54 protein-coding genes and 1 tRNA gene (2 of these 55 cut by a window edge) are annotated in these 57,671 nt (G+C 41.5%); 9 read left to right on the forward strand and 46 right to left on the reverse strand.

The genetic code is table 11. The features are described 5' to 3' along the window. The 40 genes from EGC86_RS06880 to EGC86_RS07075 all read right to left on the reverse strand — a co-directional run. On the reverse strand, positions 1-145 hold the beginning of the coding sequence (locus EGC86_RS06880; protein WP_011636672.1) for a MinD/ParA family protein. It extends 737 nt beyond the left edge of the window; 145 of the gene's 882 nt are visible here — the first part of the coding sequence; it begins with the start codon at positions 143-145; its stop codon lies beyond the left edge, outside the window. A 4-nt stretch (positions 146-149) separates the two neighbouring features. Next, positions 150-1,535 carry a flagellar biosynthesis GTPase FlhF gene (gene flhF / locus EGC86_RS06885; RefSeq protein WP_059747924.1) on the reverse strand — a complete coding sequence of 462 codons (1,386 nt, stop codon included), beginning with the start codon at positions 1,533-1,535 and terminating at the stop codon, positions 150-152. A 29-nt stretch (positions 1,536-1,564) separates the two neighbouring features. After that, complete coding sequence (gene flhA, locus EGC86_RS06890) at positions 1,565-3,664, reverse strand: flagellar biosynthesis protein FlhA (RefSeq protein ID WP_123777059.1); 2,100 nt, start codon at positions 3,662-3,664, stop codon at positions 1,565-1,567. A 116-nt stretch (positions 3,665-3,780) separates the two neighbouring features. Further along, positions 3,781-4,914, reverse strand: coding sequence for a flagellar biosynthesis protein FlhB (gene flhB / locus EGC86_RS06895; protein WP_011636669.1), 1,134 nt, complete (start codon positions 4,912-4,914; stop codon positions 3,781-3,783). A 9-nt stretch (positions 4,915-4,923) separates the two neighbouring features. Beyond that, a complete protein-coding gene (gene fliR / locus EGC86_RS06900) occupies positions 4,924-5,727 on the reverse strand; it encodes a flagellar biosynthetic protein FliR (RefSeq protein WP_011636668.1) in 804 nt (267 codons plus the stop codon). Positions 5,728-5,730: 3 nt separating this feature from the next. Further along, a complete protein-coding gene (gene fliQ, locus EGC86_RS06905) occupies positions 5,731-6,000 on the reverse strand; it encodes a flagellar biosynthesis protein FliQ (RefSeq protein WP_011636667.1) in 270 nt (89 codons plus the stop codon). A gap of 12 nt (positions 6,001-6,012) precedes the next feature. After that, positions 6,013-6,741 carry a flagellar type III secretion system pore protein FliP gene (gene fliP, locus EGC86_RS06910; RefSeq protein ID WP_123777366.1) on the reverse strand — a complete coding sequence of 243 codons (729 nt, stop codon included), beginning with the start codon at positions 6,739-6,741 and terminating at the stop codon, positions 6,013-6,015. Positions 6,742-6,773: 32 nt separating this feature from the next. After that, positions 6,774-7,184 (reverse strand): flagellar biosynthetic protein FliO, encoded by a 411-nt coding sequence (fliO, locus tag EGC86_RS06915; protein WP_123777060.1) that lies wholly within the window; start codon positions 7,182-7,184, stop codon positions 6,774-6,776. An 85-nt stretch (positions 7,185-7,269) separates the two neighbouring features. Beyond that, positions 7,270-7,653 carry a flagellar motor switch protein FliN gene (gene fliN / locus EGC86_RS06920; protein ID WP_011636664.1) on the reverse strand — a complete coding sequence of 128 codons (384 nt, stop codon included), beginning with the start codon at positions 7,651-7,653 and terminating at the stop codon, positions 7,270-7,272. Positions 7,654-7,664: 11 nt separating this feature from the next. Then, positions 7,665-8,693 (reverse strand): flagellar motor switch protein FliM, encoded by a 1,029-nt coding sequence (fliM, locus tag EGC86_RS06925; RefSeq protein ID WP_011636663.1) that lies wholly within the window; start codon positions 8,691-8,693, stop codon positions 7,665-7,667. Positions 8,694-8,722: 29 nt separating this feature from the next. After that, complete coding sequence (gene fliL / locus EGC86_RS06930; RefSeq protein ID WP_123777061.1) at positions 8,723-9,244, reverse strand: flagellar basal body-associated protein FliL; 522 nt, start codon at positions 9,242-9,244, stop codon at positions 8,723-8,725. A 93-nt stretch (positions 9,245-9,337) separates the two neighbouring features. Further along, the gene (locus tag EGC86_RS06935) at positions 9,338-10,876 is read right to left on the reverse strand and encodes a flagellar hook-length control protein FliK (protein WP_123777062.1); all 1,539 of its coding nucleotides are present in this window, start codon (positions 10,874-10,876) and stop codon (positions 9,338-9,340) included. A gap of 304 nt (positions 10,877-11,180) precedes the next feature. Next, positions 11,181-11,627 carry a flagellar export protein FliJ gene (gene fliJ / locus EGC86_RS06940; protein WP_011636660.1) on the reverse strand — a complete coding sequence of 149 codons (447 nt, stop codon included), beginning with the start codon at positions 11,625-11,627 and terminating at the stop codon, positions 11,181-11,183. Between the two features lie 5 nt (positions 11,628-11,632). Further along, the gene (gene fliI / locus EGC86_RS06945; RefSeq protein WP_102035825.1) at positions 11,633-12,973 is read right to left on the reverse strand and encodes a flagellar protein export ATPase FliI; all 1,341 of its coding nucleotides are present in this window, start codon (positions 12,971-12,973) and stop codon (positions 11,633-11,635) included. Next, entirely contained in the window at positions 12,954-14,165 is a 1,212-nt protein-coding gene (gene fliH / locus EGC86_RS06950; protein ID WP_123777063.1) for a flagellar assembly protein FliH, read from the reverse strand. The genes fliI and fliH overlap by 20 nt, the downstream gene beginning before the upstream one ends. A 154-nt stretch (positions 14,166-14,319) precedes the next feature. Then, a complete protein-coding gene (gene fliG, locus EGC86_RS06955) occupies positions 14,320-15,375 on the reverse strand; it encodes a flagellar motor switch protein FliG (protein ID WP_101085394.1) in 1,056 nt (351 codons plus the stop codon). After that, on the reverse strand, positions 15,368-17,047 hold the full coding sequence (gene fliF / locus EGC86_RS06960; protein WP_162024302.1) for a flagellar basal-body MS-ring/collar protein FliF: 1,680 nt from the start codon (positions 17,045-17,047) through the stop codon (positions 15,368-15,370). Before fliF ends, fliG begins: the two co-directional genes overlap by 8 nt. Before the next feature lie 71 nt (positions 17,048-17,118). Beyond that, a complete protein-coding gene (gene fliE, locus EGC86_RS06965) occupies positions 17,119-17,460 on the reverse strand; it encodes a flagellar hook-basal body complex protein FliE (protein ID WP_101085397.1) in 342 nt (113 codons plus the stop codon). A 249-nt stretch (positions 17,461-17,709) separates the two neighbouring features. Continuing rightward, complete coding sequence (locus tag EGC86_RS06970) at positions 17,710-19,059, reverse strand: sigma-54-dependent transcriptional regulator (RefSeq protein ID WP_123777065.1); 1,350 nt, start codon at positions 19,057-19,059, stop codon at positions 17,710-17,712. Further along, positions 19,052-20,134 (reverse strand): sensor histidine kinase, encoded by a 1,083-nt coding sequence (locus tag EGC86_RS06975; protein ID WP_123777367.1) that lies wholly within the window; start codon positions 20,132-20,134, stop codon positions 19,052-19,054. Before EGC86_RS06975 ends, EGC86_RS06970 begins: the two co-directional genes overlap by 8 nt. A gap of 519 nt (positions 20,135-20,653) precedes the next feature. Continuing rightward, positions 20,654-22,084 (reverse strand): sigma-54 dependent transcriptional regulator, encoded by a 1,431-nt coding sequence (locus EGC86_RS06980; protein WP_011636652.1) that lies wholly within the window; start codon positions 22,082-22,084, stop codon positions 20,654-20,656. A 716-nt stretch (positions 22,085-22,800) separates the two neighbouring features. Next, positions 22,801-23,205, reverse strand: coding sequence for a flagellar export chaperone FliS (gene fliS, locus EGC86_RS06985; RefSeq protein WP_123777066.1), 405 nt, complete (start codon positions 23,203-23,205; stop codon positions 22,801-22,803). A gap of 6 nt (positions 23,206-23,211) precedes the next feature. Continuing rightward, complete coding sequence (locus tag EGC86_RS06990) at positions 23,212-23,553, reverse strand: flagella biosynthesis chaperone for FliD, FliT (RefSeq protein WP_123777067.1); 342 nt, start codon at positions 23,551-23,553, stop codon at positions 23,212-23,214. Between the two features lie 34 nt (positions 23,554-23,587). Continuing rightward, complete coding sequence (gene fliD, locus EGC86_RS06995) at positions 23,588-24,952, reverse strand: flagellar filament capping protein FliD (RefSeq protein WP_123777068.1); 1,365 nt, start codon at positions 24,950-24,952, stop codon at positions 23,588-23,590. A 64-nt stretch (positions 24,953-25,016) separates the two neighbouring features. After that, positions 25,017-25,442 carry a flagellar protein FlaG gene (locus tag EGC86_RS07000; protein WP_123777069.1) on the reverse strand — a complete coding sequence of 142 codons (426 nt, stop codon included), beginning with the start codon at positions 25,440-25,442 and terminating at the stop codon, positions 25,017-25,019. A 283-nt stretch (positions 25,443-25,725) separates the two neighbouring features. Next, positions 25,726-27,180 carry a flagellin N-terminal helical domain-containing protein gene (locus tag EGC86_RS07005; protein WP_123777070.1) on the reverse strand — a complete coding sequence of 485 codons (1,455 nt, stop codon included), beginning with the start codon at positions 27,178-27,180 and terminating at the stop codon, positions 25,726-25,728. 242 nt (positions 27,181-27,422) lie between these two features. Further along, positions 27,423-28,877, reverse strand: a complete 1,455-nt coding sequence (locus tag EGC86_RS07010) for a flagellin (RefSeq protein ID WP_123777071.1) — start codon at positions 28,875-28,877, stop codon at positions 27,423-27,425. Positions 28,878-29,073: 196 nt separating this feature from the next. Further along, a complete protein-coding gene (gene flgL / locus EGC86_RS07015) occupies positions 29,074-30,285 on the reverse strand; it encodes a flagellar hook-associated protein FlgL (protein ID WP_123777072.1) in 1,212 nt (403 codons plus the stop codon). 10 nt (positions 30,286-30,295) lie between these two features. Continuing rightward, positions 30,296-32,218, reverse strand: coding sequence for a flagellar hook-associated protein FlgK (gene flgK, locus EGC86_RS07020; protein WP_123777073.1), 1,923 nt, complete (start codon positions 32,216-32,218; stop codon positions 30,296-30,298). Continuing rightward, positions 32,218-33,375, reverse strand: coding sequence for a flagellar assembly peptidoglycan hydrolase FlgJ (flgJ, locus tag EGC86_RS07025; RefSeq protein WP_123777074.1), 1,158 nt, complete (start codon positions 33,373-33,375; stop codon positions 32,218-32,220). The genes flgK and flgJ overlap by 1 nt, the downstream gene beginning before the upstream one ends. Positions 33,376-33,392: 17 nt before the next feature. After that, complete coding sequence (locus EGC86_RS07030) at positions 33,393-34,490, reverse strand: flagellar basal body P-ring protein FlgI (RefSeq protein ID WP_123777075.1); 1,098 nt, start codon at positions 34,488-34,490, stop codon at positions 33,393-33,395. Positions 34,491-34,500: 10 nt separating this feature from the next. Next, a complete protein-coding gene (flgH, locus tag EGC86_RS07035) occupies positions 34,501-35,175 on the reverse strand; it encodes a flagellar basal body L-ring protein FlgH (RefSeq protein WP_123777076.1) in 675 nt (224 codons plus the stop codon). A 9-nt stretch (positions 35,176-35,184) separates the two neighbouring features. Beyond that, the gene (gene flgG, locus EGC86_RS07040; RefSeq protein WP_123777077.1) at positions 35,185-35,973 is read right to left on the reverse strand and encodes a flagellar basal-body rod protein FlgG; all 789 of its coding nucleotides are present in this window, start codon (positions 35,971-35,973) and stop codon (positions 35,185-35,187) included. An 11-nt stretch (positions 35,974-35,984) separates the two neighbouring features. Next, on the reverse strand, positions 35,985-36,728 hold the full coding sequence (gene flgF / locus EGC86_RS07045; protein ID WP_011636639.1) for a flagellar basal-body rod protein FlgF: 744 nt from the start codon (positions 36,726-36,728) through the stop codon (positions 35,985-35,987). 288 nt (positions 36,729-37,016) lie between these two features. Further along, positions 37,017-38,396, reverse strand: a complete 1,380-nt coding sequence (gene flgE, locus EGC86_RS07050; protein ID WP_011636638.1) for a flagellar hook protein FlgE — start codon at positions 38,394-38,396, stop codon at positions 37,017-37,019. 60 nt (positions 38,397-38,456) lie between these two features. Then, positions 38,457-39,242, reverse strand: coding sequence for a flagellar hook assembly protein FlgD (gene flgD / locus EGC86_RS07055; protein ID WP_011636637.1), 786 nt, complete (start codon positions 39,240-39,242; stop codon positions 38,457-38,459). Positions 39,243-39,265: 23 nt separating this feature from the next. Beyond that, positions 39,266-39,682 (reverse strand): flagellar basal body rod protein FlgC, encoded by a 417-nt coding sequence (gene flgC / locus EGC86_RS07060; RefSeq protein ID WP_011636636.1) that lies wholly within the window; start codon positions 39,680-39,682, stop codon positions 39,266-39,268. A gap of 2 nt (positions 39,683-39,684) precedes the next feature. After that, entirely contained in the window at positions 39,685-40,083 is a 399-nt protein-coding gene (flgB, locus tag EGC86_RS07065; RefSeq protein WP_011636635.1) for a flagellar basal body rod protein FlgB, read from the reverse strand. 136 nt (positions 40,084-40,219) lie between these two features. Next, positions 40,220-41,053: a CheR family methyltransferase gene (locus EGC86_RS07070; RefSeq protein ID WP_011636634.1), complete on the reverse strand. Its 834-nt coding sequence runs from the start codon at positions 41,051-41,053 to the stop codon at positions 40,220-40,222. Between the two features lie 72 nt (positions 41,054-41,125). Continuing rightward, a complete protein-coding gene (locus EGC86_RS07075) occupies positions 41,126-42,046 on the reverse strand; it encodes a chemotaxis protein CheV (protein WP_123777078.1) in 921 nt (306 codons plus the stop codon). Between the two features lie 369 nt (positions 42,047-42,415). On the opposite strand from EGC86_RS07075, the gene flgA reads away from it, so the two are divergent. The 3 genes from flgA (at position 42,416) to EGC86_RS07090 (ending at position 44,102) form a co-directional block, all read left to right on the forward strand. Next, positions 42,416-43,123, forward strand: a complete 708-nt coding sequence (gene flgA, locus EGC86_RS07080; RefSeq protein WP_102037638.1) for a flagellar basal body P-ring formation chaperone FlgA — start codon at positions 42,416-42,418, stop codon at positions 43,121-43,123. Between the two features lie 74 nt (positions 43,124-43,197). After that, entirely contained in the window at positions 43,198-43,527 is a 330-nt protein-coding gene (gene flgM, locus EGC86_RS07085) for a flagellar biosynthesis anti-sigma factor FlgM (protein ID WP_011636631.1), read from the forward strand. Positions 43,528-43,628: 101 nt separating this feature from the next. Further along, complete coding sequence (locus EGC86_RS07090) at positions 43,629-44,102, forward strand: flagella synthesis protein FlgN (RefSeq protein WP_123777079.1); 474 nt, start codon at positions 43,629-43,631, stop codon at positions 44,100-44,102. A gap of 218 nt (positions 44,103-44,320) precedes the next feature. Here EGC86_RS07090 and EGC86_RS07095 read toward each other — a convergent pair whose 3' ends face one another. Together EGC86_RS07095 and EGC86_RS07100 are read right to left on the reverse strand one after the other, a co-directional pair. Beyond that, the gene (locus EGC86_RS07095) at positions 44,321-44,881 is read right to left on the reverse strand and encodes a chalcone isomerase family protein (RefSeq protein WP_123777080.1); all 561 of its coding nucleotides are present in this window, start codon (positions 44,879-44,881) and stop codon (positions 44,321-44,323) included. An 80-nt stretch (positions 44,882-44,961) separates the two neighbouring features. Further along, positions 44,962-45,441, reverse strand: coding sequence for a DUF2947 domain-containing protein (locus tag EGC86_RS07100; RefSeq protein ID WP_011636628.1), 480 nt, complete (start codon positions 45,439-45,441; stop codon positions 44,962-44,964). Positions 45,442-45,945: 504 nt separating this feature from the next. Between EGC86_RS07100 and EGC86_RS07105 the strand changes: the two genes are divergently transcribed. Continuing rightward, positions 45,946-47,424, forward strand: a complete 1,479-nt coding sequence (locus EGC86_RS07105) for a tetratricopeptide repeat protein (RefSeq protein ID WP_123777081.1) — start codon at positions 45,946-45,948, stop codon at positions 47,422-47,424. 248 nt (positions 47,425-47,672) lie between these two features. Here the strand turns inward: EGC86_RS07105 and EGC86_RS07110 are convergent. Continuing rightward, a tRNA-Arg gene (locus tag EGC86_RS07110) sits at positions 47,673-47,748 on the reverse strand. Between the two features lie 182 nt (positions 47,749-47,930). Next, positions 47,931-49,139: a flagellar assembly protein FlgT gene (locus EGC86_RS07115; RefSeq protein WP_123777082.1), complete on the reverse strand. Its 1,209-nt coding sequence runs from the start codon at positions 49,137-49,139 to the stop codon at positions 47,931-47,933. A 268-nt stretch (positions 49,140-49,407) separates the two neighbouring features. Between EGC86_RS07115 and EGC86_RS07120 the strand changes: the two genes are divergently transcribed. Both EGC86_RS07120 and EGC86_RS07125 read left to right on the forward strand, forming a co-directional pair. Beyond that, positions 49,408-50,118 carry a FlgO family outer membrane protein gene (locus EGC86_RS07120; protein ID WP_011636626.1) on the forward strand — a complete coding sequence of 237 codons (711 nt, stop codon included), beginning with the start codon at positions 49,408-49,410 and terminating at the stop codon, positions 50,116-50,118. Further along, complete coding sequence (locus tag EGC86_RS07125) at positions 50,115-50,561, forward strand: LPP20 family lipoprotein (protein WP_011636625.1); 447 nt, start codon at positions 50,115-50,117, stop codon at positions 50,559-50,561. The genes EGC86_RS07120 and EGC86_RS07125 overlap by 4 nt, the downstream gene beginning before the upstream one ends. Positions 50,562-50,644: 83 nt before the next feature. Here the strand turns inward: EGC86_RS07125 and EGC86_RS07130 are convergent, their stop codons facing one another. Both EGC86_RS07130 and EGC86_RS07135 read right to left on the reverse strand, forming a co-directional pair. After that, positions 50,645-51,577 (reverse strand): DUF6268 family outer membrane beta-barrel protein, encoded by a 933-nt coding sequence (locus EGC86_RS07130; protein WP_123777083.1) that lies wholly within the window; start codon positions 51,575-51,577, stop codon positions 50,645-50,647. 165 nt (positions 51,578-51,742) lie between these two features. Further along, positions 51,743-52,393: a TetR/AcrR family transcriptional regulator gene (locus EGC86_RS07135; RefSeq protein WP_165872358.1), complete on the reverse strand. Its 651-nt coding sequence runs from the start codon at positions 52,391-52,393 to the stop codon at positions 51,743-51,745. Positions 52,394-52,637: 244 nt separating this feature from the next. On the opposite strand from EGC86_RS07135, the gene EGC86_RS07140 reads away from it, so the two are divergent. From EGC86_RS07140 to EGC86_RS07150, 3 genes are all read left to right on the forward strand, one after another. Beyond that, a complete protein-coding gene (locus EGC86_RS07140) occupies positions 52,638-53,759 on the forward strand; it encodes an efflux RND transporter periplasmic adaptor subunit (protein WP_123777085.1) in 1,122 nt (373 codons plus the stop codon). Beyond that, entirely contained in the window at positions 53,756-56,821 is a 3,066-nt protein-coding gene (locus tag EGC86_RS07145) for an efflux RND transporter permease subunit (protein WP_123777086.1), read from the forward strand. Before EGC86_RS07140 ends, EGC86_RS07145 begins: the two co-directional genes overlap by 4 nt. Before the next feature lie 146 nt (positions 56,822-56,967). Next, positions 56,968-57,671 carry the start of a methyl-accepting chemotaxis protein gene (locus EGC86_RS07150; protein ID WP_011636620.1) on the forward strand. It continues 1,303 nt past the right edge of the window, so only the first 704 of its 2,007 coding nucleotides appear in the window; its start codon is at positions 56,968-56,970; its stop codon lies off the right edge, out of view.

Here is a 57,671-nt window from a genome sequence, read left to right on the forward strand (position 1 = left end):
CTTTTTCAGCTAGTGCTACCGCAGTATTAATTGACACACTGGTTTTGCCCACTCCGCCTTTACCACCGGATACGGCAATTACTTTAACTTTATCGTTATTTGGTTGATTCATCATACGTAAACCACTTGCTTGATCCCGAGTCATATCTTTACTCAAATGCATAGGCTGTGTCATTAGACCACACTGTGTCTTGTGACGATTGTTGTTCTGTTTCATTTAACGCCGCGAGAGCCTTCTTAGCCAACTCTAACGTATCTGCCACTTTCATGTCCTCAGGAACACGTTGACCGTCAGTAACATAGCTCAATGGTAACTCATTTTGAATCAATACGCTCAATGCACCTGCAATTGATATCGATTCATCTAACTTTGTTAAAATCGCACCGGCTAATGGAATTCGTTTAAAATGTTCTACAGCATCTTGTAACACACGACGTTGGCCAGTCGCTGATAAGACTAAGTAGCTCCGTATTGGGATCCTACTATTTGCTGTTAAATTGTCTAATTGCTGATATAAGCGCATATCACGCTGCCCCATACCTGCCGTATCAATTAATACTAACTTACGATTTCTAAATTGATATAAAATTTGTTCTAATTCGGTTAAATCATGTGCTTGCTTAACCGGACAGCCCATTATTTTGCCATAAGTCGCTAATTGCTCATAGGCACCAATACGATAATGGTCAGTGGTAATCAATGCTACCTGCTCTGGGCCATGATGGGCGGCAAATCGAGCGGCTATCTTAGCTAAAGAAGTTGTTTTACCGACACCAGTTGGGCCAACAAACGCCACAACACCACCACGTTTGACAATGTCATCGCCTTGATTATCGAGTAAATTGGCTAAACTTTGTGGTAAAGCTCTTACTAAATCTGCTGGAGTGTAGTGTTGACTTAACCCAGCTAGTTTAGCAGCAACTGCTGGAGAAAACTCTGCTGCAATCAATTTACTTTCTAACATTGCGCCGACAGGATCGGTACGCTTTTTTTGGTCTTTCATCAACGATGAAACTTGATGGGTCAATAAGTTACGCAATGAAGCCATTTCTTCGCGCAGTGCATCCATGTCAGCAGATTGATTTTTATTGGTTTTTTTAACTTGCTCTGGTGCCGCTTGCGATTGAAAAGTTGATGCTGGTTTAGCAGATTTTGCCCCTTGTAATTGGCGGGCCCATTCTGGTAAATCTGGTTCATCTTGGCTCACAGACATTTGTTGTGTCATGCGATTATGTTGTTTTTGGAGTAATGCTTGTAAAGAATCAGCCTCAGGAGGTGGGTTCACCTTTGATTGGGCTTTCATAGCAGGCTTAGTGCCTAATGACACTCGATCGTCACTGACATCCATAAAACCAGTTGTCGGCGCTTGTGATGCGATCGCAGCTTTAGGTTCATCATAATCTACAGCAGCGACAATTTCGATTCCGCCAGTGACTTTTTTATTTGACATAATGACAGCGTCAGAACCCAAGGTTTCTTTTACTTGAGCCAATGCCGCGCGCATATCTTTGGCAAAAAATCGTTTAATTTTCACTTATGCACCTCTATAAACTGACGTTATCACTATTGGCCTACTGCAGAAACAATTCTAATTTGTTTCTCGTCCGGGATTTCTTGATAAGAAATCACTCGTAAATTTGGAATAGTGTATTTAACAAATCTTGACAGCGTTGACCTAAGCATACCCGATGTCAATAAAATGGCTGGTTGCCCTACCATTTCTTGCTTCTGTGCAACGTCTAATAATGACTGCTGCATGCGTTCTGCGAGACCAGGTTCAATATTAGGTCCTTCACCGCCAGTCGCCTGCATAGACTTATGCAACATCTGTTCCAACTCTGGCGCCAATGTTATGACGGGAATTTCGAGTTCTGGTCCTGAGATTTCTTGCACTATCATACGTTTTAACGCTATACGTACTGCTGCCGTTAATACTTCTGTGTCATTGCTCTTAGTACCGTACTCTAACAATGTCTGCACAATGGTGCGTAAATCTCGTACCGATACCCCTTCGTTAAGTAAGTTCTGCATCACTTTAACAACGGATCCCAGAGGCATAACATCTGGTACAAAGCCATCCACTAATTTAGGAGAGTTCTTGGCAAGCATATCCATTAACTGTTGTACTTCTTCATAACCTAATAGTTTGGCAGCATTATTACTCAGTAACTGGCTTATGTGAGTTGCTACAACCGTTGCAGTATCGACTACGGTATAACCTAATGTTTGTGCATGTTCACGTTGCTCTGGCGCTATCCACACCGCCTCTAAACCAAAAGCTGGATCACGAGTTTCAATACCGTCTAGCTTACCGTAAACTTGGCCTGGATTAATCGCTAATTCACAATCATGTCTAACTTCAGCCTCACCTACCACTACACCCATTAATGAAATGCGATACGCATTAGGTGATAAATCTAGATTGTCACGAATATGTACCGCAGGCACTAAAAAACCTAATTCTTGTGACAGTTTTTTACGTACGCCTTTGATTCTGCCTAATAATTCACCACCTTGAGACTTATCAACCAGCGGAATTAAGCGATATCCGACTTCAAGACCAATAGTATCAACATGACGCACATCGTCCCAGCTTAAATCTTTAGGTTCTTTATCCTTGCTCTCAACCGGCCCTTTAGTCGCTAACGTTAGTGCAGCTTGCTTTTTGTCAACATTACGCTTGTAAATAAAGTACGCAGCACCAGCGGTAATAAATGCAAATGTCAAAAACGCAACATGAGGCATACCAGGCACAATACCCATAATAAAGAGTAACCCTGCTGCAATGGCTAATGATTTATGACTGTCAAACATCTGACTGAACATCATTTGGCCCATATCGCCAGACTCGTTTTGACGAGTTACCATTAAGGCCGCGGCAATAGACAGCAATAAACCGGGAATTTGCGCAACTAAACCATCACCGATGGTTAGTAAGGTATAAATTTCAACCGCGCTAGAAAAGTCTAATCCATGCTGGATCATACCAATCACAAATCCACCAATCATATTGATGACTAAGATCATGATCCCTGCTATGGCATCACCTTTAACAAACTTTGAAGCACCATCCATCGCACCATAGAAGTCAGCTTCTCGAGTCACTTCGGCGCGGCGAATACGTGCTTGGTCTTGGGTTAATGTGCCAGCATTTAAATCTGCATCAATGGCCATTTGCTTACCCGGCATTGCATCTAAGGTAAAACGAGCGCTCACCTCAGCAATACGCCCCGCACCTTTAGTTACCACAGCAAAGTTAATGATAATAAGAATAATGAACACCACTAAACCAACGGCATAATTGCCGCCAATGACCACTGAACCAAACGCTTCAATAACTTTACCCGCAGCGGCACCACCATTATGGCCTTCAAGCAATACAATACGGGTAGAGGCGACGTTTAGGGCAAGTCTTAGTAACGTTGCAATTAATAATACGGTAGGGAAAGCAGCAAAATCGAGTGGTCTGTCAGCATAAATAGCAACTAAGAGTACAACTAAAGCCAACGCAATATTGAATGAAAACAGAATATCTAGCAAAAAAGCAGGAATGGGTAAAACGACCATGCCTAACGCAGCAAGTACTAATAAAGGTGTTCCGATCCCTTTAAAAGTAGATACTTTCATTTGTTTCATTTGGCCAAAAGCTGCTTTTGCATCCATATTAAGATGAACCCTTTATGTCAGATCACGGCGTCAATGGACTATTATTTGACGCGAATAGACATACAAAGCAAAAATTAAGCCACAAATATTATCTATCTAAAATAGATTATTTATTAGTGTTTTAAATCATCTGGTATGGGTTGTTTAAGCGGGATAGGTTTTGGTCGACGGCCTTTACCTTTTTGATACTGTCTCAACTGGAACACATAAGCTAATACCTGCGCAACGGCGGTAAATAAGCCTTCTGGCACTTGTTGATCCACTTTAGTCGTGTGGTAAATAGCACGAGCCAACGGCGGAGCCGATACAATAGCAACGTTATGTTCTCGAGCAATTTCACGTATTCTAAAGGCTACATCATCGACACCTTTGGCGATTAAAAAAGGGGCTGATGAGCGGCTGACATCGTATTTAACTGCCACAGCATAATGCTCTGGGTTAACCACAATAACATCCGCATTAGGCACTTCGGTCATCATGCGCCGTTGTGCCATCTCCTGCTGCATTTGTCTTATCCGGCCTTTAACTTCAGGTTTACCTTCAGTGTCTTTATATTCGTCTTTGACTTCCTGTTTAGTCATTTTTAACTGTTTTTTGTGGTTCCAAATTTGAAATGGCACATCAATAATCACAATCAATAACATCGAACTGCAGAGTAAGATGAACATCCAGATAAGCAAATCTAGAGCATGATAAACATTGCCCGGCAGGTGATCGCTGGACAGAGTCAAAATATCGTAGAAATAAAATTTTAATAAAAAATAAGCCGATAATGCTACCACCGAAAACTTAGCAATACCCTTAGTAAGCTCAACCAATGCCTGGGTGCCAAACATACGCTTAAAACCGTTCATGGGATTTAACTTACTGCCTTTAGGCATAAACGCTTTGACAGAAAAAGACATCCCACCTAAAACAATATTTCCTAGGAAAGACACAAATGCCAGCAAAGCAATAAAGCTAATTAACGGCCCAGCAAGTTCACTGCCTACGACCCCCCACACACGAAACATGGAATTAGTATCAAAAATTTGATCGCGCTCCATCGAGAAAATTTGCTTCATAATATTATAGAGGCTTTTGGCAATTGCCGGTCCTGTCATCGAAAACCCAACAGATGCAGCAAGCAGTACCGCTGCGGTACCTAACTCTTTAGAGCGAGCTACTTGACCTTTTTCTCGAGATTGTTCAAGTCGTTTGGATGTGGGGTCTTCTGTGCGTTCTTGACCGCTGTCACTTTCTGCCATACATGCCCCTTAGAATACTACTGAGCCATCAAGTTGACATTGAAGTTGCAGAACATCACACATAAGTAACTGCGCAGCCATCCACACTTCATCAAAATGCGCCATGATAGGTGCTAATGTTAACCACAAAATCAACAAACCACTGACCATTGTGACCGGAAAACCAATAGAGAAAATATTTAATTGAGGTGAGGCGCGAGTCATTACACCAAAGGATAAATTAATTAATAACAACGCAACAATAGCCGAAATCGACATCGTTAATGCAGAGCCAAACATAAAGCTGCCCCAATCAGCAAGTGCGCGATAATTAGCGATTGATATACCTTGATTTGAAATAGGAATGGTTTCAAAACTGGCCACCAACATCCGTATCATTAACAAATGGCCGTCAACAGCTAAAAAGATAAGCGTTGCCAATAATAGAAAAAAGTTACTCACAACAGGCGTTTGTTCGCCAGATCCAGGATCGACCATGGAGGCAAAACCTAAACTGGTTTGCATACCAATTATTTGCCCTGTTAATACAAATGTCTGCATCACCATTAAGGTCACAAATCCCATGGTGACGCCAATTAAAATTTGCTGAGCAATGACAAAAACGGAACTCAATGCCAGTAACTCGACGTTTTCAATAGGGGGTAAAATAGGCGCCACGGCCATCGTTATCGCTACAGATAACATCAATCGAACTCGAGCAGGAGTAGTATTGGCGCCAAATACCGCCATCACCATGAGCATGGATGAAATACGAAAAAACGGCAAAAGATATGCGGCGATTGTTTGACTGATTTCATCAAACAAAATATCCATGGCTTAACCTATAACCTGTGGGATGAGATTAACCATCTCAAAGAAAAAATCCATCATGGTTTGCACTAGCCAATGGCCTAAAAACATCAACGCGAATAACGTCACCAATAAACGTGGTAAAAAGCTTAAGGTTTGTTCGTTAATGGATGTCGCGGCCTGAAATACCGCCACAATTAAACCGATGAATAAGCCTGGTAAAATAATCGCTGACACAATTAATACGATAACCGATAGTGCTTCTCGAAAGATATCAATGAGCGATTCTGGAGACATAAATACGCGGCCTTATATTCCGAAACTATTCGCTAATGTGCCCATCACTAAGCCCCAACCATCGACGAGTACAAACAACATAATTTTAAATGGCAATGACACAATCATCGGTGACAACATCATCATACCCATGGCCATTAGAATACTGGCGACGACCAAATCGAGTACTAAAAAAGGCACAAACAGCATAAAGCCGATTTGGAACGCCGTTTTAAGTTCACTGGTAATAAACGCTGGGATCACCACGCTCATTGGTGCTTGCTCAGGAGATTGAATATCCTTATAGCCAGAGATTTCAATAAATGTTTGTAAGTCAGTGGTACGCACTTGCGATAGCATAAATGTTTTAATCGGTTCTTTTCCAACATCATAAGCTTGCGTTAACGTCATGGTTTCATTGATATAAGGCTCTACAGCTTCAGCATAAATCTTATCAAAAACCGGCGCCATAATAAAAAAAGTCATGAACAAACTGATGCCTATCAATACCTGATTAGAAGGTGTTTGTTGTAAACCTAAAGCTTGTCTTAATATCGATAGCACAACAATAATGCGGGTAAATGAAGTGAGCATTATCACCATTGCAGGAATAAAACTCATTGCTGTCATCAGCAATAAAATCTGCATGGTTACCGAATATTCAGTTGTTCCGTCTGCAGCTGTTGTAACCGTTAACGCTGGTAGCACACCGTCTTGAGCCAGTGCTGTGGGCGATAAAATCATTGCCACTAGCGCCATCATCGCCAATGCCAATACTGTTGTGTACTTATTCATTATTGCTGTTCCTTGGCTTGTTTTAGACGACTAGCAAACGAGGAAATGGGAACGTCGACGGGAGTGGCTAACTTATCAATCAGATTAATCTGTTGCGAGGTTACACCAAGTAGATATTGCTGGCCATTTACCTCTACCAGTACCACTTTTTCACGTTGGCCGATGGAAGTCACTGCAATCGTTTTAATCACACCGCCACTTGATGGCACTAACTTAAGGCGTTTTACAATATAAGCTAACAAAAAAATAATCGCTAATACGACAATTAATCCACCAACCATGTTGGCCAAAGTTGCCATATTGGACACTTCAACAGGGTGAGCAGAGGTATTTTTAGCTAGAGTGCTAGACACTTCAGGGACGCTTAACGCCTCACTCATAATGCTCAGCATTAGTATTATATTCGCCACTGCTATTCCTTGTTTGTGCAACCAATCAAGCAAACTTCAGCACGTGCTAATATTTGCTATATTATTGTTTATAATATAATTTTAGTTATTTTAGTTTTTTAATACGTTCTGTTTGGCTAATAACATCCGTTAGACGGATACCAAATTTGTCATTCACTACCACTACCTCACCATGAGCAATTAAGGTTCCATTAACCATAACGTCTAAAGGCTCACCAGCTACACGGTCAAGTTCGACCACCGAACCTTGGTTGAGCTGGAGTAAATTACGGATGCTAATAAAACTACGACCCACTTCCATGGAAATCGTTACCGGAATATCTAGAATACCGTCTAACTTGGCTGCTTCTTCTTTCGTAATCGGTCTAGAGTCATCGACTAACTCATCAAGTTCGACATGTTCTGCTTCTTCTAAAGCTTGCTCTGCCATTGCTGCAGCCCAGTCATCGCCTGTATCTTCTGTGCTCATTCTACTTCACCTTATAAATCTGAAATATCACGCGACTTGCCTTTGCGAGTCACTAATTGCATCTCTGTTTTAACCGTTTCTGGCCGCGGAATTTTCTCACTGATTTTTAATGCTAAATTATCGCGCGATTTCCCCATTTTACAACGATAAGTCGGCAAACCTTCAATTCGCATCATAATGTGTTCTGGTAAATCTATCGGAATAATATCCCCTGCTTTAAACCCCATAACATCACGTAATGTCACTTCATGTTCAACAACATTGACATCAAAACCGACCTGCACATCCATAATTTCATCACGTAATGCTTGCGACCAGCGCATATCAGTATCTTGTTTATCACTTTGAACACCGGCATCGAGTAATTCACGAATAGGCTCAATCATCGAATACGGCATGGTAATATGGAAATCACCGCCGCCGCCATCAACTTCGATATGGAACGAATTAATCACTACCACTTCGGTCGGGCTGACAATATTCGCCATTGCAGGATTCACTTCAGAGTCGAGGTACTCAAACTCCACATCCATTACCGGTGCCCATGCTTCTTTATAATCTTCAAAAATAATTTTAAGCAACAACTGCACAATACGGCGCTCTGTTGGTGTAAATTCACGGCCTTCAATTTTGGCATGAAACCGGCCATCACCACCAAAGAAATTGTCTACCAGAATAAAGACTAATCGTGCTTCCATGGTGATTAATGCAGTGCCCTTAAGTGGGCTGAAACGCACCATATTTAAACTGGTTGGCACAAATAAAGTATGCACATACTCGCCAAACTTCAGCATTTGTACGCCATTGATCGACACTTCGGCTGCGCGGCGCATCATGTTAAACATACTGATGCGTAAATGCCGTGCAAATCGCTCATTTACGATTTCAAGCGTTGGCATACGGCCACGCACAATTCTATCTTGAGAAGAGAAATCATAAGAACGCGCATCAGCACTGTCCTCTTCTATCTCATCATCATCTACATCATCAACACCATGCAATAGCGCATCAATTTCATCTTGGCTTAATAAATCACTCACATCATCGCCTTAGCAGTTAATGCTTTTGGTTATTGCATTACAAAGCCAGTAAACAGGACTTTTTCAACAACTTTCTTGCCTGTTATTGGTTGCAGCGTATTTTGAACATTGAGTAACGCTAACTGACGTAACTCATCTTTACCTGCTTGGGTACTGAGTTTTTGTACGTCTGCAGCACTAAAAGTAGTTAATAATGCATCTTCAATCAATGGAATATGTTTTTGTGTCAGTACACTATCATCTTCACCGCGCACCATTAATTGAACTTTTATTTCAACCAACCTAGCTCTATCGACACCTGGTAAATTAAATAGGAAAGGTCTAGGCATGCCAACATAATCAGCTTCAGCATTATTTACCGGTGCAACAGCTTCTGTAGATTCATCGGCGTTTACTGCAATAGGGGCTGGCTCGTCTGACCCCATGAAAAACCAAAATCCGCCTCCAATGAGTAAAACCAACACTAAACCAATGCCACCAAAGATGACTAATTTATTACTTTTTTTACCGCCTTCAGCGGGTTCGTTTAATTCTAATTCTTGTTCAGGCATTCTGGTTCCTAATCAACATTGTGATTAACATTAAAACGTAGCTAAGTAGCCAGCTCTTATTGAAAAGTCATATTATTGCTATAGGTTACCTGCTTAAGCATAATAATCTATAGCTGAATGTAAACTCCTTGATGGATTTGTCATCAAGCTGACCTCTTGTGCTGAAATTTCGTCCAACTGACTGTCTCCCCCACCTTGATTAGATGATTGTTCATGCGGTTGTTCACTACCACCATCACCTTGGGACACTTGGCTGTCTGTCAGTTGTAATCCTTCTTGAGCCAGCATATCGCGTAATCGAGGCATCGCTTGTTCAACGATATCGCGGGTTTGCGACTGCGCTACATGAAACTGTACCTGAGTTTGATCACCTTGAATCTGAATTTTAACCGTTAAATGTCCAAGTTCTGGCGGATCAAGACGAATTTCAGCTTGTTGGATACCATTACTGACCATGGTTATTAACTGCTGTTTCATTACCGGAGAAAAACGCTGGATCATCTCTTGCATCTGAGCACCTGGTTCTCCTTGTGGTCTTAACGATAGCTGAAATTGCGGAACATCACTTTTATGAACCGACGTAAAGCTACTCTGATTTTGTAACGCCTTGCTGTCAGTGTCACCGATGTCAGCCAGCGTATCTAATCCAAAACTAGTTTGATTTACAGCGGTTGAAGGATCACCGGAGGCGCGTTTTGTAGCTAAGGAATCTAAGACCACCGAAAAGTCAGCTTTTGCTAGCATTTTGGCATTATCAGTGTCTAATTTGATATTGCCATCAATACGAGTTTTGTCGCCTAAAATGGTATCAGGATCAATTGTCATCGCCGATGTAGCTTCTGTTAACGCTGCTGAACTGCTAACTCCAGAATGTAAAGCTACAGTTTGATCGACTTTAGCGGCTGCTGAATTCAGGTTTGTCGCACTTACTTGACCTTGAACAGCCACACTTGTGGCAACAGACTTATCAAATTGGCTCTGTTCTTCACTATTAAGCACGCTATCGGATTGTTGGCTATTAAGCGTGCTAGAAGACAATTCATCACTGCTAGTCATAACCGTTGCTTGTAAATTGAAGTCACTAAGTAATTTGCTTAACTCTTGATTGTCTAGAGCTTGAATATCTTGTATAGATAAATCGGCAAATGCCATTAAGTTGTCGAGGTCTTCTGGACTAAGCTGAGAAAGAACATCTTTAATAGAAGAAACATCAGCTTCAAGTTCAATAAGATCACTATCAAGATCCACATCTGCAGTGTTACTTTCAGGTTCTGTGGAAACTGCTGCGTCAAAATAAACGTCAGATTTATCGACATGCGGCAATTCATTTCCGCCAGAGGAATGACGTTTATTAAATGAATCGGCCATATTAAGTTGAGCAAAAATCAATTCCGCATCTGCATTTTCTTCGGTAGACAACTCGTTTGCTAACGCAACACTGGTTTTGTCAACGTCTGTATCAATTGACACCTGCGCTGTATTACCACTACGCCGTATAACAAGATCGGATTCACTCGCCTGATTGAAAGCAGATAAGAATGATGTATTTTCAACATCTTGTACATTTCCCTTCGTACTCACATCGGCAGATTTACTGCTACTGCCAAGTAAGATATTGCTCATCTGCTGCATAATCTGCTCCACTCAATCAAACAAGGTTAAGTTATTGGTCGTCTAATAAATAGCTCTGTATTTAAACCTTATGCGTCATATAACGGTTTATTTCGCTATATCAATAAGGTCATTGTGAAAACCTCATAAAGAGTTATTCACTGTCGCTTCGCTGACGATTTTTATTTCAATCATTGTTATTAAGCAATTTAAATGCCAATACGCATTGGCTGAATAAGATTTCAGTGATTAAACATACAAAAAAAGTAACCAAAAAGTTAAGCGTAAACGATATTAGGATTAGAGAGTCATTTGACTGGTAGGGCTATTTAAGATTTCGACGAAAATATTGCTGCATAGCAAATTCATCCGACATTTTTTGTTCGCGTTTAGCTTCTATTACCATCGCTTTAGTTGCTTTTTGGCTTAATAGCATTTCTACCGCTTTGCGTTTTTGTTGTTTTTCTTGCCAATGAATTTGACGATAACCCACCTGTTTTTCGGCATCTTTAACAGCGGCAACTTGCTGGGTGATTGCACTATCTACTTGGCGAATAAATTGATGAAATTGATGGTATTGGTTAGCACGTAATGTAGTACCAGTGTGCCCTTCCATCTGTTTCATATAATCTAAACGATAGTTATTTAGTGCATCCAACTGGCCCTGGCGTTTTTGTTTTTCAAATTGCGCAGACTTAAGCTGTAATGCCGCTTGATCTTCTGCGGCGGTGGCTAACTTCAAAACCGTCAATAGTGGGTCAGTTCGAGTCATTGATATTATCCCTGACACTGTGCGGCAATTTGAGTTAACATGACTCGGCTTTCTTCAAACGTCATCGGCTCTTTAAATCCCTGCCGCAAAAAAGCATTCATTGCAGGTTGTAAACGTATGGCATTATCAATTCTAGGATCGCTGCCTTGCGAGTACGCGCCAATTGAAATCAGATCGCGATTTTGTTGATACAGTGAATACATCTGTTTAACTTTACGCATCGCTTCTAAGTGTTCTTCACTAATCACCATCGGCGCGACACGGCTAATCGATGCTTCCACATCAATAGCGGGATAATGACCCGAATCAGCAAGCTGACGAGATAATACAATGTGGCCATCTAAAATTGCTCGGGAAGCATCGGCAATAGGATCTTGCTGGTCATCACCTTCGGTTAATACCGTATAAAAAGCGGTAATTGAACCTTGTCCGGCACCGCCGTTACCCGCTCGCTCAACCAGGCGCGGTAATTTAGCAAATACCGAAGGTGGATAGCCTTTGGTGGCAGGTGGTTCGCCTACAGCAAGAGCGACTTCTCGTTGTGCTTGTGCGTAACGCGTTAAACTGTCCATCAGCAATAGTACATCGTAACCTAAATCTCTAAAATACTCAGCGATACGAGTGGACGTTTCACAGGCTCGTAAGCGCATTAACGGAGAAGTATCCGCAGGTGCAGCCACAACGACTGAACGCGCACGACCTTCTTTACCTAAAATTTCTTCAATAAACTCTTTAACTTCACGGCCACGTTCGCCCACTAACCCCACCACAATAATGTCGGCTTTAGATCCTCGTGTCATCATGCCAAGCAGCACACTTTTACCCACACCGGAACCAGCAAACAAGCCCATTCGCTGCCCTTTACCAACCGTTAACATCGAGTTGATAGCACGAACGCCAACATCTAACGGTTCAGTAATCGCTCGTCGAGATAATGGATTAATATAAGGACCATGACGTGATGCATGTTGATCTGTATTAAGCGGGCCTAAACCATCTAACGGAACGCCGCTACCGTCTAATACTCTGCCTAATAATGATAAACCTACATTTAATCCTGATTGTTCGCCTAAAGGTTTTACACGAGCGCCAGGCAATACACCTCTAAGCTCTTCAATAGGCATTAAATACAGTAACTTGTCATCAAAACCGACAACCTCAGCAACCAGTTCACCAACCATTGTTTCAATAGAGCATAAACTACCAACCGGCGCGCGGCACCCAGTCGCTTCAAGCGTTAAACCAACAACCCTAACTAACTGACCACTTGCAACTGGTCGCAGTGGTAACACGTGTTTATGATGTACCGCAAATTTGTTAAGTAGTTTATGTTGACGAGTGCTCATCGGTATTTCCTTGAGATAGGTCTTTCGTCTGTTGCTGAGCATCAGCCACTTTATTAGCTATTGAGGTGTCAGCTTGTGCATTTATATTGAGAGGCGCACTTGTATTGTACGTCGTGCTAGTTTCGAGAGTTGCCGCTGCATCAGAGCTTTCCGCATCAAAATCTTCAGCATCAATTGACGCTGCCGAAGAAGCATCAACTTGTTGTTCTAACGTTTCAGTAACGGTATCAGCGCCCATCTCTGCGCCAAGTTCTTCAACATCACCTTGGCCAATCTCGTCCCTATCGGTGTTTTCTGTACTATCGATTCTGCCAGCAAGCTCAGCGGCTTGCTGATGTTCACTCAAATTATCGACAGATGTGGTTTGATATTGTGGATGAGTTGATTTTTGCTGCTGGACATTTTTTGCTAACTGATTCGATTGAGCGTCTAATTCACTAAACACTTGGCTAATACGCTGTTCTACACGTAAATCGACAGAAGAACGGACACTTTCAATCATACAGTCACCATTAGCTAACGTCGGATCAATATCGATTTGCCACTGATTTTTTTGCAATTGTTCGGCACTGTAACATTGGTTTACGAGTTCAGCGTCAGCCTGATTAAAACGTAATTTAACCAACTGTTCTTTTAATGGAAGTGCGTCAACACCTTGACGTAAAGCCGATAATATATGTTCTGGGTGAGTCTTAAGTTCATGGCCGATAACCGATTTGGCTAAACTGATTGTCATGGCCAATAATTCAGCTTCAATTTCATTATCTAAGATGGATAATGGTAACTCGAATTGGGAAATAATGTGGTTAAGTTGTGCAATAAGCTCATTGGCTTTAATTTGCCCAGCTTCTAATCCTTGTTGCTCGCCTTGAGTAAACCCTTGTTGATGACCTTGCTCCAGTCCTTCTAAACGCCCTTGCTCTAATCCTTGTTGATGACCTTCTTGCTTACCCTGTTCAAATCCTTCTTGCTCAGCTGCAGCGCGGATGTCTTCAATTTGCGCCATAGTCGGTGGCGCCATAGACTTCTCGGCCCCAGTAACAGGAGTAGGCGTGTGGGCTTCAGAAAACTGGCCGAACAAATTTGAAGGTTCTAGGCTACTATCTTTGGTAATATCAGGTAATTGCCAATGACTAAATTCATACTCGTTATCCGTATTAAGTGCATCTTTAGGCGATTTTGATTCAGGCATAATTCATCACTTGTGTTGTTAAAAACATTGGCTCAAAACAAAAATAATAACCGTAGCAACGGTATTAGGTGTACGACCTAATAATACAGATAGCTGACGGATATCCAAATAGAAATACCCGCCATTACTGTCACATTAATGAATATGGGAGTGGTTACAAGAACTCGTCACCACCGCCGCCGCCTAGCATAATCTCACCGCTGTCACTGAGTCGACGGGCAATAGACAGAATTTCTTTTTGTGCGACTTCAACTTCGCTAATACGTATTGGTCCCATGGCTTCTAAATCGTCACGGAGCAATTCAGCTGCACGTTTAGACATATTACCCAAAATTTTCTCTTTCAACGCTTCGTCCGCACCTTTGAGTGCTTTCATCAGCACATCTTGCTGTACTTCTCGTAACAATGCCTGAATACCGCGGTCGTCAACGTCAATGAGGTTTTCAAACACAAACATCATGTCTTGTATTTGCTGCGCCATTTCTTCATCTGACTCACGCATGGTTTCCATGATTTGACTCTCAACACCGGTATCGAGATAGTTCATGATATTAGCAGCCGCTTTTAGGCCACCCATTTTAGCCGCTTGCGCACCGCCTTGACCGGCAAATTGTTTTTCCATAATGTCGTTTAATTCTTGCAATGCCGCAGGCTGAACTTCTTCAAGATTGGCAATACGCATCATTAAATCTAAACGGGTATTTTCAGGAAACTGACTAAAAATCTCAGCAGCTTGATCGGGCTCTAAATACGACAATACAATCGTTTGAATCTGCGGATGTTCATTTTGAATAATGGTGGCCACTTGACGTGCATCCATCCATTTTAATGAATCCAGACCTTTAGCTCCGCTGCCCATGATAATTTGTTCAATTAAATTACCGGCTTTATCTTCACCCAATGCTGCAGTTAACGCTTTACGGACGAATTCTTCACTGTTAAAACCAATGGAAGAAAACTTTTGAATATCGTCTAAAAATAATTGGTGAACGCCAATGACCTTTTCTTGACCAAAGTCATCCATTGCTGCCATCGCCATACCCACTTTTTGCACTTGCTTAGGCTCTAAGTGTTTTAAAATTGACGCCGCATCCGCTTCACTCAAGCTGAGCAGTAAAATAGCCGTTTTTTCAACACCAGTAATTAACTCGGGGTCAAATGCTGTTGATTTCTCTGCTTTAGCTGCTTTATCTTTTTTTTCATTAGCCATTGTCTTGTAACCAGTTTTTAATCACTTGAGTGGAAAGCTCAGGCTCATTTGCCACTAACGCTCTAATTGCTTTAATCATATCATCATCTTTATGCAAATTAGGTATTTGAATTGACCCATCATCGGCATAACTGTATTCCGCCTCTTTGGTATTAAGCATACCTAAGGTATCTGCGGCATACTGATCTTCAATTTCAGCTAACTCATGTCCTGGACGAATATCGTCAGGCATGTTGATGCCATTGGGATTGGTTAGCTTCTTAAGCATAGGTCGAACTACGGCCAGAATGAGTACTAAAATAACAATTGCACCTAATGCCAATTTAATCGCGCGCCAGAACCAAGGCTGCTCCCACATATCTGGCTCAGGTAACACTTCAATTAACTGGTCCATAAACGGCACCGTTACCACTTCTAGCGCATCACCACGCTGGGTACTAAAACCTACCGCGCCTTCTAATAAGCGGCGAATATTAGTTAATTCTTGTTCTGTTCTCGGCACGCGAGTGACTTGGCCGTTCTCATCGACTTGGCCAGGTTTAAAATTAATCGCAACAGACACACTAACACGACGAACCACCCCAATTTGTTGACGGGTATGGCTAATGGTAGTGTCTAATTCATAATTACGCGTAGCTTCTTTTGATGAGTCACCAGACATGGTTGAGGTTGTTGCTTCACCTGCCACTTGCGGAATATCAGATTCCATCGGCGGTTGATTGCTTAGCGCACCAGGAATACCGCCAGAGTTTTGACCAGAAGAATTTCTCTCAATGATCATTTCACTGCGAATCGCCGGTAAATCAGGAGAGAAACGCTTCGCGGTTTGCTCTACTGCGGTAAAGTTCATATTCACATCGACTTGAGAAGTAAAATTCTCAGGTCCTAAAATTGGCATTAAGATTGATTCGATTTTTTTACGGTATTCAGCCTCTTGCTGTTGTACTAGCTCTTGCTCACGACGTGCTCTAGAGGACGCGCCATCTTGACTACCGGAATTGAGTAAGCGCCCATTTGAATCGGTTACCGTCACACGAGTAGGTTCAAGCCCTTGAACAGCAGAGCCTACGATATCAACAATGGCATCAATCTCTTCCTGGCCCAAACCACCACGACGTACATTAACGACCACTGTGGCACTGGGTTTAGATGCATTTCGGGCAAAAACATTTTCTTTTGGTAACGCTAATATCACTTTCGCACGACTAATGCTTTTTAACTCTTCAATGGCTCTGGCTAGGTTTTGTTCTTGGCTTTGTTTTAAGCGGGCTTGTTCCATACGCTGACTGACACCAAAACCACTATCTTGGTTTAAGTAATCATTTGCTTGAGTACTACTTTGAATACCGGCACGGCTGAGCAGTAATTTAACTTCTTGATACTTATCTTCAGGCACTTTAACCACATCGACGTTAATTTGATAATCGATTTGGTTTTTATCAAGCACGTCTAAGACGAGAATCATCTCAGCCGTTTCCATTTTACCAAGTGGGCGATAATCAGGCTCTTGGGCCCACATCATCACAAAAACAGCCATAGCAAGGCATATTGCTAATGCCAGAATCATGATGACTTGGCGCATCATATCTGCACCACCAACGCCACCAAGAAGTCCAGATTTGTTCTCTTGTTGGACACCGCCATCGGCTGTTGAACCCGAACCTACCATAATGTCTGTGCTCACAATACGTACCTGCTATATCTAATGTTGTTATGTTATTTAGTGCTCAAAACCGTCTGCGACTAAACAGGCATACTCATAATTTCTTTATAAGCATCGACGAGCTTATTACGTACTTGCACCGTTGCTTCAAAGGCAACGCCGGCTTTCTCACGCGCAATAACGGTATCAGACAACGTCACCGTGGTGTCGCCCATGTCTAAACGAGTCGCTAAACTTGATGATGCTTGTTGCAGCTCATTAACGCTACCCACCGCTTGAGACAGTAACTGACTGAAATCAGCACCCGTGGTGTTATTCACTTGCTGGGTAAGGTTGGGACGAATAGATGAACCAATAGAAGGGGCTATTTCGCCGCGAAGCGATTGCATTTCTTGCATTAATGGATTTGCGCTAATCTGCATGGTGTAACTCCCTTTCGTCGACTTTTTGACGACAACAATAACTGATAAGGAGTTAAAGCAATTTAGATGCCAGTATTACAATTAGTAAAAGATTCGTCGATAAAAGAGGGGGAGAACACAAGCACAAGCAAAAGTAACCTCTCCATTAAATGCAACAGGTTACTTTTGCGTAGGTTAACAATAAAAAAATAGACTTAATTAGACTATTAAATCATAACGTTAACGAACGAATTGCTGACAACATTTGCGCTAAGCAGGTAATTGAATACCCATATCACGCATTTTGGCCATTTTATAACGTAGCGTACGGGCGCTTATACCAAGCTTTTCAGCGACCATTTTCCGACTGCCCTGACATTGATTTAGAGTTTCTAAAATAATGACATGTTCTTGGGCTTTTAGTTCATCACCTAAACCGTCAACTTCGGCTGGCTTATCCGCTTCAACACATTCAGTTGAAACTAACTTCACATCGGCACAATCTAAAATAATGTCATTGACACCAATATCATCATTAACCCGTAATATCAGCGCTCGTTGAATAACATTATCTAACTCGCGCACGTTACCGGGCCAACGATGAGTTAATAAACGCCGAGTGGCAGCATCATCAAGCTTAGGTACCGAAGCCATATTAAATGCTTTAGCATGTTTAATCAGCAAATGCCGCGCCAGCGGTAATATATCTGCAGGACGCTGATGCAATGCAGGCCACGTTAACGGAAACACATTAATTCGATAGTATAAATCTTCCCTAAACTCACCCGAGGTCGCCATGGCTTTTAAATCTCGGTTTGAGGTTGCCAACACTCGAACATCAAGTTTAATGGTTTTGCGGCCACCTAAACGCTCTACTTCGCGCTCTTGTAATACCCTGAGCAATTTAGCTTGTAAGCCAAGTTCCATCTCAGATATTTCATCAAGTAATATCGTGCCGCCTTGGGCTTGTTCAAACTTGCCTGGGCAGGCTTGATAAGCGCCCGTAAATGCGCCCTTTTCGTAACCAAATAAAGTGGCTTCTAACATATTTTCAGGTATTGCGGCGCAGTTAATCGCAATAAAAGGCTGATCATGGCGTTGACTATGTTGATGAATATAACGCGCTAACACTTCTTTACCTGAGCCACTTGGACCCATAATCATTACCGATGCATCAGATACTGCTACCCGTTGAGCCAACGACAACAGCGCTAAACTTTTCTCATCAGCGACCACGGGTTTATCATGATTTTGTTTTAAAGGTAAATAACGTGACACCTGATTCAATAACACTTCAGGCGCAAACGGTTTAGCAAGATAATCCACCGCGCCTAATTTCATCGCACTCACGGCACTGTTAATAGTGGCATAAGCGGTCATTAACAATACTGGCAATTTAGGTTGGTTTTGTTGTAAATAGCTTAACAAGCCCATGCCACCAATACCGTCCATTTGCACATCACTAATCACCAAATCAAATTGGTTGGCTTTTAGGGCCAAAATAGCCTCTTCAGCGCTACCTACGTCAATACAGTCATAGTGGGCAAGCATGAGGGTATCAAGCAATGCCTCACGTAAATCAGCATCATCTTCAACTAATAGAATATTTGCTTCAGCCACGCTTCACCTCCTGATCACTTGCTTTGTTAATTTGTGGAAAGCTCAACCTAATATGGCAACCCATACCCGGCTTACACGACAATTGAATTTGTCCACCATGGTTACGCACTACCGACTGTACAACCGCTAAGCCCAAACCAGTACCTTGGCTTTTAGTGGTAAAAAAGGGTTCAAGAATTTGTTGTTGCATTGACGGTTCGAGCCCTTTGCCATTGTCGATGACATCTAACAATAGCCCATCTGGTGTCTCGCTGGCACTGACCTTTATTTTTGTGGCGCCCGCTTCAATGCTATTCATCACTAGATTATTAACGGCAGAACTAAGTGCATTAGCATTGGCAAGCATCAATGAATGTGAAGTATCTTCAACAACAAGCTGGCAATGTTTTTTATCTGCAATCGGTTCGCAACTGGCCATTACTTGGCTAATGATTTCATCCATTGAGACTGATTCAGCCATCCCATCTTGACGCCCCCTTGCCATTAGCAACATGTCATTAACTTGACGTTCTAGCTCATTAAGCCGGTCAACCAATTTAGATTGAAATTTAGACCGGGCAGAATCAGATAATTTAGGGCTAGCAAGATTAGAGGCATACAACAAAGCGGCAGACAATGGGGTGCGCACCTGATGTGCTAATGTCGCCACCATTTTGCCTAATGCCGATAAACGTTGTAAATGAGACAAGTTTTTCTGCAATAAACGGGTTTCAGTGAGATCGGTTAACACAATCAACTGCCCAGGTTCAGGCGCTAATGGCGTAATAGCCAATTTTACTCGTCGACCATTTTTAAGCGACACTTCATGGCCGTCATCATCTTGTGGGGCAAAAGCACGATGAATAATATCAAACCAACGGGCCCCCTGCAGAGGTCGTCCTAAGAGTTCGGTTGCAACTGGGTTGGCTAACGTAACCACACCGTCACCATCAAGGATCACCACACCAGATGGCATGGCTTGAAGAATATGCGCCATTTGATTTGACATATTGGCGGCCTTACTAGAATAAGTACTGATAACGGGAGTGGCAGAATTAGTGGTTAAGTTAGTTGCTAAGTTGGTAGCAAAGTTCACATTACGCTGCTGAACTGAATTAATCCCAATAGCTGGCGATTCCGCTTCTGTATCAGTTGTAGTGATAGACGAAGCTGACGCAGGTAACTCATAGTCTGAATGATCTGTATGTGTTAACGCTCGTGCTAAATACATGGTCGCTCCGTCAAAAAAATAACATTTGATTAGCTGAATGCATTTACTGTGCCAAGCAATTTCTTATAGTAATAGAAGCATCGGCAGACCGTGTTTTAAGCCAGTGATAAAGCAACATACTTATGAGTTTAGTTCATTGGCCTTACCACATTTTGCAAAACCAATATTTCGGCCAGCATGCAATAAAACTACTTAATCACAATACTTAATCGCAATACTATTTAGCAGTAACAATATATTACTTCTCAAGTTAAAAATATTTGCTGTGCCAAGCTATTATCTCAAGCACTAGAAACATGAGATCATTAATTTTTCAGTTACTGATAAAACGAAAAAACACACTTGAGGGTGTGTTTTTATAAAATCCAAAATTCAGATAATGGTCTAGTCTTTACTCAAACCATATTTACGCATTTTTTCGACTAATGTTGTACGACGAATACCCAACATTTCGGCGGCTCTTGCTACAACACTATCTTGCTGCTCAAGTGCTTGACGGATCATGTCAATTTCTAATTCAGCTAGTAAATCTTTTAAATTAACCCCTTCTGGCGGCAATTCACTAGGGAAACGCGTTTCAGGTATTTCTACAGGCTCTTCATCACTGAATATTGAAGCTAAAGCATCGCGCTCTAATTGTTCTTCACTGATTTCAACGCAATATTCAGGTACCTCTATATAACGGTATTTATGCGGTAAATCATTAACGTCGACTAATCCACCAGGGAATAAGATGGTTAAACGTTCAACTAAGTTTGATAACTCACGCACATTACCAGACCAAGGGTGTTCTTTTAACGATTCAATCGCACGTTGAGTGAAACGAACCTTACCGCGGCCTTCATTAAATACTCGGCTAACTAATTCGTGCAATAAAAGCGGCACATCGTCACGACGCTCACTTAATCCTGGCATCTCAATTGGGAACACATTGAGTCGATAATATAAATCTTCTCGAAATGAGTTATCTACAATCATGGTTTCAAGATCGCGATGCGTTGCGGCAACGATACGCACATCGGTAGCAATTGTTTTACTGCCACCAACACGTTCAAATACCTTTTCTTGCAACACACGTAACAACTTAACTTGCATTTGCAGCGGCATATCACCAATTTCATCTAAAAAGAGCGTGCCACCTTCAGCCAATTCAAAACGGCCTTTACGAGATGATATAGCCCCAGTGAAAGAGCCTTTTTCATGGCCAAACAATTCACTTTCAAGTAATTCAGCAGGAATCGCACCACAATTGACCGGGATAAATGGTCCATCTCGTCGTTCAGATAAATAATGAATATTACGCGCTACAACCTCTTTACCAGTCCCCGATTGACCCAGTACTAATACTGTCGCATCAGAGCTTGATACTTGGTTAATCAAATGGCGGACTTTAGCAATACCTTCACTGCGCCCGACTAAGCTTCGGAATAGTTTGGTTTGGTTGCCACTGGTTAAAGTGTGTTCTCGCTTGGCTTGGCCAAAAACTTGGCAAAAATGCAGCAGTTCAGTCAATTGCGGGTAATTTATTGGCTCTTCAATTGTTCCGAGCATGTTGGATAAATTGATATCGGTATCGCCTAATAACAACATCGGTTGCCAAGGCACTATAGCGGCTATGTTTTTAATACTCTCGACGCTGATGTTTTCATCAACAATGACAACAGCGCGATACCGAGATTGCTCGATCAGGGCTAAAAAAGATTCATTAGAGACAATTTCACACTGCTCGCCTAGGAATTCGAAAATGCAGCACAAACGAGTCACGCGCTCTGATGGGGTACCGACAATTAAAATTCTTTGTTCTATTTGCATCATTCAGAAGGCCAAAAGCTCTTGTTATAGGTATTGATTCGGGATGATTATGCCGCATATCGCCACATAAGCCAAAGTACATTGCCGTCATAAAAACTAACAGCACTGACATTATTCTAGCATTATTCCTAAAACAGGATCGTTAATCCGCTAAATACAGTGAAGAAAAACGAACTCAATGGTAAATAACCTCAGCTAGGGATAATAAATGGTTATCAAACAGCCCTTTGTCTCGCTAACTGTGTTGCATTGACTTGCAATAGGCTCGCTATTGGCGCGCCTATGCGCCTTGTTAGCAAAACAAATGACAAGTTTGATATGAAATAGACCGCATGTTGTCATTTTGCCTTACATAACCCACATCTTAACCCGAGTTGAGGTTAAATATTGTATTATCAGCCCACTATAAGCAAGCATCAGTTACATTTTATCTACAACAGATAGCATTTTATGTTGAAAATGGTGATTTTTCATTCAAAAATTCTAATGGAGCAAGTTTTGTTTCGGTTATGAGGATCAATATAGACTCTCAAGAAACTCTCTCTCACGGAAAAGAGATGATGCTAATGAATTAGCTTTATTAGGTATTTAACATTGATACATGAATTGCATGTTAGCAATTTATATAAAGAGTTGGATATCATAAAATAAATATTAAGCCAGACAGCAAAAAAGACGCTAAGCGTCTTTTTTAGTTTAAATACAGTATGCGGTAACGATTAACTCGCTTCAGTGGTTAGCTCGTGCATATCTTGTGGGATGGTATCCCAACCTTCTTTAATGGTTCTGAGTAAAGCAGAAACCTCTTCGAGCATCTCTATATCATTCGCTACATTAGCCTCAGATAATCGTCTCAACATGTATTCGTAAAGCGAATCTAAATTAGCTGATACATCAGCACCAGCATCCATATTTAGGCTACCGCTCAACCCAGCAATAATACTAACGGCTTTACCGATATTCTCGCCTTTTTGCGCAGGGTTTTTCTGTTGGATAGCGTATTTTGCTTGTGCTATACGTTGCAATGCGCCTTCAAACATCATTTGTATAATGCGATGTGGCGAAGCCACCGCTATTTCGCTTTCTAGCGAAACTTTTCGATATGACTGTAGTGAGCTTCTCATAAATACCTACCTATCTGAATCAATACTTTTATAAACATTAACTTGGCGTTGGTTTTTCTTGCCTAGATGTATCTCAGAATGCAAACTGTTTAACACTAACTTTGCTTTCACTTCAAGGCTTAATGTCAACTCCAATTGACGCTCCAAATAATCTCTTTGCACAAACGAATCATCCGCAATCAAAACATTCAATAAGTTTTGACGCTTAGTAACCAACTCTTGCAAATTCAATACCACCTCATCAAATTCTTCGATGTCTTTTTTGCTTTTTAGACAATTTAACACCGTCTTGCATTGTTCGTTGGTAGCATCCAAATCATCAATCAATACATGTTGTTCTGTTGTCATTTGATTTTCATCTCAATGTCATCTTTTAAACAGATTAGTTATTTTGTTTTACAAGCCCTGGAAGCGAATCGAGTCGAGATTGTAAATCAGAACTTTGTGTACTTAATTGACCCACAATCAAATCCATATAGTTATACTGTTTAAACAAACGCGCTTCAAATGACGCCATTTTTCGAGCAAACACCTCGCGCTGATCATTTAAGCGCTCTAAGTTGCTGTCAAGAGAAGTATCACGGCTATCAATAATAGATCCGGTGCCAACATACGAATCAAGGTAGCTATCTAATTTCGTTGCCGCACCAGTTTCTTCAGTGGTAAACATCTCTTTAATACCGGTAACATTATTTTTTAATGCTTCGGTTAAAATATCGTCATCTATTTCTAATGTGCCACTACGCGTGGTGGTAATGCCGATAGAGGCAAGCGACAAATTACCACCTGATGTTGAGAATGCAGATGAAATCACGCCGCGTAATTGGCTCTGAATCCCTCGAGGTAACGAATCCCCTTGTAAAACGGCTGCTGTTTGAGTCGCTGAATTGTAACTAGTCAAATCAGTAATTGTTTTTGACATCGCATTAAAGGCTTCAACAAATGATTTGATCCCGCTTTTGATTGAGTTAGTGTTTTGTTTAACTGTCAATGTGGTTAATTGGGCAATATCGGCCTCTCTGAGATTAAGAGTCACACCATCAATCGCTCCCTCAACTGTATTGCTACTCGAGGTGAGCTTTAAGCCATCAATATAAACTATAGAATCTTTGGCTGGTTGTAATTCGGTCATCGCAAAGGTATCTGCCAACACTGTGCCTGCACCAGTATCGGTTGCTGAAACGATTACATTGTTTGCAGTACCTGTTTTGTTGGAGGTTAATACTAATTTTGCACCATCATCACTGTTGACTATGGTGGCGGTAATACCAACATTATTTTCATCTGCATTTATTTTTGCTACAAGCGTTTGTAGGGTATCTTCAGCGGTTACCGCAATATCAAAGCTATTGCCATCGACAGCGAAATTTAACGAGCCTTCATCTAAAGGAGCTGTCACATCACTAACGGCTAAAGAGCCAACTTTTTGACTCTGTGCAAGTTGCTCAACAGAGACACTATAACTGCCGGATACGGCGCTATTAGTCACAGATGCTGTTAGGTAAGTATTCTTTGAAACCGACACACTCTGACTGTCGAAGGAATCTGTTTTGGAGAGAAAACTTAAGCTATCTTTAAATTCGGATAAGGCGCTTTTTAAAGAGCCCAACGCTGATATCTCAGCATTAATTGCGCCCTCTTTCGAGTTAAATTGAGCAACCTTAGGGGCTTGTTCTGAGGTAACTAAAGCAGATACGATACCGTTAATGTCTAGTCCTGATCCTAGTCCAACCGATGTTAATCCCATATTTACCTCAACTTATCTCTTAAAAAGTATCATTATCTTTTTTAAACATTCAGCAGAATGCTAATTAGGCTTCAGTTCTCATCAACAACCCTTTTACATCCAGCAATTTTTGAGCCAACTCTAACGCTTCGTCATTAGGGATTTGACGTATAAGTTCACCCGTATCGATATCCATTACTTTTACAATAGCGGAGCCAGAATCATCATCGACCGAAAATGCCAAGCCTTTATTCATTATCGACATAACCTCTGATAACTGCTCAACCACCACAGCCAACGCTTCAGCTTGAGATTGCTCTTTTTGGGCCTCGACCGCTTGCTTTGTTTCAGTTACCGCCTTAGTCAGAGACACCTTATCAGCTTCTGCCACATAAGCGCTTTTTTCAGTAGCTAAATGCTGGGCAATATTTTTTTCTGACGTTGCTTCAGGTCTATTAGTTACAGAAGGGTTTACAGGCGAGCTTGTAATACCCAGTGAATTATTATCCATAACATCCTCTCTAATCAGTGTAATCCCTTTGACGGCATTCACATTGGAATTGTGAACCTACAACGTCACATTAACTCAGTAAATAGTCAGCTCGTCAAAAATAACCAGACTAAATAACATGCTTAACCGCCATACATATCCAATATCCGTTCATATACAATCTATATTCGTATGAAACAAAAAGGAAGATTCAACAGTGTGAATCTTCCTTTTCAATATTGGCATTATTTTACTGATTCACTCAGTGAGTTACTATCAAGCTGCTATTCACTAATATAGCTAATTATAGTAATGATAATGCAACCTGTGGTAACTGATTAGCTTGCGCCAACATCGCCGATGATGCTTGCGATAAGATCTGTTGCTTACTCAACGTTGCACTCTCTGCCGCGAAGTCAACATCTTGAATACGACTACGCGCATCTGACACGTTATTTTGAATGTTACCTAAGTTACTAATGGTGAAATCTAAACGGTTTTGTGTCGCACCTAAGTCTGCTCGTTGGCTATCAATACCTGCAATGGCACCATCAATGATGTCGATTGCACTTTGAGCGCCTGCAGCCGTACCAATATCAACGGTACTAACACCAGCAAATACACCTGACACTTCACCAGTAATTTCAGCAGCTCCAGTCGATGCACTTGTTAGTGTAAAGCTGTCTGGTGAGCTTAATGTAATCGCACCTGCCGCTGTTGCAACAACACCTGTGCTATCTACGGTAGTTGCGCCTGATGCTGTACCATCAGCAGAAACGTTCTTCAACGCCAATGAGCCGGTGGTGTTAGATGCTAGCGATGTAAAGTTAATATCAGCACCTGTAGAACTAGTGATAGTCAGTGTGCCATTGTCTAGGTTTGCCGTTACGCCAGTATCACCAGAGGTATCATTGATCGCTTTTGCAAGGTCAGCATTATTACTAATGCCAGTTAAATCTAAAGACGATGTTTTGCCTGCGCCACCATCTACATTCATGATTAATGAAGTATCAAATGCAGCAGTTAAATTAGCTTGAACATTGGTTTCAGCAGAAGCTTTTACGCCAGTACCAGCTTGGTTGATTTTTGCAACCATCTCAGTGGCAGTATCTTCATCTAACGTGGTTATATTGGTTGTGCTAGTGCCTTGAGTAATCGTTAACGTATCGCCCGTTGATCCGTTGGTGCCAGCAGCAGCAGCAACAAGACCACCACCAAATACTGTACCTGCAGCATTACTTTGATACGCACCAATACTGGTGGCTGCTACTGATTTAAGTGACACATTGATTGTTTGATTAGCTTCAGAGCCGACCTGGAATGCTTGAGTACCATAAGAGCCATCAAGTAAATTCTGGCCACCAAATGATGTTGTTTCAGCAATACGAGTTAACTCAGATTGCAAAGAGTTAATTTCTTTTTGCATAGCTGAACGGTCATCAGATGAGTTTGAACCGTTAGCAGATTGCAATGACAAGTCACGCATACGCTGTAAAATATTGGTTGATTCACTCATCGCGCCTTCAGCGGTTTGCGCAATCGAGATACCATCGTTAGCGTTACGCATTGCGACACCAATACCATTAATTTGGCTGGTCATACGATTCGAAATCTGTAAACCCGCTGCATCATCTTTTGCACTGTTAATGCGAAGACCTGAAGCTAAACGCTCCATAGAGGTAGCTGTATTGCTTTGTGCTTTGTTTAGGTTGCCCTGCGCTTTCATCGAAGTGACGTTAGTATTTACTGAAATAGCCATGATTTAATTCCTCGTATTCCTGACTGTAGACATTGCCTGTCTGTATTAAGCCAGGCGGATCATATTGGTTACACTTAAGGTAACGGCAATAAAAGGAAGAACTTTAATTTTTTTTTACAACACTAAAAATAAATCAATAATCACTCAATAAATACCTATATTCATCATATTAACGTTATTAATAAAAACCCGTCACTTTGGATGACGGGTTTTTATATCGAACTTAATGAATCACTTTATCATTAACCAAGTAAAGACAGTGCTACTTGTGGCAACTGGTTTGCCTGTGCCAACATAGCCGATGACGCTTGCGATAGAATTTGCTGCTTACTTAACTCTGCACTTTCTGAGGCAAAGTCAACATCTTGAATACGGCTGCGTGCATCAGACACGTTATTTTGAACATTACTTAAATTACTGATAGTAAAACTCATTCGATTTTGCACTGCACCTAAGTCGGCACGTGAACTATCAATACCTGCGATGGCACCATCAATGATGTCGATTGCATTTTGAGCCCCCGCTGCAGTACCAATATCAACGGTACTAACACCTGTAAATACACCTGCCACTTCACCAGTAATTTCAGCTGGACCCGCGGTACCTGTTAGCGTAAAGCTATCAGGTGAACTTAATGTAATCGCACCTGCCGCTGTTGCAACAACACCTGTGCTATCTACGGTAGTTGCGCCTGATGCTGTACCATCAGCAGAAACGTTCTTCAACGCCAATGAGCCGGTGGTGTTTGATGCTAGTGATGTAAAGTTAATATCGGCACCGCTAGAGCTGGTGATAGTCAGTGTACCATTGTCCAGCTTTGCAGTTACGCCAGTATCACCAGAGGTATCATTGATCGCTTTTGCAAGGTCAGCATTATTGCTAATGCCGGTTAAATCTAAAGACGATGTTTTGCCTGCGCCACCATCTACATTCATGATTAATGAAGTATCAAATGCAGCAGTTAAATTAGCTTGAACATTGGTTTGAGCTGAAGCTGTTACACCCGTACCAGCCTGATTGATTTTTGAAACTAGCTCTGTAGCTGTATCTTCATCAGCGGTAACAATATTAGTTGTACTAGTGCCTTGAGTAATCGTTAACGTTTCACCCGTTGAACTATTGGTACCTGCAGCCGCGGCAACAAGCCCACCACCAAATAAGCTACCGGCAGCATTACTTTGATACGCCCCAATACTGGTGGCTGCTACTGATTTTAGTGACACATCAATAGTTTGGTTGGCATCAGAACCGACTTGGAATGACTGAGTACCATAAGAGCCATCTAGTAATTTCTGACCACCAAATGAGGTAGTTTCAGCAATACGAGTTAACTCTGCTTGTAACGAATTAACCTCTTTTTGCATAGCTGCACGGTCATCCGATGAGTTTGAACCGTTAGCAGATTGCAATGACAAGTCACGCATACGCTGTAAAATATTGGTTGATTCACTCATGGCGCCTTCAGCGGTTTGCGCAATCGAGATACCATCGTTAGCGTTACGAATAGCGACGCCAATCCCGTTTATCTGACTAGTCATACGGTTGGATATTTGCAAGCCAGCAGCATCATCTTTGGCGCTGTTAATACGCATACCCGATGCTAGTCGCTCCATAGAGGTAGCGGTACTGCTTTGAGCTTTATTCAAATTTCCCTGAGCTTTCATGGATGTAACGTTAGTGTTAACTGAAATAGCCATAGTGTAAATTCCTCTTCTTAGTTGAACGCCAAGACTTGGAGCTTGGCTAAACGGTTAATCATTAAACTGTTTAATTTGTTGTGAAACGTGTTTTATATAAGTGTCTTTTTATAAGAGCCTTTTGCTATACAAGCCTAAATAAGCGCTTAGAAAACCTCTTACAAAAGACCTTATAACGAACTAAATCTACAACTTGTTATATATAGTCAAACAAACTGGTCGAACTTACTTTGCTGAACAAACTCGATGCTGCGCTAAGTGCGAGTTGTTGCTTTTCAAATTCGGTAATTGCCGAGGCAAAATCTAAATCTTCTAACTTTGATAATGCCGAGGTGTTAATCAACTTTTCATCAGTATGATTGTCGCTATACTGCTGCAGCACTTTTAAGCTGTTACCAGTTAAGCTACGTTGCTGACTCATTTGATTGACGCCACTATCAATGTTGTTCAAGAGCTGTGCCAACTCTGACTGACCAGCGGGTGTTTGTGTATCATTTCCACTTTCGAATAATGCGATAGCCTTGCTGAAAGTGTCGAATATACTGACTTCTGCCACTTCATTAATACTGAATGAGTCACCAATTTTAGGCTCACCAGTTAATTTAACTTCAATGCCGTTAAAGCTCACCGGCACAGAAGCGTCAAAAGGAGCTGCTGTAGTGACAATATTTGCCGGTAAGGCACTGTCGCTCACCTCCAAATTCATTACACCAGTGCCGTCATCAACAAAGTTAAAAGTATAAACATCAGCCACATGGGTTGCAGCATTAGTAATTTTGGCGCTAGAGACAACAAAATCACCTTGCTGTGATGACGAATAATTGACGCCATAATCGCCCATGGCATTTGGTGCATTCATAAAGGCGGTGTCACCAGGCACATTGGTATTAACTTGTACCCCTGCAGCAATATTGCTTTTACGAATACCAGAATCACCGCTGTAAACCACATCACCATTATTATCGAAAGCAAAAGGTGCACTGTTAGTTTTGTTTCCAGAAAAAATATAATTACCTGACTCGTCTTTGGTATTGGCAATGGACATTAATTGTTCAAGACTTTGACGCATGTCATCGGCAATCACTTGCCGCTCGGCGGAGGTCATGCTGCCGTTAATGCCGCGAAGCACAGACTCTTTCATGCTGCCAACTAAGGTATCGGCTTGGCCTAACTGACTTTCGGCTTGTTGAATATGGTTAGTGGCGTAATCTATGTTTTTTACAAATTGGTCTACCAGGGCATTTTTTTGCTTTAAATTATCAATACCAATGGCTGCAACTGGGTCGTCACCAGCAGTATTGACTTTTTTGCCGCTAGAAATTTGCGCCATAATGGTGTTGGTGGCAGATTGCTTCTCTAATATGCTATTAGTGTTTTGCTGAAACATTTGTCCGGTAGAAATTCTCATGATGTATCTCCTAGCGAACCGAGCTTAATAAAGTATCGAAAATGGTTTGTGCTGTAGTCATAATTCTGGCGGCTGCTTGATAAGATTGTTGAAAGCGCAATAAATTTGCTGCTTCTTCATCAAGGTTTACACCAGATTCACTTTGCACCCGGGTACTAGCTTGTTGATATATTGCCGTCGCCGAGCCCACGCGCACTTCAGCAGACTTTGTCTGACTACCAATATCTAATTTAGTATTTTCAAACACGCTGGTTAAGGTGCCAGTGCCGTTATTCATTAATTTGGTGTCCGACAGTTTAGCCATTTCAACGGCATTGCTGTTATCGCCTTCGGCAAATGACAAATCAAACGTGAATGTATCGGTGACACCTGCGGTTGATTGGTCGTCAATTTCGAAACTAAAACCAAAACCTGTATTTATTTGTGGCGGAGTAAATGCTGTTGGGCCACCAACGCTTGTGCCGGCGGCATCAAATACTTCAAAAGTATTTGCAGCGGTATTAACTCGAACAGAAAGTTCACTATTTGTCACAGGGAAATTAGCGTCGGTACGATTAATGACATTCACCTTTACTGCTAACTCACCAGAGTTGGCCGTATTTGGCATGATTTGAGGCCCTGCAGCGGCAATGCCTTTAGGGTCTGTCATCACCACTTTTAAACCTGTAGCTGCGCCTGCTGTTGGGCGAATTTCAAATTTATCGCCATCAGCTATCGCACCACTGTCAATGTTAATGCTAAAACCTGCGCCACCTGTAAGTTGACTACCTGATAGGGTTAATGTGGTTTGCTTACCGGTTTGAGTATCTGTTAGTTGATAGCCACCTAATGTGGTATAACCCAGCTGGTAACTGCCTCCAGATAAAGCGCCCACATCGTCAATACTGACCGACATGGCTGCCGTACCGCTATTAGTAGAATTACTTCCGACACGGCCAGATGCCATTAATGGGTCGTTAATATCACGAAAAATATCACTACCAATGTCACCGTTTAAATCAAAACCTTTGGACTGCATTTGATTAAAGGTGTCTGCAATGCCTAATGCTAATTGACCGAGTTCTGTACTGGCAGGTAATAAGGTATCGTCCCTAAATGAAAATAATGCGCCAAGTTGACCACCCAGCTTAGACGGATCAACATTAAGAGTTTTATCGCCAATAGAAGCATTAATGCGTGGTTCATTTGGATAAGGATCGCCAGTACTTATGCCCATCGACATCGACACTTCACCCGATACCAACATCACCGAGCCGCCCAACATAATTGACTTTGCGCCGGTATCTAACGGAATAACATTAACCTGAGCATACTGGCTGAGCTCTAAAATAAGTGCGTCTTGCTTGTCTAATACTTGGCTGTCTTGGCCTTGGGATTTCATCAACTCTAAATTGATGCTGCCTAGTTCTTTGCTTATCTCATTTATTCGAGTGGTAATGGATTCTATTTGGCTATTGGTTTGTTTCACCTGGCCATCTAGTTGTGATTGCATTTGATTCAGACCAGCGGCTAACTGTTGCGCAGAGCTTAAGCTGTTAGTGCGAATACCAAGATCTGTTGGTAAATCGGCTACACTATTGATGCTTGCAAAAAAGTTGTTTAGATTTTCTGGCACCATTTTGCCAATTTGAGAATAAATCTCATCTAACTCACTTAACTTATTGTAAGACGTTTCAGCCGCACTCATGCTGGTTTGGCCGATGCGTAATTCACGTGCAGCAAATTCGTTATAAACACGTTTAACATCGGACACATACGTACCCGTGCCATAAAAACTATTGCCCAAGCGTTGTGATTCTAATGATGACTGAGTGGCAACTTGACGGTTGTAACCTTCAGTATTAGCATTAGCGATGTTATTACTGGTCACCCCTAACTGAGCTTGAGATGCTTGAACGCCTGTGCGAGCGATATTGAGTAAGTCAATCGACATTATTTAGTCTCCACAGGTAATATAGATTTAAGGCCTTCTTTAACCGATTTCATCACATTGATGACTTTATTGGCATATTGAGGGTCTGTGGCATAGCCAGCTTTTTGCAGCGCTTTAATAAATTGAGTTGGTTCAGCGGCAACTTTACGTGCATCCTGATAACGATCGCCTTGGCTAATAAATGACACAAAGTCATTAAAGCTCTGTTCAAGGTTGTCATACATTCTGAAATCCGCTTTTTGTTGCACCGCAATGCCCTTTTCAAACTCCAATGTATTGACTGAGGTTTTATCTCCTTGCCAACGCTTGTCTGCTTTAATATTAAACAGGTTATGGCTCATAGTGCCGTCGTTACGGCGTACCACTTTTTGGCCCCAACCGGTTTCTAATGCTGACTGGGCAATTAATACCTCAGCTGAGGTTCCTAACGATTTAGCCGCTTTTTCAGCATGGGGATACAAGACTGAAATAAAATGTTCTGGGCTGGTAAATTGACTCACTGCAATGCCTTTAGCTTTAGGAACTGCAAAATCTGTTTGCGGCAATACCTTGCCTACTTGTACCGCTTGACTGGCTAATTGCTCACCGCGCAATACACTATTTAACTGTTCACCATCTAATACATTAGTAAGTTGGGCTGACATTGGTCGCATCGATTCGGCGCTATCTATAATAGAATGGGCTGTATCAGAATTAGCGATTACTGAATGCGATGCTGCTATTTGATCTTTTGGCGCGATAATATCGAGAGTGTTTTTATCTAACTCTGTTGCTGGAGCAACAAACATACTTGGGTTAACTTTGTAGTCTGTATTACCACGCAATACCGATGCTGGTGTAATGGGGCTATCATCTGGGTCTAATTGCTGCACCATCATTTCAGCCAGCCCCAACATGCCTTTATTAGATAAATCGACTGACATTTGCTGATCGCGCATTTGTTCAAAAAATGCGGTGGTTTCACTGTTCATTGGATTGTCTGACTTAAACGCGGCATTAGCATCTCGCATGCTTTTCATTAGCATTTGAATAAAGATACCTTCAAATTGCTTTGCCGCTTCTTTAAGTGCCCCCTTCTCGTCTTTCTGGGCTTGGACACGAAGTGAATCTAGTCCTCCTAGATCCAGAAAGTTCGATGAAGCTGACAACTTTTCCATAGTCATTCCGACAATTATTAGATGATGATAAGTTCACCATGCAAAGCGCCTGCCATTTTTAACGCTTCGAGTATGGCAAGTACGTCTGATGGTGCTGCACCCACTAAATTCACGGCTCTGACAAGCTCATCAAGTGTGGTACCAGGATTAAACATAAACATACGACGATCTTTTTCTGACACATCAATCGTACTGTTTGTAGTAACAACCGTATCGCCACCCGCTAATGCGTTGGGTTGTGACACTTGGGTGGCCTCAGCAATAGTCACGGTTAATCCGCCATGAGTGACAGCTGCGGGTAATAACTTGACGTTTTGGCCAACCACAATGGTGCCGGTACGTGAGTTAACAATCACTTTGGCTGATTCTTCTGCAGGTATAACTTCAATGTTTTCTAATACCGATAAAAACGACACCCGCTGTGATGCATCGCGTGGCGCGCTCACTTGAATAGAAGTGGCGTCAATAGCCTTTGCCATGTCTGGACCCAGTAAATCGTTAATCGCATCAGCGGTGCGTTTGGCGGTTGAAAAATCAGAGCGACGTAAATTAAACGTAAGGTAATCACCACTCGCAAATGGGCTGATAACGCTGCGCTCAACAATGGCACCACCTGGGATGCGGCCAACCGTAGGGGTATTTTGAATCACCAATGAGCCATCGAGCCCTTCAGCACTAAAACCACTCACAATTAAACTGCCCTGAGCAATGGCATACACATTGCCATCGACCCCTTTTAGGAAGGTTTGTAATAAAGTACCGCCACGTAAACTTTTTGCTTCGCCTAAACTGGACACGGTAATGTCAAGATTTTGACCCGGCTTAATAAAGGCCGGCATTTCGGCATGCACCGCAACGACAGCGACATTCTTTGAATTAGGACGAACAGAGTCTGGTAAATTAATGCCGAAATTTTTGAGCATGGTTCTAAAGGTTTGTTCGGTATAACGGGTTTTTTCCCCAGTACCCGGCAAACCGACCACCAAGCCATAACCCACTAATTGGTTACTTCGCACCCCTTGAATACTGGCTATGTCTTTAATCCGTTCGGCATGTGCTGGTACAGTTAGCATTAATATTGATGCGACTATCGATACAATCAGTTTAATTTTCATGCATTACTCCTTAAAAAGGCCACCAGTCACTCATAAAGAATGAACTCAGCCAACCGACTTTTTGGGAGTCAGCAAACGTACCGGTACCGCTATACTGAATACGAGCGTTAGCCACTCGTGTCGAATCGATTGTATTGTCTGGATTAATGTCTTCGCTGCGGATCATTCCCGTGACACGAATAAACTCATCACCGTTGTTAATTGAAATCCATTTTTCACCGCGGATCACCAAGTTGCCGTTACTGAGCACTTGGATGATATTGGCTGAAATACTGCCATCTAAACTGTTAGATTGATCGGCATCAGACTCGCGCTTGGTATTCATGCTGTCGGAGTAACCCAAATCAATTGGGACACCACTGATGGAAATATTTTTACCGCCGGCATAAACTGGCTGAACGCTTAAATCGGAGCCTTTTTTGATTTCGTTATTGGCGCTTTTTGACGCTTGAGTGGACTCTTTTAAAGTGACGGTAATAATGTCACCGACGCGGTGCGCACGAATATCGGAATACAAGCTTGATGCTTGGCTATCAAGATAAATAGATCCCGTCGCCGCCACCTGCGTCGGAACGGTATCTGGGTATACCGGCGCATAAAATGGGTCATCAGCAATGGGTTTTCTGGCTGTAGAACTACAGCCAACCAATAACACCACTGAGGCTAACGCAATGTATTTAATCATGTTAGCTCCTTAGAGATTCTGATTAATATAAGACAGCATCTGATCAACTGCCGAGATAACCTTTGAGTTCATCTCGTAAATACGTTGACCTTGGATAAGGTTGACCAACTCTTCTGTTACATTCACGTTAGAGGTTTCTAGTGCTCCTTGGCGAATAGAACCTAAGCCGTCTTGTGACGCTGTACCTTGAATAGGTGTGCCACTTGCACCCGTTTCGGTATACAAGTTTTGTCCTAATGGGTCTAAACCTGCCGGATTAATAAAATCGGTCATGGTTAACTGACCAATAACCTGACTTGCAGCGGTACCAGGGGTTTGCACTGATACTTCGCCCGATGCAGACACCGTAATACTGGTTGAATCATCCGGGATAGTAATTGGCGGTTGCACCACATAGCCTGAACCTGGAGTTACAATCTGACCGGTATCGTCTAAGCTAAACTGGCCATTACGCGTGTAAGCTGCTGTACCATCTGGCATTTGCACTTCAAAAAAGCCCGAACCTTCAATCATTAAATCTAATGAGTTATCGGTAGTAAGCATGTTGCCTTGGGTAAACATTTTTTGGGTAGCAACAACTTTAGTACCCGCACCAATGTTTAAACCATTGGGTAACTTGCTGTTGTCTGAGCTAATGCCACCGGCTTGATTAACCGTTTGATAAAGTAAGTCTTCAAATACCGCGCGACTTTTCTTAAATCCGACAGTACTGGCGTTGGCCACGTTATTCGAAATAACGGCAATGTTAGTTTGCTGGGCATCGACACCGGTTTTACTTATCCATAACGCTGGATGCATAATAATTACTCCTAACTAATTCTCATCAAGGAAGTGGACGCCCGATCAATTTCTTCAGCGTTCTTCATCATTTTGACTTGCATTTCGTATTGACGTTGAATATCAATCATGGCGACCATTTCATGCACTGAGTTCACATTACTTCCTTCAACCGCGCCGCTTTCAACTTGAACCCCTGGGTCGTTTGGAGCATTACCACCTGCAATAAGGCGAAACAAACCATCTTCACCGCGCATTAGGTTTTCGTTGCCCGGATTAACTAATTTAATCCTCGCGACCTCTTCTATCACTTCAGCGGTTGCGCCTTGCGGACGTACTGAAATAATACCGTTGGCGGAAATTTCAATTTTCTCAACTGGAATAGGTAACACAATAGGACCCGAAGCCCCCATTACCGGACGGTTACTGCTATTTAACAACATACCTGTGCTGTCAATTTTCAAACTGCCCGCACGGGTGTATCCTTCAGAACCATCTGCCGCTTGCACTGCAAGCCAGCCATCACCCTTAACCGCAATATCAAGATCGCGACCAGTGGTTTTAATTGGACCACCGTTAAAGTTACTGCCTGGGCTTTCCATCATCGAAAATACCCGTGTAGGCAAGCCTTCACCAAATGCCTGCATTGAACGGGCTTGGACCATGTCTGCTTTAAATCCATCTGTATTGGCGTTAGCAAGATTGTTCGCACTCACTGCTAGGGCATTCATCCCTTGCTTTGCGCCACTCATGGCAATATAAAGAAATTTGTCCATTTTTTGCTCCGTCAAACTTTCTGCAAAAACACTATATACACAGAATAAGCAAGCATCATGCCAATGAGTTTTAAGTTATATTGTAAGGAGGTAACTACATGAATCGGTTAATCAATAAAATTAACGAATAACGCCTAAGTGTCAAAAAAGCATCTATCAACACTAGTGAGGTAATAACAAAGAGTAACGAGGAGTAACAATAACAAGGGGAATGGCAAGGTGTTGCCGTAAACGGCAACACCTATTATCACGTAAACATAAATTAATAAGGTAAAGGTAAACGTAAACTTAGCGGATCTGTAATATCGTTTGATTCAAAGTATTGTTGACTTCAAGTGTACGCGAGTTAGCCTGGAAGTTACGCTGAGCAGAGATTAAATCTACCAGCTCTGTGGTTAAATCAACGTTTGATTGTTCAAGCGCTGATGAACGAATACTACCGAATGTACCGCTATTGGCTTCTCCGGCTAATGCGGCTCCTGAATCTAAACTGGCTTTCCAAGAGGTATTACCCACTTGAGTGAGCCCTTGCTCGTTAGCAAAACGAACTAAAGCAACACGCGATAATGGAACCGTTGAGCCATTACTATAACTGGCGGTAATTAAACCATCTGAACCAATACCTACATTGGTTAATCGACCCACTGTAATACCATCTTGAGTTAATTCGGTCACTTCAAACGGAGATGAATACTGGGTTGGACTATTAAATTTTATCGTAAGAGTCTGAGTGCCATCCGCCCCAGGACCTAAAGCACCCGCACCTCCGGTACCTAGTGCTTCAGTGGTAATAATGGCAGGATCACTGCCTGTATAAGCACCTACAGAGTTAAATTTAAGCACCGCACCTGACCATGTACCAGCAGCCCCGCCAGGGTTAGCAGCTGACACGGTTCCTGTTCCATCAGCTATGCTATCACCATCAGTATCAGTGGAATAAGTACCGGGTCCACTTGCAACGTCAACAGGGTCACCATCAACCGCATAAAATGCCACCCAATTACTTTCTCCAGTATATGAACCGTTCGTTGGCTTAACAAAGTAGGTAGTCATAATATGCGACTCACCTAACGAATCATAAATCGTCACCGAGGTGGAATTATTGAATGTATCAGAATCAGCAGGATTAAAATTAGCTGGATCTAAGGCTGTTTCACTCACATTAAGATTCATCTGCAAACCAACATTTCCGGTTTGCACAGGGCTACCTGCTGTGTCAGGTATCTTAATTGGTTGAGTTGTAGTTAAACTCACTGAAGTTGAGTTACCATCTTCATCCACTGGAAAACCTTGTAAAAAATTACCTGCTGAGTCGACCATATAATTACTTGAGTCAACTTTAAACGCCCCCGCACGGGTGTATGACTGATCTTGCGAACCTAATTCTGAAGAGGTAACAAAGAAGCCACCGCCACTGATCGCCATATCCAACGAGTTACTGGTAAATTGCAAGCTACCTTGATGAAACTGCTGCGCAACTTGTGTGGTAGTTGCACCGCCACCCACTGCAGTTTTACTGTTAGAAAAAATTGAATTGGCGTAAACGTCAGCAAATTCAGCGCGAGATTCTTTAAAACCAATAGTATTGACGTTGGCGATGTTATTCGCGGTCGTATTTAAATCTTTTTGCGCGGCAGCGATACCACTCAATGCGATGTTAAATGACATATTACACCTCTCACATTTAATTCATTTATGATGACAGCTAACGGTTCGTTATTAGCCGTACTATGTTTCAGATACTGCGAGCACGTCAGATAACTTAATTCCACCTACTCCACGCAAATTCAAAATTGCTCCTGTTGCTACAGTGCCTAATGACACACTAGTAACATGAGCGTAAGTCGACACGGCTAAATCTTCCGACGTTCCATCGACTTTACCACTGGCCTTAATGGCATAATTACCCGCTTTAGCTGGGTTACCACTTTTATCTAAACCATCCCAAGTCACGTCAACATTGCCGCCTTTACTGCCGTCAACATTAAAGCTCTTAATAAGCTGACCCGACTCGTCTTCAATCCTTACCGTAATCGTTTCAATCGCTGACGGTGTACTGATCACCCCTTTTATCTCAGAGCTTTCAGTAGAGATAGCGCCGGTATCAGAAGGAATGAGCACTTTACGTCCAACCAAGCCTGAAGCTTGTAACGCCTGGCTAGAACTCATCACAGTATTAAGGTTAAGAATTTCATCATTAAGATTTGAAATACCATCTACTGTAGAAAACGATGCCATTTGGGCAATCATTTGATCGTTATCAACCGGTTTAAAAGGATCTTGCATCGACAACTGCTGACTAAGTAAAGCAAAAAAATCCTCTTGCTTTAACATCTGATCTTTTGATTCAGGGATAGCGCTTTCTTCAGGCAAACGAATTCCGTCTAGGAAAGGATTACCCGTAGTCGTGCTAGTCGTATTTGTCTGTACAGAACTTTTCGTTGTAGCGCTAGTATTAGATGCACTACTGGATTGTTGCGGTAAAGACTGACTGTAAGAATTAACGAGGCTCATTGTTACCTCCTTGAATAATCATACTATTTACCCATCCTTAATGTCTGTTGCAACATAGACTTTGTTGCATCAGCCACCTGAACGTTCATTTGATAAGAACGCGATGCAGAAATCATATCCGCCATTTCTTCCATCACATTGACATTAGGTTTATAGATAAAACCATCACCATCCGCCATGGGATGGTCTGGCGAATATTCTTTTAATAATGGTTTATCACTTTCGACAATGCCTTTAACGGTCACGCCAGGTGAGCTATTTTGTTGGCTATTGGCTTTTAGCATTTCGGCTTCAAAAACGGGATGACGCGCGCGATAGGTTTTATCGACACTGCTAGACACAGAATCAGCATTGGCAATATTACTGGCGGTTGTATTCAAACGCACTGACTGCGCAGACATACCTGAACCAGAAACATTAAAAATATTAAATAAACTCATAATTAATCACCTCGCAATGCTTTACGCATGCCATTAAATTTTCCCTCAAGAAAGCCTAATGACATTTGATATTCGAGCGCATTTTGCATAAATGCTGCTTGCTCTTTTTGCGTATCGACAGTATTACCATCGCCAGTATCAGCTTGATTTGGCATACGATATTGAACATGCTGTTGACTTAACGCCGTTAAATCAAAATGTTTCTCTGTAGTTTGGCTCATACTCAAGCCTTTCTGATGCGAGCTTGCAGCTTGCATAGCAGAAGCAAAATTGACATCTTGAGCTTTATAATGAGGAGTATTGGCATTGGCGATATTACTTGAAATCACTTCAGCTCTTTGCGCTCGAACGCCCAAAGAATATTGGTGAACACCTAATGCATTATCGAAATTAATCGCCATAAAATTGCCTCCATCAGCTAACTGATAGAAATAAAGCAAAGGTTATGCCAACAATTTAATTTAGGAGGGAATAAAAGACAAAAACAAACATGCCGACGAATGCCGGCATGATAAATAGGTTAAACTATTATATTATCTAGGTTTTCTTTTGATAATAGATCCCAGGATTACAGCGAACCATATTAAATTCATCGGTTAACCCTGCTAGAGATTCTGACGCACCCAAAAATAAAATACCCTTGGGATTAAGTGCGGCAGCAAATTGCCGCAAAATTTTAGCCTTTGCCTCAGGAGCAAAGTAAATCAACACATTGCGGCAAAAAATAATATCGTATTTACCTAATAAGCTATAACTTTCAAGTAGATTATGGGCTCTAAAGTTAACTAAACGCTTCACATTATCTTTAACTTTCATGTTGCCCGAAGGCAAAGCATCAAAAAACTGACGTTTACGTTCTTCAGACAAACCACGAGCAAGTGCTAAACCATCATATTCAGCATTCTTACAACGATCTAACATAGAAGGTGATAAGTCTGTTGCCTGAATCGTCGCGCCTCCTGGTAAAGTACCAGGTTTACGCTGCTGATATTCCAACACCGTCATGGCCAACGAATAAGGTTCTTGCCCTGAAGAGCATGCCGCCGACCAAATTTTTAATGGTCTGCCAAGCTTGCTGTATTCAGGCAGTAGAGTATTGTGCAGTAATTCAAATGGATAACGGTCTCGAAACCATAACGTTTCATTGGTGGTCATCGCATCTATCACTTCAGCGCGCAGTTGCCGCTCTATCGGTTTCATCGATTTTTTAACCACCTCAGACAAAGAAGGCAAATTATGCTTTCCCATCAAAGGAGCTAAACGACTGCGTACTAAATATTGTTTGTTCTCACCTAACACAATACCGCTATGCTGTTCTAAAAACAGTCTAAATTGATTGTACTCTGCTTCAGCAAGTGATTTATCTGTCACATTATCTTCCTAATATGTAAGCCTATGAGCTCAACCTCCAATATTTTGCAATCTTTTGCAATAATAAAAGGTTTATAAACTTAAATGTTTGTTAACCGCGGCGGCTAACTCATCGGGGTTAAACTTAGCAATAAAGTCGTTAGCCCCTACTTTTTGTACCATCGCCTGGTTAAATACACCACTTAAAGATGTATGCAATACAACTTTGATATTCTTTAATTTTGGATCATTACGAATTTCAGCCGTTAAGGTGTAGCCATCCATTTCAGGCATTTCAATATCAGAAATGATTAACGGGATCTCAACTGACACATCATCCATTTCTGCGGCAATACTTTTCAGTTTTTCTAGCGCCTCTCTACCATCTTTAGCGGTATCGATTTGCAGATTTAATGACTCTAACGAACGAATAATTTGTTTACGTGCCACTGCTGAATCATCAATAACCATAATATGATAATGCTGTTCTCTATCAATAGTTAATGCTTCATTGAGCTCTTTACTGATAGAAGTCTTAACCGGTGAAATTTCATCAAGAATTTTTTCAACGTCTAGAATCTCAACCAACTCACCTTCAATCTCTGTCACCGCGGTTAAATAAGAAGAACGGCCAGAACCTTGCGGTGGAGGCATAATCGCTTCCCAGTTCATGTTGATAATACGTTCAACAGAACTCACTAAAAAACCTTGAATACTACGGTTATATTCGGAAATGATAATAAAGCAATTTTCTGTTGATATCAGTGGACGTCCACCCGTTGCTGCACTTAAATCGATCACGGAAATAGTTGCACCACGAATATGAGCAACACCTTTAACAAAACGGTTTAATTTAGGCAACGTAGTCAGTGGTGGACATTGCAAAACCTCTTTCACTTTAAACACGTTAATGCCAAACCGTTGACGGCCGCTAAGCCTAAACAATAGCAGCTCTAGTCTGTTTTGCCCGACAAGTTGGGTACGTTTATTTACTGAATCTAAAATGCTCGACATAACAAGGCCTTGTAGTTAACTGTCACCCAAAAGGATAAAAATTGTTCTCTGAAATTATAGTAAAACTTGGTTTAGCATAATACGGTTAGTGCATATCTTACTGATGATCACTCAACTTGAGTCTAAACCATCACCAATCTAACAAATACATATCAATTTAATAAATCAAAAAAGTGGGCATGCAACTTGCTTTAATTTGTATAAATTAGCTCGCACTGTAAACTGACACTTTTTTGACAAAGGGATAATGTTATTCTTATGTCCCCTAGCCCATTTATTTTAGCTTATTGCGTATGCAGAGATTACTCGCATATTTTTGGTTTTTCAAAGTATAGGTGCATTCTGGCAAAACAAGCTAGTATCTTCATTATGAAAGTATTTTTTTTATGTTTTTTGTGCTCAATAACATTTTCTTTGCCAGCATTTGCTAGCGAAGAAATAATCACACCTTCCCTATCGACCATTTATAAGTTAGCTAAAGAGGCGGTAGCCAAAAAAATTGATGCCGACTCAAAAGCTAAAGTGCAAATAACCCCACAAAATCTTGAGGGCCGTATCAGTCCACCAGCCTGTTACCCGCCGATTAATGTTGAACTTGCCAGTGAACGAGCTATTAGTCGAAATAACATGGTAAAACTCAGCTGCAATAGCCCAGACTATGATTATCCATGGCAAATGTATCTCTCTGTTCGAGTCGAAATACAATATCCTGTTGTGGTTGCTAACCAACTATTGTCCCCAGACCAAATTATTGGCGAACATCATTTACAAGTTATGTATGTTGACCAATATAGCTTAAAAGGTCAGTTTTTTTCCGACATTACGACATTAATTGGCTCACGAGTGAAACGCCGGGTGGCGAAAGACTCTCCAGTATTAAGTAATAACCTGTGTTTTGTTTGCAAAGGTGACACTGTTTCTATCTATGCAAAAACCACTAATGTAGAAATAAAAACCCTTGGGGAAGCACTGCGAGATGGCAATATCGATGAGGTTATCAGAGTAAAAAACAGTAACACTAGCAAACAATTTGATGCTGTTGTAATTGGCGTTGGCGAAGTTGAAGTAAGAATGTAAAATAGCGTTAAAGTTTTTTCCTGGGGTGCCGATAGCCTGATTGAAAAACCTGATTCATTACGCTGGAGCCTACCATGGCAATTGACATTAAGCATAACACTGCTACCAATACACAAATGCGCACTGCACGTGACACGCAGTCTGCTACGCAATCTACAACTACTGCAGCCCCAAAATCAGCTGCACCGGTTAAAACAGATTCCGTTAGCATTACCTCTCAAGCTCAACAGCTTCAGAGCGCGCAAACAAAAATGGCATCGTTACCAGAAGTCGACCAAAAAAAGGTCGCTGAAATTAAGCAAGCAATCTCTGAGGGACGATATAAAGTTGACCCAGAAAAACTTGCGGCGAATATTGCCAGCTTTGAAGCAGAGCTAGGCGGTTTATCGTTTGACAGAGAGTAACCGTTAAACGTTACTCTTTAATTTGTTTTAACGACACGCAGATAATAGGTGCAAACTTGCATCATAGAGAAGTGTTAGTTAAGAAAACCTAAGAGTAATTTATGACAGAGTTAAACCAGCAATTACATAAGCAAGCAAGCGAAGAACAGCGCAAAGAGCTACACCAACTGCTTGATAGCCAAAATCAGACATTAGTGCAGCTGAAATCGCTTATTGTTGAAGAAAAAGCGGCATTATCCAAACAAGATGCCGATAAGCTGCTGGCGCTTTCCAAAGATAAAACCCAGTGCTTATTCAATATGAAAACTACTGACGAGAAACTGGCAAACCACCCACAGCACAATCTGCTTACTACCGATGCTGAATTGACACAACAAGTCGCACAAGCTAGAGCTATTCTCGCCGAGTGCAAAGACATCAACAGCCAGAATGCCAGCTTGATTGAGCTCAATATCGCCAGCCTCAATCGATTTGCCCAGGCATTACAAGCCAGTCGCAATGCCTCAAGCTTGACCTACAATGACAAAGGTAAAACCTCTACCATTTCAACACTAGGCAATGACTTTTCAGCCTAGCTTTAAAATCTTGATAGCCAGTCATAACGAGCGATGACATCAGATAAAATCCGATAACAAGCCAAGTGCCAAGTGCTAGACAGCTCTATCCGTGAGCGTAGCGTTCGCTTGTTATCGTTTCCTAGCAGGACGCTGTTCGCCATCTTAGCAGCAAAGCTGTCCCTAGAAGCGCAGCGACCCTAGCAGGACGTAGTCCGCCCTAGAACCTAGCAGGTGATTTACTGAGCTAACATAGCCTGACGTAAACTTTGTTGTGCAGGCTCTTCACCTAACCAAATCTTAAGTAAAGCCTGACGAAATGCCTCTCCAGCAATATCTCCCTGAGCTATCCCATTTTTAATACTGCTCACACCCTTGCCTTTTTGAGTAACAAAAGTAAATTGATCTCCTTCGACAATTTCATCTGCAAACAATTGGGTAAAATGTTCAATATCTTTGGTAATTGAATGAGTGTCATTGTCGGTAGCAGCTTCAAAACCGTCAGTAATGGCATCACGCATTTTGTCTGAAGTGATCATCCCAGAAGTAATTGTTAGCTGGATCACCGCTATCGGCTGAGCAAGCACATCTTCCAGAGTGTGCGCTTTTGTCGGCAGATATAAACTACCCACATATAAATCCATAAAAAATTTACTGCGTACACCAGCGCCATTCAATATCAATGGCTGCTCTACTACTGTCATTTGCTCTGCTACATCAACATCTGCAATCATGCTAGCTTGTGCCAACATCGGCATCATTAACGATAAGCTCAATCCAATTGAAGCTAATACTTTCATATAAACGCTCTAAAAAGCTGAAATACCAACGACTACAACATCAGCCGTTTAACCAACAACCACAACTCAAGTCGGGTAATTTAACCGCGAACGCCTAATTTATATTGGCCATTCTGTAGAAACATCAAGGCTTGCTTGTGCTTTGGCGAAATTAAAATTGGACCATCATCAAAAAATAAAAAGCACTTCCAATTACGCACAAACACATCCCAGCGAGTTTCAACTATTTGGTACTTTTCATAGCAAAAGTACACCACCGCATCATCAGGCCATTGAATATGCGCAATAATTGCTTCGGGCATCGCATTATCATTAGAATCCCATGCCGACTGCCAATGCTCCGTTGCCGCCCAAGCATCTTGCTTTATTGGCCAATCGCCTTTTTCAAACAATTCAGCACGACTACTCTTATTGCTTATCCACTTATCCCACACTTCCATGGCACTTTTATCGGTCAGTGGTTTAATCAAGGCCTTATCATCATCTGATACAGGCAAATCTTTATGGTTAAAAATCCACTTACGCTTATAAAGATCAAACGGAATATATGAATGTGACAAACAACTGCTCCTAGCAACAAAAAATGAAGCGCAATTATAGCGCTAAAGCCGATCAGACTGCGATAGCGATAGAGATAAATGATGTGATGATTGAAGTAAATAGAGTTTAAAAGTACAGTCCTACGTAACCGTGTCCATTTGTTATAAAGCCATTTATAGTTGTTGTCAGTCGAAATGGGATTTTTTAAGCAATTTTTCATTCACTTTAAAGTAAACAGACTCTATTTCGTCATCGGAAACAGCTTAATTAAACTATTGCGCCTTGGCTTTACCTCACTATTTTTGACTTTTAAAATTAAATTATTTAGACATTTTTCAAACAAAAAATCAAAAGGGCTTTTTAACTATTTAATTCTGTTTCCATCACTTAGACATCAAAAAAACGAGCCTCGTTAACCTAAAGAACATAAGTCATTCAGAGGTTATGATAAGTTATTAGATTTTCCATTAGTACTTAATCGAGTATGTTACGCTATAAAAAATAGAATTTTTGGGATAAGTAAAATGAGTATAAAGAATAATATAGCTAGAGCCGAGACATTATTTCGTCAAAAAAAGCATGCTGAGTCACTCTCCTTGTGCACCAAAATTCTTGAGAAAAAACCTAAACTTGCTGAAGCTATCCATTTATCGGCCTTAAATTATTATACCCTAGGGCAATTTGAACCTGCTATTACTGAATTCAAAAAAGCCATTGCCATTAATGACCAGCAACCATCATTCCAAAGTAACTTAGGCAATGTTTACCTAGACCAAGAGAATTTTATTGAAGCTAGTCGGTGTTACGAAAAAGCACTTAATCTTGATCCACTCTTATCTGGTCCTAACTACAATTTATCTATCTGCTTACATAATCAGGGCAATTATTCATTGGCAGAAAACTATTGCAAAAAAGCCATCCTGCAAAACTCCTGCAATTCTGACTTCTATCTTCAATTAGGTGTTATTTACTACGATCAAGGTCAGTTTGACAATGCTGCCAAAACATTCTTAAAAGCACTTGAAACAGAAAACAAGCACAATAGCGGAAGAACAAACCTCAATGCCTATTGGCAATTATTCAGCCTGCATCTAAGTCAACACCGCTACCAAGATGCACTTGAAGTTGCCGAATTAGGCATACAAAGCCAGCAACTGTCTGAACAACAGCTCTGCGCTTTGATCATAGGAAAGGTTATAATCTATTACCTATTCAACCATTTAGACGAAGCCAAGCATGCACTATCGATGAGCGCAGTCATTTATCAGTTTCCTTCCCTGCCAAAATATTTGAAAAATTTCGTTGTATTTCATAGTTATATTAAAAACCTTATATCGCTATATGAAAGTGGCAAATATAAAGATTGTTATCATCTGACTAACGATACAAAAAAAATGTATTTCATCTCAGAAAGCCATGGATTAGCACCCAACCGAACATCTGTTCAGTACCAGCACCAAAACTATCAAATAAATTCTCTATTCATCATGGGGGCTAAAGTCATTCATTTCGTCACCGATGATGAAAACAAATACCAGGTAAGCCTTGTATCATTGCTACAAGATCTTGCTCCGGGCTCTAAAGTGGTGGTTGCATTTGGGGAAATTGATTGCCGACCGGACGAAGGAATTTACTCTTATAGTTTGAAATCTAAACGAGATTACAAAGACGTGATTGATGATATGTTGTCAAAATATGTCAATGCACTAAAAAGTCTTGCAGACTCCTTTAACATTGAAATCATTCTTTACGGCGTACCAGCTCCTCACCCTCAAAGCATCGAGATACTCCCGCAGTCCGAACAACAAAGGTTCAAAGATATTATTGCTTACTATAACCTTACACTGACAAATATATGTCAATCTTTAGGAATGACACTACTTGATGTATATCCGCTAACCAACAAGGATGGACAAAGTAACCTGTTATACCATATTGATGACCATCATCTTTCACCTAAAACAGTACCTACATTGTTCAATTTACAGAATAAATATCTCTGAATTGTTCAAATCAAGAAGGCTAAAACCAGTAGTTGTTGCTGCGAATAAGAAGATTGTAATAAATATCATGGCTATTTAACCAAACCGATGATATTACGTATACATTTCATTTTTATATGTATGGGCATAAACGTTTAAATGGACGTAAATGTCTAGAATTTGAATCAAACTGCGGAAGGTAAAACTCTAAGAAAGGGAACTATAACAGGACAGTAATTGATAACGCTCTAAAATATCGGTACACAATATGGTCTCCCCACAGGGACTCGAACCCCGATCGGCCGCTTAGGAGGCGGCTGCTCTATCCTGTTGAGCTATAGAGAGACCCTGTGATTATACTGAGTTTATAATCGAATTAAACCTTTTATATTTAATTGCTTGATTAATAACCAACTAATTCATAATCGCCTTACTCTTATCGATTAGCACTTAGCACTTAGCACTTAGCACTTAGCACTTAGCACTTAGCACTTAGTTTGGAACAATTAGCTTCTAGTAACCAATCATTAGTTCTTAATCGCAATGTCGTTCACTTGAATATTGTCTGCACTGTCGATGCCGTCAAATATTGCGGTTGAGCTGTCTTCGGTAACTTGTTCGATAACCACATTGGCACGGCTTTTTGTGGCTATGGCACGCATGGAATTAAATCTGTCTGGGATATTTTTTTGTAATACGATTTGGAACTTATCACCCATTTTAACGCCATTTTTACGGCCTAAATTAATGATAATACGATCCCCTTGCCTGGCTACAATTTGGCCTAATAATGGACGACAGTTTAACTGCTTATCCAGCGACATCACGCTTTGCTGTAAAATATCACTGATCGCTTGACCATAAGATGATCGCCAAAAGCGCTGGTTAGCAGGTGAGACTATTTCTTGTCTTTCAAATTCCCAAGGCGCTGAGGTGGCGAATGATTCTGACCACACCACTTCACCGCTGATCCCGTGGTAAAGGGTTAATTTAAATATAAACTGTCTTAGTGGATCATCCTCGACAAAGCCCATGTAACTGCTTTGAGCTGGTTCGGTCGAAATATCAATGATTTCAGGTTGCAGCAGATATTGGCTGTCGGTGATTTCGCCTAACCAACTGGGAATACGATATCCTTTAAAGTTGACCAGTTGATTGGTGTTATCAATTTTTTCATCTGCATGCAGTCGTGCAAAACTGTATCGCGACTGCGCATTGATAGCTTTACCTAATTGTTCGGTGATCCGCTCTTCAAAGTGAGCTAATTGACCATAACGCAACTGTTCGCGTTCTTGTAAATAGGCTTGTGGCAACATAATCGCGGCTTTGAGTGATTGGCTTTTACATTGAGCGTTAGGTTCTTGTTCGCTGAGTTCAAGCTGTAATACCACGGTGATGGTGTGTTGGCTGATCATTTCACTCATTAATTCAACGTTATTGGCCGATCCCATCCGCTGAATTTGAAAGGTATCTTGAGTAAGCCGACCTTGGTTGACTTGTTGTTCGCTGGAAAAGTTAACCCCGGCTTTTAAGCTAGCATAATTTAACGCTTGGCTTATGGCGTCTTCACGGGCTTTATCTATATCGCCATTAACGATTTTAGCCTTACCAGTCACTTCAATTTGTTCAGCCAATACCGACGGAGTAACACACAATGCACTCACGCATAGCATTGCTATTACGGCAAGGTGATTGAAGGTTTTAGTTCGGTTAACAGGGCGGTGTCGGATCAACATACAATGTCCTAATGTCAAAAAATCGTCTATTTTGCACAATTGTGTAAATTCAGCTTACTCTATTTTAATCAAAGCAAAAATTGTGCCGACTAACTATATTAGTGGTTATTTTCGATGTTGCACTATTACAGTAAAGCTTTTAACGCATTTGCCGATATAAAGACACCAATAAGAAAGAGTACATAATTGGCCTTAGTTATCGATGTACAAGGCGATTAAATGACTCATTTATACCAAGACTAGCGGCATTTTTTTTAGAGGAATTATTATGATTAACAGGCTTTTTATCTCCACGGTCATGCTTGCGTCGTTATCGTTAGCGGCATGCACCCAAACGCCTAATGCTGCCAATAACCTTGCCTTTAGTAATAACGGTAAATTTGTCAAAATCGTCGACGAAGATGAGGTTTATCACGATAAGCTGGCTTATGATATTCAGGCTGCGGGAATATCACCCAAAGGCCAAGTGAATGTGTGGGCAGAAAAGTTAGTTAACGAGTTAGTGTTACAAAACGACGCCTTACGCCCAGATCAACCACTGCTGATTTCTACGCCAGTGATGACCAGTAATTTCAATACGACCAATGAATTAGCATTACAGTTACAACAAGGATTACTCGCGGCGTTCCACGCTCATGAATTTAACTTAGTCGATTTAAATGTGGCGACAAATTTGCGCGCCACAGAACAAGGCGAGTTTATGTTGAGCCGCAACTGGGAATTGTTACGTGCAGATTTACCGGTTTCACACGTATTAGTGTCAACCATGACCCTAACCCCTGAAGGTATTGTGTTTAACGGCCGAGTGGTTAATGTGACTAATAATCGCGTCCTTTCAGCGGTGCAATCATTTGTGGCAGCATCGAGCTTATCAGGTTATTTACAGCCCTCTGAAATGATTGAATCACGCAATGGTTTACTGTATCGCCACGAAAATAAGGGCGACAGCCGTTACACCGTATTAGGAGATAAGCTATGAAGTCGTTGATGTTAATTATGCTATTGCTGCTAACTGGCTGTGTGAGCAAAGATAAATATGTTCAGTGGGAAACCGAGGCGCCAGCTTCATTCCCAACACTAACGGCAATTGGTTATGCCCCGTTGGCGACCCAACCCAGTAAAGAGCCATCACATCGTATTTTAATGGCGATGCAAGCTTCAAAAATTGCCGCTTACCGAGAGTTGGCTGAGCAAGTATATGGACAAAAGATTTCGGCAAATAGCGACGTAAGTGAGTGGTTATTAACTGACGACAACGTTAAGTCTAGCGTGAGTGGGATTATTCGCGGCGCTAAAGTGGTTAAGACCTACCCTTCTGGTGAATTTTATGTCACAGAGCTAGCACTCGATTTTAAGCAAGTATGGCAGTTGTACGAACAACAAAATCGCCCTAAACGCGTAAAAGAAGTTACTTACTTTTAATTGAACATTTACGCTACCTTGTTGATATAAAAATGCCGCTGACATCAGCGGCATTTTTTATTGTATGACATTAACATTTATTATTAAAACATCAGTTTGAACACTAAACCGAATGCGGCTTGGTTTTCCATATCTTCAGTAACGTCCGGATAACTTAACTCCATTTCGCCACCAAAATAATAACCAGCATACGCATTAAGACTAACATTAGTCGTTGCTTGCCAGCCTGCGCGAGCAAAGCCTACCCATTCTTCTACTTCAATGGTTTTGTCATCGTCTGCAATTAAAAAACGTTCTGTTCGCTTTGAACTACCCACACCGAAATTCCAGTCACGGTTATACTGATAACTTAACTCTAATCCTGCAGGACCACTAAAACCAGCTTGGAACGGGTTAGCAAGTACCCACTTATCGTTTATCTGCCAACGTACGGCTAAATAAGGTACAGTGCGTACTTCTGAAATATCATTTAAATAAGCAACACCAAAGCCCAGCATATTGCCGGAATCAAAGCGGTACATGCCCGAGGCAACTACACCATAACTTTGCGCATTTGAAGATGACGCTGTATCGGCATAGGCGTATTGCAGTTTGGGTGCTATAAGGAACATCCAATGATTATCAAGACGGTAAGATAACGATAAACCAGCACTGTACTGATGTATGGTTGACCAAGGTTCAGTACTGCTGCGTAACAGAGTGTTTTGGTTCATATCCCAGTCGTAATCGAGATTATCGTAGCCTAGATTAGCCCCAATTGACCACTGACGATTGAGTGGCATGCTGGCCGAAAAACTGGTCTTCCAAGCATCACGCTGTAACTGATTAGGGTTATTGCTATCAGCCCCAACATTAGCGGTACCCGTTGATGTACGAGCCACAGTGAGCGAAAATGGTGAACGTTCTGGCGCTGCTAAAGCATGCTGACTTAACAACAGTCCCGATGCTAGCAAAATTGACAAAGCTGATGTACTCAATGATTTTGGCTGAATTACGTTAACGTTATAAAGCGTCATATCAATATGCTTCCCTTCAAATAATGAGATAAGTTAACTATTAACTTGGCTTAACTGCACCTTGTCTTAATAGCACGTTGGGTTAATAGCACGTTGGGTTAATAGCACCTTAGTTTAATTACGATAATACTGTTATCGCGCCAATTAAGTTCAAGTTTTATTGGTTTATTTTACGTCAACTTGGTGTGCTCGCAAAAACATCTCGGCAGTATCTTGTAAGTATTGTTGTCTGGTTGTCAGTAAATCACCTATTTCTAAGCCTAACTCTAGACGTAATTTTAGTTCGCCAAATAACATTAAACACAATCTAACTGCGCTTTCATGCGGATTTTCAAAAAAGTATTCGCCATGCTCATTGACCTTTTTTAAGTAATTTCTAATCAGCCCGAGTACGTGCTTGGGGCCTGCGTCATAAAACAATCTAGACACTTCTGGGTGAGTGTCAGCTTGAGCTACGCAAGTTTTAAATACTGTCATGGTTTCTTTGCTAACAATCATTTCACCAAATTGCAGAGCAAACTGCAAAATAACCCGTTGTGGATTTGCTGCATCAATTAAGGCATCGCCAGTGAGTTGATGTACAACACATTTAGACTCAATCGCAGATACAAACAAATCATCTTTGGAGCCAAAGTGAGAGTAAACAGTTTGTTTTGATACTCCGGCATGTTTTGCTACTTCATCCATGCTGGTATTAGGAAAACCCTGATGACAAAAAAGGTCAATCGCAGACTCAAGTACTTGAGCACGCTTTTGTTCACTGCGGCTCAAACTAATCTGTTCGATGTTATTAAGCGATGTGTTTTTTTTTGTCATGTTGGTTCCGTAAATTAACCCATTAAGCATAATTGAGTGTCGGGCTTACTACTCATTATTTAGCGTTATAGTAACTAAAAATAGACTGGACAGTCTAGTTTTATAAAACTAGACTACTGAGTCTAGTTAACATTTAAATTACAAATTATATTTTTTGGCTAATGAGTTCGCTTATTGTTATTAACACTGCTCCTTAAGATAAATCAACATTGGCACAATATATTGCTTTGCAAGGAATAAACTTATGTACGCGTCAAAGACATTCACCCCAATCATTCGATACTGGGCGCTAGGTTTAAGCTTAATCGCATTAGGCGGTTGTGGCTCTGAGGTAAAAGAGCATTCACAAACAACTGAGTATCAAACGGTATTGTCACAACCTTTATCGTTAAGCGACCGTTATCAGCACATGCAAACTTATACGGGTACGATTCGCTCAGCCAATACCACCGGAATTGGTTTTGAGCTTGCGGGTAAACTCAATAATATCCTGGTTGATAGTGGCGATACGGTGAGTAAAGGACAAATATTAGCGCAGCTGGATACCGATTTATTAACTGCAGAAAAACAGCAATTACAAGCCAGTTTATTACAAACTCAAGCGGATATAGATTTAGCAAAAAGCACCTTAGTCCGTACTCAAAAATTGAAACAACAAAACTATGTGTCTGAACAGCAACTCGATGAAACCCAACAACAAGTTATCAGCTTACAAGCTAACCAAAAGCGTATAGAAGCCAGCTTAAGTGCGACCAATTTGAAAATTGAAAAATCAACTTTACTGGCCCCATTCAATGGAAAAATCAGTCAACGTTTTCATAATGTCGGTGAAGTGATTGCGCTAGGCAGTCCGGTTTTCACCTTAGTCGGTAACAGTCAGCCTTTGGCTTACATAGGTGTACCCATAGACATCGCACAGCAGTTAACCGCCGAGCAGATGGTAGATGTCCGTGTAGGTAAACAAACCTTTACCGCTAAAATTGCCGGTATTAGTGCCGAGATCAATACCGTTAGTCGTACGGTTCAGTTGCGTATTCATTTGCCTGACTCAGCCAGAGTGATTAATGGCGAAATAGCTTATTTGGCGTATCAACAAGACGTGCTAGCACCTGGTTATTGGGTGCCTATGTCAGCATTAACCGATGGTGTGCGCGGATTATGGAACGTGTTGGCCTTAGTTGAGGCTGAGCAAGGTTTTTATACCATTGAACGTCGCGATGTAGAGATTATCTATACCAATGAGCAACAAGCGTATATTCAAGGCGCCATAAAACCAAGCGATTTAATTGTGTCACAAGGATTACATAAATTGGTGGTTAATCAGAAGGTCACTCTCGCTCAATCAGAGAAAATGGGGGCATTATGATTAAAGCATTTTTAGAAAATGGCCGCCTAACCAGTTTATTTATCGCATTATTAATTGTTGCGGGATTAGGTGCTATTTCAAGCCTACCCCGCACTGAAGATCCACATATTACTAACCGATTTTCGTCTGTTATCACTCAATACCCTGGTGCATCTGCAGAGCGGGTTGAAGCACTCGTGACTGAAGTGTTAGAGAATCAATTACGCCGCTTAGAAGATTTAAAGCTAGTCCAGTCGACTTCTCGCCCAGGGATTTCGGTTATCCAGTTAGAGTTAAAAGACACAGTCACAGAGACGGCTCCTGTGTGGTCACGCGCTCGAGATCTCATCGCCGACAGTAAATCCTTGTTGCCAATAGAAGCACAAAACAGTGTGTTAGATGATCAACTAGGTTATGCCAACACAGCCATTTTAGGACTTGTTTGGGCAGATAATAGCCCTGTAAGAGCCGATATTCTTAATCGTTATGCTAAAGAATTACAAAGCCGCCTAAGGCTGCTCAGCGGTACTGATTTTGTTAAACTATATGGCGCACCACAAGAAGAGATTTTAGTTGAGCTAGATGGTAATAAAATCAGCCAATTGCATTTAACTCCCGCCAGTATTGCCGCTATTTTAAATAATGCCGACAGTAAAATTTCAGCCGGTGAAGTTAATAACAGCCAATTTAGAGCCTTAGTTGAAGTATCTGGCGAGTTAGATTCGCAAAATCGTATCCGCCAAGTGCCGTTAAAAGTAGACGACTATGGTCAAATTATTCGCTTGGGGGATGTGGCCAATATTAGTCGCCAAGCTAAGACTCCGGCATCGAGTATCGCCTTAATCGACAGTCAGCAAGGTGTTTTGGTGTCTGCGCGCATGCTCAATAATAATCGAGTCGATGTATGGCAACAACATGTAAGCAGCGCCATAGATGATTTTTCAGCTAATTTACCGGCCAATATTAAGGTGCAATGGTTATTCGACCAACAAAGCTATACCAGTGACCGATTAGGCGACTTGGTGATTAATCTGTTACAAGGATTTGTGATTATTTTAGTGGTTCTGATGCTGACATTAGGACTGAGAAATGCGCTGATTGTCGCGATATCATTACCATTAACCGCATTATTTACCCTCACCTGCATGAAATATACTGGCCTACCGATCCACCAAATGTCGGTAACAGGTTTAGTGGTTGCGCTAGGTATTATGGTCGATAATGCGATTGTGATTGTTGATGCCATAGCTCAACGTCGTCAACAAGGTATGAGCAAACTGGAAGCGGTATCAAAAACCTTACACCATTTATGGCTACCCCTTGCGGGGTCGACCATTACCACCATGCTAGCCTTTGCACCTATTGTGTTAATGCCGGGCTCTGCAGGTGAGTTTGTTGGTGGCATTGCCATTTCGGTCATGTTTGCCTTACTCGGCTCATATATTATTTCTCATACCATTATTGCTGGCCTGGCGGGTCGATTCAGTCGCAGTGAAAAACCAACGGCTTGGTATCAGCAAGGCATGGCATTCCCCAAAATTAGTCAGGCATATACTGCCAGCCTTAGATTTGCGTTAACAAGACCAATATTGACCGCCATCGTGATTGGAATATTACCGATTGCTGGCTTTTTTGCTGCGGGCAAAATGACTGAGCAATTTTTCCCACCGTCTGACCGCGATATGTTCCAAATTGAAGTCTACCTGGCCCCTCATGTCAGTATCGATAACACTCTAGAGCAGGTCAAACTGATTGATAATAAGCTGCAACAGATTGACGATATTGTCGCTGCAACATGGGTTGTTGGCGGTAATACGCCCTCTTTCTATTACAACTTAACTCAACGGCAACAAGGGGCAACCAATTACGCCCAAGCGATGATTAAAGTGACTGATTATGTCGCCGCTAATCGGTTAATTTTACAATTACAAAAAGAGTTTGATGCCCAATTTCTACAAGCACAGATTTTGGTGCGAAAATTGGAACAAGGCCCTCCCTTTAACGCTCCGGTTGAGCTGCGAATTTATGGCCCTAATCTTGATACTCTGAAAACATTAGGTGAACAAGTACGCGGCATTTTAGTCGCCACACCAGATGTCATTCACACTCGTGCAACCCTCAGTTCTGGCGCTCCAAAAGTGTGGTTACAGGTGAATGAAGACGCCAGCTTAATGAGCGGCTTAAGTTTGAGCGATATTGCCAATCAAATTCAAATGGCGACTACCGGTATCATTGGTGGCAGCATTTTAGAGCAAACGGAATCACTGCCAATTCGGGTGCGTTTAGGTGACAACAGCCGCGAACAAGCCACACGTTTAGCCGAGATCAATCTAGTTTCAGCTTCAGGCTCCGGGATTCCACTATCGGCATTGTCTTATAACGAAATCAATGTCAGTCGCGGCGCAATCCCCCGAAGAAATGGTGAGCGCGTCAATACCATTGAGGCTTATATCACCAGTGGAGTATTGCCTGCACAAGTGCTTAACGAGGTTAAAGATGCTATTGCTAATTTGTCTATTCCTGCGGGATACCACCTCGAAATAGGCGGCGAAAGCGCAAAGCGTAATGAAGCGGTAGGTAATTTATTGTCAAATATTGTACTTGTCGTCACTTTATTATTAGCGACGGTAGTGTTGTCGTTTAACTCGTTTAGATTAACCGCCATCATTTTACTGAGTGCTTTTCAATCGGCAGGTTTAGGCTTGTTATCTGTGTATGTATTTGGCTATCCGTTTGGGTTTACCGTCATCATCGGTTTATTGGGGTTAATGGGTTTAGCCATTAATGCTGCCATTGTTATTTTGGCTGAACTTGAGGATATCCCCGAGGCGCGCGATGGTAATTTAGCACTAATCATTAGTACAGTGAGCAGTTGCGGTCGTCATATTGGCTCAACCACTATCACCACCATCGGTGGCTTTTTACCTCTAATTATCGCCGGTGGCGGCTTTTGGCCGCCCTTTGCTATCGCTATTGCCGGCGGTACGCTGTTAGCCACCATGTTGTCACTGATTTGGGTGCCGGTAATGTATACCTTATTGATGAAGCCTAAAGGTAAAGATGTTAAACACTCAATCGCGTAATGATGTAAATTTCATCAGAAATTATATCTTTCCTCGTCACACTTTCGTACTAAATAACGGATAATTAGTAGTCTTTAGATGTACATTTAAATTCGTATACCTACCTATTCAAAATTAATTTTCACAATAATTATGGAACAGTACATATGAATTATAAAAACTGGCCTATAGCAAAACAAATAGGCTCACTTGCCATATTGTCATCAATCATAATCTTTACCGCTATGTCTTGGTTTTCCTATCAATCGGCATCCACAGTATTGCATGACAAAGCAATTCAAGCGATTAAATCACAAATGCACAGTAATACTCATTTAATTGAACTGCAGTACAACAGTATGTTGGACTTAGCCAAACGAAACGCCGATGTTTTGCGTACCTTATATCCAGGACAATTCTTGATAGAGGATCGCACCGTTAAGGTGTTAGGAATTAAGACCCCAGTACTAGTCCATGATAATGAGCAAATTAATAACTCAAACAATAACGTAGATCACTTTTCGGAGCTTACAGGCGGAGTCGCTACGATATTTGCGCGCGATAATGATGATTTTGTTCGTGTATCAACATCACTTAAAAAAGCTGATGGTAATCGTGCATTAGGGACCTATTTAGGAATTAAACATCCCGGTTATCAGCGTTTAGTTAAAGGCGAAGAGTATGAAGGCTACGCCAAGCTTTTTGGTAAAGACTACATGACAATTTATCGTCCGGTAAAAGCTCCCGGAGGCAAAGTTATCGCTATTCTTTTTATCGGTTTTGATATCACCCAATCTGTTGCACAAATCCAAAAATCACTTAAACAACTGACTCTTGAAGAATCAGGTTCGTATGTCATCATCCGAAACTC

The organism is Shewanella frigidimarina, assembly GCF_003797125.1.
GTDB classification, from domain to species: Bacteria; Pseudomonadota; Gammaproteobacteria; order Enterobacterales; family Shewanellaceae; genus Shewanella; species Shewanella frigidimarina.

What these genes read in the sequence shown, in the direction of transcription:
- flhA (WP_123777059.1), bottom strand. Translation starts at nt 3,664, where the DNA reads ATGGATGCAAAAGCAGCTTTTGGCCAAATGAAACAAATGAAAGTATCT.
- flhB (WP_011636669.1), bottom strand. Translation starts at nt 4,914, where the DNA reads ATGGCAGAAAGTGACAGCGGTCAAGAACGCACAGAAGACCCCACATCC.
- fliR (WP_011636668.1), bottom strand. Translation starts at nt 5,727, where the DNA reads ATGGATATTTTGTTTGATGAAATCAGTCAAACAATCGCCGCATATCTT.
- fliQ (WP_011636667.1), bottom strand. Translation starts at nt 6,000, where the DNA reads ATGTCTCCAGAATCGCTCATTGATATCTTTCGAGAAGCACTATCGGTT.
- fliP (WP_123777366.1), bottom strand. Translation starts at nt 6,741, where the DNA reads ATGATGGCGCTAGTGGCAATGATTTTATCGCCCACAGCACTGGCTCAA.
- fliN (WP_011636664.1), bottom strand. Translation starts at nt 7,653, where the DNA reads ATGAGCACAGAAGATACAGGCGATGACTGGGCTGCAGCAATGGCAGAG.
- fliL (WP_123777061.1), bottom strand. Translation starts at nt 9,244, where the DNA reads ATGCCTGAACAAGAATTAGAATTAAACGAACCCGCTGAAGGCGGTAAA.
- EGC86_RS06935 (WP_123777062.1), bottom strand. Translation starts at nt 10,876, where the DNA reads ATGCAGCAGATGAGCAATATCTTACTTGGCAGTAGCAGTAAATCTGCC.
- fliJ (WP_011636660.1), bottom strand. Translation starts at nt 11,627, where the DNA reads ATGACTCGAACTGACCCACTATTGACGGTTTTGAAGTTAGCCACCGCC.
- fliI (WP_102035825.1), bottom strand. Translation starts at nt 12,973, where the DNA reads ATGAGCACTCGTCAACATAAACTACTTAACAAATTTGCGGTACATCAT.
- fliH (WP_123777063.1), bottom strand. Translation starts at nt 14,165, where the DNA reads ATGCCTGAATCAAAATCGCCTAAAGATGCACTTAATACGGATAACGAG.
- fliG (WP_101085394.1), bottom strand. Translation starts at nt 15,375, where the DNA reads ATGGCTAATGAAAAAAAAGATAAAGCAGCTAAAGCAGAGAAATCAACA.
- fliE (WP_101085397.1), bottom strand. Translation starts at nt 17,460, where the DNA reads ATGCAGATTAGCGCAAATCCATTAATGCAAGAAATGCAATCGCTTCGC.
- EGC86_RS06980 (WP_011636652.1), bottom strand. Translation starts at nt 22,084, where the DNA reads ATGATGCAAATAGAACAAAGAATTTTAATTGTCGGTACCCCATCAGAG.
- fliS (WP_123777066.1), bottom strand. Translation starts at nt 23,205, where the DNA reads ATGAGAAGCTCACTACAGTCATATCGAAAAGTTTCGCTAGAAAGCGAA.
- EGC86_RS06990 (WP_123777067.1), bottom strand. Translation starts at nt 23,553, where the DNA reads ATGACAACAGAACAACATGTATTGATTGATGATTTGGATGCTACCAAC.
- fliD (WP_123777068.1), bottom strand. Translation starts at nt 24,952, where the DNA reads ATGGGATTAACATCGGTTGGACTAGGATCAGGACTAGACATTAACGGT.
- EGC86_RS07000 (WP_123777069.1), bottom strand. Translation starts at nt 25,442, where the DNA reads ATGGATAATAATTCACTGGGTATTACAAGCTCGCCTGTAAACCCTTCT.
- EGC86_RS07005 (WP_123777070.1), bottom strand. Translation starts at nt 27,180, where the DNA reads ATGGCTATTTCAGTAAATACTAACGTCACTTCGATGAAAGCGCAGGGC.
- EGC86_RS07010 (WP_123777071.1), bottom strand. Translation starts at nt 28,877, where the DNA reads ATGGCTATTTCAGTTAACACTAACGTTACATCCATGAAAGCTCAGGGA.
- flgL (WP_123777072.1), bottom strand. Translation starts at nt 30,285, where the DNA reads ATGAGAATTTCTACCGGACAAATGTTTCAGCAAAACACTAATAGCATA.
- flgK (WP_123777073.1), bottom strand. Translation starts at nt 32,218, where the DNA reads ATGTCGATTGACTTACTCAATATCGCTCGCACAGGCGTTCAAGCATCT.
- flgJ (WP_123777074.1), bottom strand. Translation starts at nt 33,375, where the DNA reads ATGGAAAAGTTGTCAGCTTCATCGAACTTTCTGGATCTAGGAGGACTA.
- EGC86_RS07030 (WP_123777075.1), bottom strand. Translation starts at nt 34,490, where the DNA reads ATGAAAATTAAACTGATTGTATCGATAGTCGCATCAATATTAATGCTA.
- flgH (WP_123777076.1), bottom strand. Translation starts at nt 35,175, where the DNA reads ATGATTAAATACATTGCGTTAGCCTCAGTGGTGTTATTGGTTGGCTGT.
- flgG (WP_123777077.1), bottom strand. Translation starts at nt 35,973, where the DNA reads ATGCATCCAGCGTTATGGATAAGTAAAACCGGTGTCGATGCCCAGCAA.
- flgF (WP_011636639.1), bottom strand. Translation starts at nt 36,728, where the DNA reads ATGGACAAATTTCTTTATATTGCCATGAGTGGCGCAAAGCAAGGGATG.
- flgE (WP_011636638.1), bottom strand. Translation starts at nt 38,396, where the DNA reads ATGTCATTTAACATCGCATTGAGTGGTATCGCTGCCGCGCAAAAAGAT.
- flgD (WP_011636637.1), bottom strand. Translation starts at nt 39,242, where the DNA reads ATGAGCCTCGTTAATTCTTACAGTCAGTCTTTACCGCAACAATCCAGT.
- flgC (WP_011636636.1), bottom strand. Translation starts at nt 39,682, where the DNA reads ATGAGTTTATTTAATATTTTTAATGTTTCTGGTTCAGGTATGTCTGCG.
- flgB (WP_011636635.1), bottom strand. Translation starts at nt 40,083, where the DNA reads ATGGCGATTAATTTCGATAATGCATTAGGTGTTCACCAATATTCTTTG.
- EGC86_RS07075 (WP_123777078.1), bottom strand. Translation starts at nt 42,046, where the DNA reads ATGTCGAGCATTTTAGATTCAGTAAATAAACGTACCCAACTTGTCGGG.
- flgA (WP_102037638.1), top strand. Translation starts at nt 42,416, where the DNA reads ATGAAAGTATTTTTTTTATGTTTTTTGTGCTCAATAACATTTTCTTTG.
- flgM (WP_011636631.1), top strand. Translation starts at nt 43,198, where the DNA reads ATGGCAATTGACATTAAGCATAACACTGCTACCAATACACAAATGCGC.
- EGC86_RS07090 (WP_123777079.1), top strand. Translation starts at nt 43,629, where the DNA reads ATGACAGAGTTAAACCAGCAATTACATAAGCAAGCAAGCGAAGAACAG.
- EGC86_RS07095 (WP_123777080.1), bottom strand. Translation starts at nt 44,881, where the DNA reads ATGAAAGTATTAGCTTCAATTGGATTGAGCTTATCGTTAATGATGCCG.
- EGC86_RS07105 (WP_123777081.1), top strand. Translation starts at nt 45,946, where the DNA reads ATGAGTATAAAGAATAATATAGCTAGAGCCGAGACATTATTTCGTCAA.
- EGC86_RS07115 (WP_123777082.1), bottom strand. Translation starts at nt 49,139, where the DNA reads ATGTTGATCCGACACCGCCCTGTTAACCGAACTAAAACCTTCAATCAC.
- EGC86_RS07120 (WP_011636626.1), top strand. Translation starts at nt 49,408, where the DNA reads ATGATTAACAGGCTTTTTATCTCCACGGTCATGCTTGCGTCGTTATCG.
- EGC86_RS07125 (WP_011636625.1), top strand. Translation starts at nt 50,115, where the DNA reads ATGAAGTCGTTGATGTTAATTATGCTATTGCTGCTAACTGGCTGTGTG.
- EGC86_RS07130 (WP_123777083.1), bottom strand. Translation starts at nt 51,577, where the DNA reads ATGACGCTTTATAACGTTAACGTAATTCAGCCAAAATCATTGAGTACA.
- EGC86_RS07135 (WP_165872358.1), bottom strand. Translation starts at nt 52,393, where the DNA reads ATGACAAAAAAAAACACATCGCTTAATAACATCGAACAGATTAGTTTG.
- EGC86_RS07140 (WP_123777085.1), top strand. Translation starts at nt 52,638, where the DNA reads ATGTACGCGTCAAAGACATTCACCCCAATCATTCGATACTGGGCGCTA.
- EGC86_RS07145 (WP_123777086.1), top strand. Translation starts at nt 53,756, where the DNA reads ATGATTAAAGCATTTTTAGAAAATGGCCGCCTAACCAGTTTATTTATC.